Raw genomic sequence first — 57,671 nt, 5'->3', positions numbered from 1 at the left:
CCGGACACGGCGCCGTCGGCCGCGTCTGCCGTGCCGGACGTGCCGGACGTGTCGATCTCGTCGTGATGGGAGAAGATCCGCCGGTAGAGGCGGCTCCGGGTGAGCAGCTCGTCGTGCGTGCCGTAGTCGACCAGCTCGCCCCTGCGGAGCAGCAGGACCTTGTCCGCCCAGCGGATCTGGGAGAGCCGGTGGGTGATGAGGAGGGTGGTGCGCCCGTCGAGAACGCGGCCGATGGCCTGCTGGATCCTGTCTTCGGTGGCGGAGTCGATCGCGCTCGTCGAGTCGTCGAGCACGAGGATCGCCGGATCCGTCAGCAGGGCCCGCGCGATGGCCAGGCGCTGGCGCTGGCCGCCGGAGAGGGTGACGCCGCGCTCACCGATGACCGTGTCGTAGCCGTCGTCGAGCTCGCCGATGAAGTCGGCCGCCTGGGCCTCCTCGGCGGCCCGGACGACGGCGTCCCGCTCCGCCCGCTGGCCCAGCCCGAAGGCGATGTTCTCGGCCACCGAACGGGAGAACAGCACGATGTCCTGCTCGATGGTGGAGATCTGGGAGCGCAGCGAGTCGAGGTCCCACTCGCGGACGTCCACGCCGTCGACCAGGATCCGGCCCGCGGTGACGTCGTAGATCCGGGGGACCAGCTTCGCCAGGGTGCTCTTGCCCGAGCCGGTCTCGCCGACGATCGCCACGGTCTCGCCGGGTCGCACGGTGAACGTCACCCCGCGCAGCGCCGGGTCGTCCTCCCCGTAGCCGAACGTCACGTCCTCGAAGACGATCTCCCCGCTGATCGGCGCGGTGTGGCCGTCGGCGCGCTGCCCGAGCTCGGTCTCGGTGTTCATGATGCTCAGGATCCGGCGGGAGGACACGATGCCGATCTGGACCAGCGAGAAGGTGAAGATCGAGATGGTGGTCGGGAAGCCCAGCATGCTCACCAGGCCCATGAAGGCGACCAGCTCGCCGACCGTGAGGTCGCCCGCGGCGTGCAGGTGGAGGCCGTGCCAGAGCGAGCCGGCCATCGCGAAGGCGAAGAGCAGGGTCGGCAGGTAGCGGGCCTGGACCAGGCCGTTGCGGGCGAAGGAGTCGCGGTAGTGCCGCGCCAGGGTCCTGAACCGCCGCCGCTCCTGGTCCTCCTGCGCGGTCACCTTGATGACCTCGATGCCGCGGACGGCCTCGTTCAGCCCGGCGTTGAGATCGCCGAACTGCTCCCGCATGCGGGTCGCCACGGGGTTGAGCCGTCCCATGTAGTGCCGGAGCGCGAAGACGAAGGCGACCATGAAGAGGCCGGGCACCAGCAGCAGCCGCGGATCGATCGCGACGATGAAGACCAGGGGCACGACGCCGGTCAGGCCGGAGTCGACGATCAGGTCGACCCCGGGGCTGATCATGATGGAGAGCTGCCGGATGTCGTTGGCCGCCCGCGCCATCAGGTCGCCGACCCGCTGCCTGTTGTGGAAGGTCTGGCTCTTGCCGAGCAGGCTGACGTAGAGCTCGTCCCTGGCGTCCCGCTCCAGCCGCTTGGCCAGCACCTCGCTGGCCAGCCGCGCGAGGACGTCGGCGGTGCCGCGGACCAGCACGATCGCGAGCAGCCCCAGCGAGATCGCGCCCAGTGCCCGCGCCCCGCCGCCCCCCTCGCCCAGCACGGCGTCGAAGGCCGCGCCGGTGAGCCCGGGGACCGTGGCGTTGAGCACGACCGCGATCAGCGACGCGCCGAGGAACCCGATCAGATGGAGCGGGTGGCGGCGGACATGCGACCAGAGCCAGCGCACCGGACCCCGCCTGTCGTACGGGCGGCCGGATACGGAGAACTCCGAACTGCTGGTGATCACGAGCTCGCCCCCGAGCGGATCGATGATGGGATCGAACTTGCTTTCTACCACCGGGCACCGACCGTTTCCCATCGCATTTTCCGGCCCCCGCCCGGCCCCCACCCCGCCCGGCCCCACCCGGCCCCACCGCCTGCCTCACCGCCTGCCTCACCCCACCCGGATCTCGCCCTGCACCGGGAGGCGAGGGAGACCCGTAGGGCCGTGGGGAGAGAAGCGTGCGTGACATGCGCCGTTCCCGATATCGGGATGCCTGATCAGGAAACCGGCATGCACCCCGCGCGGGGAACTCTGGAGGGAAATCGTCGCGGGGCACGTCGAGGTCGGCCGGCCCACTTACAAGCCATAGCCCCCACAAGCCATAGCCCCCACAAGCCATAGCCCTCACAAGCCATAGCCCTCACAAGCCATGGCCCCCACGAACTCCGGCGCTTCGGTCCCCGGTCCCCGGTTCCCGGAGTCGGATGTCTCCGGATCATGAGCCGGAGCGCCCGTGACCGGCGATCGGTGCGAGGAGCCGGGCTGTTCCCGCAGAGCACCATCGCGCCGACCCATCTGGAGGGGGCGGCTGAGAACCGGGTGACGGAGAAACCTCGTTGGTCGCGGCAAGGGCCGACGTGGCGCCTCCCGGCGGGCTCCGGTGTACCGGATCACCGCCGGGAGGCGCGGGGAGGCGCTGGGAGGCGCCGGGTCAGTCCGTCACCTGGAGGTCACTGCCAGGTGTCCAGGCGGCAGCCGTCGGTGGTCTTGCCGTTGTTGCAGTGGTTGAGCTGGAGAGAGTCGAGCTGGTAGACGAAGGTCTGGCCGGCGGGGCTGACCACCGAGATCTGGACGCTGGCCGCTCCGGTCGGGGCGGTCGCCCTGTGCCGATACTCCGTCCAGGTGCTGGTCAGCGCGATGGTCGGACCGTCACTGGCGGAAATCAGGGTATTGGACGAGTTGTACCACGACAGGCGCAGCTTCACGTTGCCGGAGGTGGCGGTGGTCATCTTGGCGAAGAACTTGTAGGGCTGGCCGGCGGTCACCGCGGGTTTACGGGTGACCGATACGACGCCGGCGGCGTGCGACTGCACGTTCATGGTGAGCGACCGGCGGCCGTCGTAGTGCTTGGCCGAGATCTGTGCCGTCGGGCCGGGCGGGGTCACCTGGATCCAGCCGCCGCCCGAGACGCTGAACCCGGTCGGGGTGGCGTACGGCGCGTCGGCCTCGACGGTGCGTTCCTGCGCGGTCAGCAGGTCGTTGCTGTAGCCGGTGTCGCAGCAGGTGGGGGTGGTGAAGTAGGGCCAGGCCGCGACGTTCACCTTGCGGGTGTCACTGGCCTCGTTGCCGGTGTAGAAGGTCGCCGTGGTCTCGCTCGGGTCGTAGTAGTTGTTGAAGTCATGGTCCAGCTGCCAGTCGTAGGTCGGGTTGGACATGACGTCGGGATAGCTGAGGTGGTCGACGGCCTCGGTGACCTTGGGATGGTCCACGTAGAAACTGTCCGCGCCGAGGTGGATCAGTTCGTGCAGCTGGGTGGCGCTGGACCATTCGTCGGCGGTCGCCGCGCACGTCGTCGTGCACCAGGCGGTCGCGGTCCCGTTGAAGTCCTCGAACACCACGTACTTGCGGTTGGCGTTGTCGTATCCCGCCGTGCCGAGATCATCGGTGATCTTGTCCACCGTGGTCTCGCCGCCGATCACGCCGGCCTCGATCTTCTCCGGTATCACCAGCGCGCGGGCGTAACCGGCGTAGGTGCTGGTGTCGTAGCCGGTGCGGCAGCTCAGCTTCAGGTGCTGGTCGTAGTTGGTGGACTCGTCCAGCTCCAGGTCCATCCGGTCGACCAGCTTGGCGATCTGCTCGACGTGGGTCTCGTAGTTGTTCCCGCCGCCGTCGTGCCAGGCGTAGATCACCTGGATGGCCGGGGTGCTCCCGCTCGCGTTCTTGGGGTCGGACAGCGTCGTGGTGCAGCCACGCTTGGGCACGGCGGCGTCCACCGGCAGTGCGTACGGACCGGTGGGTTCGTTGATGTACGGCGGCGCGAATGCGGCCACCGGACTCGCCATCGTAAGAACGACGAGTCCCCCCGCGGCGATCGCCGACATGATGCGACGCAGTTTCAGTGACAAAGGTGTTCCTCCCGTTGAGAACCCATGATCGGGAGAGTAATCAGCGCCGCTGACGAAATAAATACCTCATTTCAAACATTTTCGGACTGATAAATAAACATATAGTTTTGTCGTGATATTGGGTGCGCCGTAACTAAAAGTACAATGCCAATAATGGCTTCAGTTGACCATCTTTTTCTGATAAAAACCCCAATAAGATATCTTGCGCAGATTTAATTACTTGTGTCCCTGAAAAGGATGGTTTGTGCATTTTGCGCCATATGACGGAGTCGACGAGCCGACAGGAGTCCCGTGGCGAACAGTGAAAATCCAATGAATACGGCCCTGAGCTGCGGTTACCGAGGGTTTTGAAGACGGGTGCCAATCTCCTCGGCCACCCCCGATGACCCCCTGGAGATTCCGCAGGCGGGTTGGCGGGCCGGCTCGGCGTCATCCGTCTCGGCCGTTTCCACTGGCCAAGCGGTCATCTCAGTCCTCGTGGCTCCATGCCCGCCGTCTCTCGGAGAGGCGGAATGGGCTCTCGCCGGGGGAGACGGGACGCTCGTCCGCGAACGCGGCGGGGGCCCACGCGGGATCCCGTACGGCTTGGCGGCGACGTGTCTGGGGAAGGGTTCACCGGCTCACGAGCACCGGGGCCGTCTGCTCGCCGTGGGCATGACGACCGGATCGCCGGGCCGTACCGGCCGGAATCGGGATGCCCGATCCGGAAACCGGCGTGTACCCTGCGCGGGGAACTCTGGAGGGAAATCGTCGTGGGGCACGTTGAGGTTGGCCATCTGACATACGTCCTGCCGGATGGGCGGCCGTTGCTGGACGACGTGTCCTTCCGGGTCGGCGAGGGGGTCAAGGCGGCACTCGTCGGGCCCAACGGGGCGGGCAAGACGACCCTGATGCGGCTGATCGCGGGCGACCTGCAGCCGGTCGACGGGAGCGTCGCCAGCTCCGGCGGCCTGGGCATCATGCGGCAGTTCATCGGCAGCATCCGCGACGGCAGGACCGTGCACGACCTGCTGGTCAGCGTCGCCCCGGTGCGCGTACGGGAGGCGGCCGCGCGGCTCGACGCCGCCGAGCTCGTGATGATGGAGCGCGAGGACGAGAAGGCGCAGATGCGCTACGCGCAGGCCATCACCGACTACACCGACGCGGGCGGCTACGACATCGAGGTGCTCTGGGACACCTGCGCCATGGCCGCCCTCGGCATGCCGTACGACGACTGCAAGTACCGCGAGGTCAACACGCTGTCGGGCGGCGAGCAGAAGCGGCTGGTGCTGGAGGCGCTGCTGCGGGGGCCCGACCAGACGCTGCTGCTCGACGAGCCGGACAACTACCTGGACGTGCCGGGCAAGCTCTGGCTGGAGCGGGCGCTGCGCGAGACGGCCAAGACGGTGCTGCTGGTCAGCCACGACAGGGAGCTCCTGGCCAACGCGGCCGACCGGATCATCACCGTCGAGTCGGGCAACATCTGGGTCCACGGCGGGGGCTTCCGCTCGTACGCGCAGGCGCGCAGGGAGCGCAACGAGCGCCTCGACGAGCTGAAGAAGCGCTGGGACGAGGAGCACGCCAAGATCAAGCGTCTGGTCCTCATGCTGAAGCAGAAGGCCAAGTACATGGACACCATGGCCGCCGCCTACCACTCGGCCCAGACCCGGCTGCGCAGGTTCGAGGAGGCCGGGCCGCCGGAGGCGGCGCCCAAGGAGCAGTTCATCAGCATGCGGCTCAAGGGCGGCCGGACCGCCAAGCGGGCGGTGATCTGCGAGAAGCTGGAGCTCACCGGCCTGATGAAGCCGTTCGACCTGGAGATCTGGTACGGCGAGCGGGTCGCGGTGCTGGGTTCCAACGGCTCGGGCAAGTCACACTTCCTGCGCCTGATCGCCGGGGAGGAGGTCCGGCACACCGGCGTGGCCAGGCTCGGCGCCCGGGTCGTCCCCGGCCACTTCGCCCAGACGCACGCCCGCCCCGAGCTCATCGGCCGGACGCCGTGCGAGATCGTGATGACCGAGCACGCCCGGCTCAAGAACGAGGCGATGAAGGTGCTGTCCCGCTACGAGCTGGCCGGGACCATCGCCGAGCAGCGCTTCGAGACGCTGTCCGGCGGCCAGCAGGCCCGGCTGCAGATCCTGCTGCTCGAACTGTCGGGCACCACCCTGCTGCTGCTGGACGAGCCGACCGACAACCTCGACCTGGCCAGCGCCGAGGCTCTCCAGGAGGGGCTGGACGCCTTCGACGGGACCGTGGTCGCCGTCACCCACGACCGCTGGTTCGCCGATGACTTCGACCGGTATCTGGTCTTCGGCGCGGATGGGAAGGTCTACGAATCATCCGAACCGGTGTGGGACGAGGCCAGGGTTGTCCGGCAGAGGTAAAGACTCCGGCCGTTTCCGGCGTGTCCAGGTGGGCGGGAGGCCGTCACCGGTTATCACGGCTAGGTGACGCACAGCACCCGAATCGTCGGCGCCCTCGCCCTCCTCCTGCTCGTCGGATGCGCCGGATGCACCGACGACGACGAGGAGACGAAGCAGGCCGCCGCGCTCCAGCCGATCGCGGTCAGGGAGCAGGCCTCGTCCATCATCAAGGGCGATGATGGATACGTGGTGAACTGGGCCGGAGTGCTCGCCAACACCAATCCCTGGCACTTCGGCGAGCACGTCGTGGCCACCGTGGTGGCCAAGAACTCCGAGGGCAAGGAGGTCGTCCGGCTGGAACAGCCGCTGGACGCCGTGCCCCCCGCGGGGACCCTCCCCTTCACCGGCCAGGTGGTGACCCAGGACAAGCCCGCCGCCGTGAGCATCGCGTACCGCCCGGCGCGCTGGCACCAGGCGGGCCGGATCGTCTCGGCCTTCCAGCCCTTCCCGGTCCGCGAGGTGCTCACCGACCGCACGGCCGACGGCGACTATCTCGTCACCGGCTACGTCGGCACCCCGTACGTGATACCGGCCCGCAGCCTGGCCGTCACCGCGCTCCTGCGCGACAAGCGGGGCAAGCTGCTCGGCGGCGGGAGCACGTTCGTGGACAACGTCCAGGCGGGCCAGAAGCGGCGGTTCATCCTGCAGATCAAGAGCGTCGAGAACACCGGCGACATCGCCTCCGCCGAGGTGAGCGCGCGCACCTGGGGGTCGAGCAGCCGTCCCTTCGAGCAGCTCGCCCTCGGCGGTTCGCTGCCCCTGAACACGGTCAAGCCGAAGATGCCGCCGTTCGCCAAGGACCGAGGCAGGCAGGCACCCCTCGCGGGCGCCGTCAGCCCGTGATCGTCAGCCCGTGGTGATTCACCTGTACTTGTTCGCCCGTGACTGTCCGCCCGTGACCGTCTCCGCCGGTTCGTGATCGTCCGGCCGTGGCCGTTCGTCCACGGCCGGGACTCCTTCCCTGATGTACCGATAGAGACGATTAATTCAGTTAAATAGCTATTCATCAATATTTATGATTGCTATTAACGGCACGCTTTCACTCGATTCATTGACACGGCTAAGACAATCGGAGTCACCGCCCTCGAATCGCTGGAATTTCCGGTTACCCAGCGTTTACCTTCGATTGCATGACTGACAGTGTCCTGGTCGCGGCGTTGTGCGCGAGGAGTCCCGGAGCCCTCGCCGATCTCTACGACTCGTACGCGGAAAGCGTCTATCGATACTGCCGTTCAATGCTCGCCACCTCCGACGCCGCGGAGTCGGCGCTCCTCGGCACCTTCATCGCCGCCGAGGCCCATGTTCACGCGCTCGCCGACTCCCGTCGGCTGGAGGCGTGGCTGTACGCACTCGCTCGGGGGGAGTGCGTACGGCGTCATCTCGCCGAGGGGCCGGAGCCGGTGGTCCCCGCCCCGCCGGTTCCCGTCCCGGTGGTCACCGCCGGAGGCGACGCGGACCTGCGGGTGATGGCGTGGAACGCGACCCGGAGCCTGTCGCCCGACGACCGTGAGGTCCTCGACCTGAGCTGCCGCCACGGCTTCGGGCCCATCGACCTCGCCGCGGTCCTGGGCGTCACCCCCAAGGTCGCCGGAGCGCTGTACGAGTCGGCGAGGGAGCGCCTGCGCGACGTCGTCACCGCGGAGGTCCTCGTCCGCAAGGGGCCGTACGACTGCGCGAGCCGGGCCCGCATGCTCACCGGCTTCAACGGTGAGCTCACGCCGGAGGCGCGCGAGCGGGTCATCCGCCACGTGAACCGCTGCGACACCTGCGCCCCGCACCGGGTCAGGCAGGTCTCCGCGGCCAAGGTCTTCGACCTGCTCCCCCTGGTCGCCCTCCCGCCCACGCTGCGCGCGTGGGTGATGAGCTACTTCACCGACCCCGAGCGGGTCCCCTACCGGCGGGACGTCGCCCACCTGGCCGGTCCCCTCGACGGTGCCGGGTTCCCCGCCGGCGGGGATCGCGGACGTCGCCGGCCCTACGCGGCGGCCGGTGTGGCGGCCGCGGTCGCCGCGGCGGCGGCACTGGCGATGTTCCTCGCCCAGACCGTGGCCGACCCGGGGGGCGCGGGCTCCGGGGTCGCCTCGGGGACGTTCCCGGTGGTGGCGGAGCCTCCGGACGCCCGGACACCGGCGGAGTCCCGGCGGGGAGGCACGTCCGCGCCGCTGGAGCCCGTCGGGGAGGGGGTGGCCGTCGAGCGGATCGGTTCGCTCGGGATGACGGAGCCGGTCAGCGCGACCGGGCCCGCCTTCGGGGACGACCGGCCGGGCCCGACCGGCCCTCCGGCAGAGGATTCGCCCCGGCGGCCGGGTGACGGCCCGTCCGGCGACGGACCGGCCGATCCCGCCCGTGAGGGACCTCCGGGTGAGGGACCTTCGGGTGAAGGACCTTCGGATGAGGGGCCCGCCGACCGGCCGGCCGCCCCGGCGGAGAACCCGGCCCGGCCGTCCCTGCCCGTGTCACCCGTGTCACCCGTGCCGCCGGGATCTCCCGGGGTCGGCGCGCCGGACAGGCATCACCCGTCCCGGGACCACCACGGACACTCCTCCCGCCGCTGCGGGATCACCCACCGACCGGCGGATCCGGCGCCCCCGCGGGCGAACCCGGGCTCTCCGCAGGCGGATCCGGCGCCTCCGCGGGCGAATCCGAGGCCCCCGGGAGGGGAGCACGGGCCTCCGCGCGCGGCGCCTCGGCCGCCGCGGGCCGACGCGGAGCCTCCGCGGGCGCACCCCAGGCCCCCTCGCGCGAATTCCGGGACCTCGCAGGCGACTCCCCGGCCGCCGTACGCCGATCCGCGGCGCCCGCGGACGAACCCCGGTCGCCCCGGGTCCGGTCCGCGGCAGGTCCCCGGCGATTCCCGGCCGGCCCCCGCCGGTCCGGGACGGACCCCGGACGGCACGGGTCACGGGACGAGCCCGGACGGCCATGGCCCGGACCGGATCCCGAACCGCTCGGGCTCCGGGCGGACCCCCGACGGTTCAGGTCCCGGGCGAACCTCTGACGGCTCCGCGTCCGAGCGGACCCCTAGCAGCTCTGAGTCCGGGCGGACCTCGGACGGAGTGAGCCGGGGGCGGGCCTCGGACGGAGTGAGCCGGGGGCGGGCCTCGGACGGTGCCGGTCAGGGGCGGTCGGCGGGCGATCCAGGTCAGGAGCGGTCCTCGGCGGGGCAATAGCGATCCTCGGCGGATCGGGGGCGCTCTTCGGCCGGTCAGTGGTCCTCGCTGTTAGGGGTGGTCCTCGGCCGGTCAAGTGTGGCCCTCACGGTCAGGAGTGGGTCAGGTGTGGCCCTCACGGTCAGGAGTGGGTCAGGTGTGGTCCTCGCGGTCAGGGGTGGTTCTCGGCGAATCGGGGCACTTGTCGGCCGGTCAGGAGCGGTCCTTCGGAGGTTCCCCGCCGGCTTCCACCGGTACGAATCCCGCCATACCGCCCTCGCGGCCGGGGGTTCCCGCCCCCCGGGTCGGCTGCCACGCCGGCCTGACCGATCTGACCGATCGACTGATCTGACCGGCTTGATCGGCTTGACCGGTCCGCCGCCTCCCTTCTTCGACCTTCGCTTCCCTTTTCCCGGCTTCCCCGGCACCGCTTTTCCCCGGCACTGCCCTTCCTCGACTCCTCGCCTTTCTCGTCCTCCGGCCTCTGTTCTCGGCCCGCCCTGGATCTGCGCCGGGCGGGCCGTACGGACGTCCGGGGAGAAAACCGTCGCGTACCCGGCGCGCACCCGTCGTACGAGAGATCAGGTGTGAGATACGGGAGTCAGGGGCCCTGCCGACGGGGGTATTGTGGCGGGCGGTGAACACGGGGCGTGAGTGACATGTGTGCGGAGAGTGACGAGCGGGAATGCTGAGGTAGGCCGCCGCCTGGCACGCGGCGACGCGCCGCGTCGTTCGGTGAGACCGCGACACGTGGTGAGACCGCGATACGCGGTATCCAAGGTGACTCCGGGGGGAGACGCATGCATTCAGTCAGACGGCGCCGTCATGCCGCCGCGGTGGCGGGCCTCGCCTGTTGCCTGATCGCCGGGCCGGGGCTCCCCGCCGGCGCTGTTCCCGGCCGGCCGGGACCGGCCGACGACGCCGCGCCGGGCGGCGTGTCGGGGCCGTCGGCCGACGAGGTCGCCGACGCGCGGGCGCTGGCCCGCGAGCGTGGTGAGAGGCTCGGCTCGACCACGGTCCTGGTCGCCGAGGCGCAGGCCAGGCTGGAGGAGCTGGTCGGCCAGGCGGAGCGGCTCGTCGAGTCGTACAACGGGGAGCTGGTCAAGACGGCTCGCGCGAAGAAGCTCGCCGAGGAGGCGGCCGGGCGGGCCAGGACGGCGGGCTCCGAGGTCGGGGAGGCGCGGGAGGCGGTGGCCGCGATCACCGTCCAGAACTACGGCGGGCTGGACATCGCCCAGCCCATGATGGCCATGATGACCGACAGCGGCGGCCCCACGGACGACGGCTACCTGCGCAGGGCGAGCATCCTGGCCCACATGGGCGGGGGGCAGGCGGAGACGCTCAAGCAGCTGCGGGAGGCCCAGGAGGTCTTCGCCATCCTCCAGGCGCAGGCGGACGACGCCTACGCCCTGCAGCGGGAGGCGCAGGCGAGGGCCGAGGAGGCGAAGGCCGCGGCCGAGGAGGCCGTCGCCAGGCAGGTCGACGAGACCCGGCGGATCGAGGAGGAGCAGGCGCGGCTGGAGAAGCTGGCCGAAGAGGCGCGCGACACCGCCGACCTGCTCGCCAGGAGGCGCGAGGCGGCCCTGGAGCAGGCCAGGATCGCCAGGGAGCAGGCCGAGCGCGCCCGATACCAGGAGGCCGCGATGCGCCGCGAGGCGGCACGGATGGCGGTGGCCTCGGGGGAGTCCGCGTCGCGCTGGGCGCGCACCGTGGCGGCCGGTTCCGCCAGGGGCGACATCGCCGCCGACTGGGCGCTCACCCAGCTCGACAAGCCGTACGTGTGGGCGGCCGCCGGGCCGACCTCCTACGACTGCTCGGGGCTGACCATGCGAGCTTGGGAACGGGTCGGGGTCCTCATGGACCACTGGACCGGCACGCAGTGGACCGCGGGCCCGCACGTGCGGCTCAGCGAGCTCCAGCGGGGCGACCTGCTCTTCTACGGGCAGATCACCCAGAACCCCGGCGACATCCACCACGTGGGGATCTACATCGGCCGGGGGCTGATGGTGCACGCCCCGCAGACGGGAGACGTGGTCAGGGTCGCGCCGATGTGGCGCAGCGACCTCATCGGCGCGACCCGTCCCGCGTGATGACCGGCCGGAGAACGACCGGCCGGACGACCTGCTGGAGAACGATCGTCCGGCGGGCGACCCTTCGGCGAATGACCGGTCGAGCGACCTATCGGAAGACGACCGTCCAACGGACGATCGGCCAGACAGGCCGAAAAAGGACGACCTATCGAAAAGGCGGCCGACCGACGGACGAACCGCCTAAGGACGACCGGCCCGAACAACCAACCGAAAAACGACCGATCGAAAGACGACCGGCCCAAAGACGACCGCCTCAACGACAACCGACCGAAAGACGACCGGCCCAAAGGCGACCGGCCGAAGAACGACCGTTCAAGAAGATGGCCGGCCAAGGGGTGGCCGGCCAAAGGCAGGGTGACGACCCTGTCGCGAATCAGTGCTTTCCGTGGACCTCGTCCTTGGCGCGCTTGATGGAGCGGACGATCTCCTCTTCGGCCTCCACCCTGCCGACCCAGTTGGCGCCCTCGACCGACTTGCCGGGCTCCAGGTCCTTGTAGACCTCGAAGAAGTGCTGGATCTCCAGGCGATCGAACTCGGGCACGTGGTGGATGTCGCGGATGTGCTCCATCCGGGGGTCGGTGGCGGGGACGCACAGGACCTTGTCGTCGCCGCCCTTCTCGTCGGTCATGCGGAACATGCCGACCGCCCGGCACTTGATCAGACAGCCGGGGAAGGTCGGCTCCTGGAGCAGCACCAGGGCGTCGAGTGGATCACCGTCCTCGCCGAGCGTGTCTTCGATGAAGCCGTAGTCGGCGGGGTACTGCGTGGAGGTGAAGAGCATGCGGTCGAGCCTGATGCGGCCTGACTCGTGGTCCACCTCGTACTTGTTCCGTTGCCCCTTGGGAATCTCAACGAGAACGTCGAACTCCACCGCGGTTCCTCCACTCAGGCCCCCGGGCACCCCCGGTTGGGCGTTAATGTCTCGTAGGCGATTTATGCCTTTTGGATACCGATGATGAGAGGACGGCGACGAAATGCGGCGTGAGCGGTGGGTGGCCTTGGTCACTCTCGTCCTGCTGCAGATTTTCGTCGTCGCGGCCGGGGCACACCTGCTCACCAGCGATGTGCTGGTCGAGGGTGAGCCCGAGACGATCGTCGCGTCGGCCGAGCCGCCCCCCGTCCCGGTCATCACCGCGGGTCCGGTGCTGGCCGCGGGGGGGAACGGCCCTCTCCCCGCCAAGGGTACTTTGGCGGAGCGGCTGACCGAGGCGTTGGGTGACCCCGCCCTGGGGAGAAGGGTCGGCGCCGCGGTGATCGACGCGGAGACGGGCGCCCTGCTGTTCGGCAGCGGCGCGGCCACGGGCGTCACCCCCGCCTCCACCACCAAGGTCGTCACCGCGGTCGCCTCGATGGCCTCGCTGGGACCCGACACCAGGCTGAGCACCCGCGTGGTGCGGGGGTCCTCGCCCGATTCGATCGTCCTCGTCGGCGGCGGCGACCCCACCCTGGCGAGTCCCAGGACGGCGGGGAGCCCGGTCTATCCCCGGCCCGCCTCGCTCGCCACCCTCGCCTCACGCACCGCGAAGGCGCTCAAGGGGGCCGGGGTGGCCAAGGTGACGGTGGCCTACGACGACTCCCTCTACACCGGGCCGCGCACCGCCGCGACCTGGAAGCCCGGTTACGTCCCCGAGGGCAGCGTCGCCCCGGTCACGGCGCTCATGATCGACGAGGGCAGGGCCTCGCGGGGAAGCGACCAGCGGGTCTCCAACCCCTCCCGCACGGCGCACGCCGCGTTCGTGTCGCTGCTGTCGAAATACGGGATCACGGTCTCCAAGTCCGCCAGGCGGTCCAGGGCCCCGGCCGGCGCGCAGGAACTCGCCCGGGTCGACTCCGCGCCGGTCTACGCCCTGGTCGAGCGGGCCCTCACGCTCAGCGACAACGACCTGTCGGAGGCGCTGGCCAGGCACGTGGCGATCAAGGAGGGGGAGCCGGCCTCCTTCGACGGCGGCGCCGCGGCCGTCGGCAAGGTGCTGACCAGGCTCGGCGCGGCGAAGGGTGTGCGGGTGTTCGACGGCAGCGGGCTGTCGCCGAAGAACCGCATCGCCCCCGAGGCGCTCGCCCGCCTGGTCTCGACGGCGGCCTCCCCGGCCAATCCCGGCCTGCACCCGATCATCAGCGGCATGCCGGTCGCCGGATTCAGCGGCACCCTCGGGCACAGGTTCGACAAGCTCCGCTCCGCGTACGGGCTGATCCGCGCCAAGACGGGCACCCTGGACGGGGTCAACACCCTGGCGGGCATGACCACCACGCGGGGCGGACGGCTGGTGACCTTCGCCTTCATGGCGGACGAGGTCCCGCCGGGCTGGGGCAAGGCGGAGGCGGCCCTCGACAGGCTCGCCGCCGCGGTCGCCGCGAGTTGATCACAGGTTCCGGGTGCGCGAGTCGATGGGAGAGCACGTACGGTGGACGGTATGCAGGTGATCGACTGGGATCTTGCCGTAGCGACCGGAACGCGCCTGGTGCGCCCCGGGCCGCAAGTCAGCCGAGAGGAGGCCCGGCAGGCCGTCGCCGATTTACGGCGGCTCTCGCGCGAGGCCGAGGGCCACGTCCGCGAGTTCACCCGAATCGACACCGAGACCGCGCCACAGGCCGCGACCATCGTCGACAGGCCCGGCTGGATCAAGGCCAACATCGAGGGCTTCCGGGTGGTGCTGGAGCCGCTCACCGAGCGGATGTCCGCCCGGGGGAACCAGACGCCGGCGATCGTGAGCGCGGTGGGCTCGCGCGTCACCGGGGTCGAGGTGGGCGCGGTGCTGGCCTTCCTCGCCTCCCGCGTCCTGGGGCAGTACGAGCTGTTCCTGCCGCCCGACCCGACCGGTCAGGCGCCCACGGGCCGCCTCACCCTGGTCGCGCCCAACATCGTCCACGCCGAGCAGGAACTCAACGTCAACCCGCGTGACTTCCGCCTCTGGGTCTGCCTGCACGAGGAGACCCACCGGGTGCAGTTCACCGGCGTCCCCTGGCTGCGCGAGTACGTCAGGACGCAGACGACCGACTTCCTGCTCGCCTCCGACATCGACCTGCCCGCGCTGCTGGAGCGGCTCCGCTCGGCCGCCGACACGTTCGCCGACGTCGTCAGGGGCGGGGAGGGCAACCTGATCGACGCGATCCAGACGCCCGAGCAGAAGGTGATCCTCGACCGGCTCACCGCGGTGATGACCCTGGTCGAGGGACACGGCGACTACGTCATGGACGCGGTCGGCCCCTCGGTGGTCCCCTCCGTCGCCGACATCCGCGCCAAGTTCCACCACCGCCGCGAGGGCGGTTCCCGTCTCGACCGCACGATCCGCAGGCTGCTCGGCCTCGACCTCAAGATGAGGCAGTACGCCGAGGGCTCGGCCTTCGTCCGCACGGTCGTGGGGCAGGTGGGCATCGACGGCTTCAACAAGGTCTGGACCTCGCCGGAGACGCTCCCCACCCAGGTGGAGATCGCCAAGCCGGAGCGCTGGATCGCCAGGGTGATCGGCACCCCGGCCATTCCCGAGGCCAGCGGCACCGTCGGCTGACCGGTTCGGCCGGGCGCCCCGACACGTCGGACCGCCCGGCCGCGCAGGCCGTGCCCCTCGCACCGCCCCGGTCGCCCTCTCTCAACCGCGCTGATTTCGCCCATCGCACCGTCCCGGTCGACCTCCCTCGACCGTGCCGACTTCGCCCATCACACCGTCCTGGTCGCACTCGCCGACACTCGCTGACTTCACCGCTCGCACCGTCCCGGTCGACCTCACCGGCCCCGCCCACCCCCGCCGACTTCACCGGCCACGAGCGGGGGGTCGTGTCGTCGTCCTCTCCGAGGCCGGACAATGGCGGGCATGGGTCCGCATCCCGCCGTCGCCGACGTCCGGCGCGCCGTACGGCTCGCGCTGGGTGACCTGGAGCCGGGCGCGCTCGTGCTCGCCGCGTGCAGCGGCGGCGCCGACTCCCTGGCCCTCGCCGCCGCGCTGGGTTTCACGGCGCCCCGCGCCGGGCTCCGGTCCGGTCTGCTCAGCGTCGACCACGGCCTGCAGGAGGGGTCGGGCGACCGCGCGGGCGACGTCGTGCGGCTCGCGCCCGCCCTCGGGCTCGACCTCGCCGAGGCGCTGCCTGTCTCCGTCGGCACCTCGGGCGGGCCTGAGGCGGCGGCGCGGCAGGCCAGGTACGCGGCCCTGTCCGGGGCGGCGGAGCGTCTCGGGGCGGCGGCCGTGCTGCTCGGGCACACCAGGGACGACCAGGCGGAGACCGTGCTGCTCGGGCTGGCCAGGGGGAGCGGCACCCGGTCGCTGGCCGGGATGCCCGCGCGGGCCGGGGTCTACCGGCGGCCGCTGCTGGAGCTCGGCCGCGCGACGACCGTGGCGGCCTGCGCGGCGCTCGGCCTCACCCCGTGGGACGACCCGCACAACCTCGACCCCCGGTACACCCGGGTCCGGGTCCGCGAGCGGCTGCTGCCCGCCCTGGAGGACGAGCTCGGTCCCGGCGTCGCCGAGGCGCTCGCCAGGACCGCGTCCCTGTGCCGCGACGACGCCGACGCGCTGGACGCCTGGGCCGGGGAGGTCTACGCCCGCGTCGCCGTACGGGATTGCGCTCTTAGCGATATCAGCACGGTGACGGTGGCCGTACGGGACCTGGAGGGACTTCCGGCCGCCGTGCGGCGGAGGGTGTTGCGGAGGGCGGCGATCGACGCGGGGTCGCCGCCGGGCACGCTCGCGGCATCGCACGTCCTGCAGGTCGACCGTCTGGTCACCGCGTGGCGGGGGCAGCGGCGCGTAGAGGTGCCCGGGGGGGTGGGCGCGGTTCGCCGGTATGACACCCTGATACTCGCCAGACAGCCAGCCAGCCCCGTTTCGTAAGGAAAATCCCAAGGTGGACGCAGCCGATATGGGCAGGGACCTCTCGAAGGTCCTCATTCCCGAGGAAGAGCTCCAAGCCAAGATCAAGGAGCTCGCGAGCCGGATCGACGAGGACTACGCGGGTGAGGACCTGCTGATCGTGGGCGTGCTCAAGGGCGCGGTCATGGTGATGGCGGACCTGGCGAGGGCCCTGCACCTGCCCGTTCAGATGGACTGGATGGCCGTCTCCTCCTACGGGGCGGGCACCAGGTCGTCGGGCGTCGTGCGCGTGCTCAAGGACCTCGACACCGACATCGCCGGACGCCACGTGCTCGTCGTCGAGGACATCATCGACTCCGGCCTGACCCTGTCGTGGCTGGTCCACAACCTGAAGTCGCGCAACCCCGCCTCGGTGGAGATCTGCGCCGCGCTGCGCAAGCCGGACGCGATCAAGGTGCCGATCGACGTGAAGTACGTCGGTTTCGACATCCCCAACGAGTTCGTGATCGGTTACGGCCTCGACTACGCCGAGCGCTACCGCAATCTCCCCTTCATCGGGACTCTCGCTCCCCACGTATACGGAGCGGGCTGAAAAGTACGCCCTGCGCGAAGTAAGTCATTCACAAACGCGACATTGCCCATAGCGGCGGGGAACACGGACCTACCTGACGTACGTTGGTAGGGCAAAGCCGGTCTGTCCGCGCGGTGACCCCGTGCGCCACGCCGGTGTACCTTCGGACAACCGAAGAGGTGGCCTCCCGCCGTCTCTGGGTAGTCAGTTGGAGCGGTTAGGGATACCGCGAACCCCGGGTTCGCCCGGGGTTGCCAGGCTCTGGTCAGGAAGGGACGGGCCCGCCGGGGTTCCGCATCGGATGGATCTCAAGCGATTTACACGTGGGCCACTGCTGTGGATCCTGGGCATCGTCGTTCTGCTTCTTCTCGTCACCACGATGTGGGGCGGTGAGGGCAACTTCGAGAGACGAGACACCTCACAGATCATCAGCTGGATCGACGAGGGCAAGGTCTCCAACGCCAAGATCATCGACAAGGACCAGCGCATCGAGGTCACTCTGACCGACAAGAAGCGCTACTACTCCTCGTGGGTGACGGGTCAGGGCGTGCAGCTCGCCGACCGGCTCCAGACCGCCAAGGCGGCCAACAAGCTGCCCGGCGGCTACAACGTCGACGTGCCCAAGGAGAACTTCCTTCTCGGGCTCCTGGTGAGCTTCCTGCCGATCGTCCTCATCGTGCTGTTCTTCCTGTTCATCATGAACCAGATGCAGGGCGGCGGCTCCCGGGTGATGAACTTCGGGAAGTCGAAGGCGAAACTCATCACCAAGGACACCCCGAAGACCACCTTCGCCGACGTCGCGGGTGCCGACGAGGCCATCGAGGAGCTCCAGGAGATCAAGGAGTTCCTGCAGGCCCCGGCGAAGTTCCAGGCGATCGGCGCCAAGATCCCCAAGGGCGTCCTGCTCTACGGCCCGCCCGGAACCGGCAAGACCCTGCTCGCCAGGGCCGTCGCCGGTGAGGCCGGGGTGCCGTTCTACTCGATCTCCGGTTCCGACTTCGTGGAGATGTTCGTCGGTGTCGGCGCCTCCCGGGTCCGCGACCTGTTCGAGCAGGCCAAGGCGAACGCTCCGGCGATCATCTTCATCGACGAGATCGACGCGGTGGGCCGCCACCGCGGCGCCGGTCTCGGCGGCGGGCACGACGAGCGCGAGCAGACGCTGAACCAGCTCCTCGTCGAGATGGACGGCTTCGACGTCAAGGGCGGCGTGATCCTGATCGCCGCGACCAACCGGCCCGACATCCTCGACCCCGCGCTGCTGCGCCCCGGTCGTTTCGACCGCCAGGTCACCGTCGACCGCCCCGACCTGGAGGGCCGCAAGGGCATCCTCAAGGTGCACGGCCGCGGCAAGCCCTTCGCCGAGGGCGTCGACCTCGACATCATCGCCCGCCGGACGCCCGGTTTCACCGGTGCCGACCTGGCCAACGTGATCAACGAGGCCGCGCTGCTCACCGCGCGGGCCGATCAGAAGCTGATCACGATGGAGCTCCTGGAGGAGTCCATCGACCGCGTGATGGCCGGTCCCGAGCGCAAGTCCCGCGTCATGTCGGACCAGGAAAAGAAGATCATCGCGTACCACGAGGGCGGGCACGCCCTGGTCGCGCACGCGCTGCCCAACTCCGACCCAGTCCACAAGATCACGATCCTGTCCCGCGGACGCGCCCTGGGTTACACGATGACGCTGCCGATGGAGGACAAGTTCCTCGCGACCCGCTCGGAGATGCTGGACCAGCTCGCGATGCTCCTCGGCGGCCGTACGGCGGAGGAGCTCGTCTTCCACGAGCCCACCACCGGCGCCTCCAACGACATCGAGAAGGCCACCTCCATCGCCCGCCGCATGGTCACCGAGTACGGCATGAGCGAGCAGCTCGGCGCCCGTAAGTTCGGCAGCGGCAACGGCGAGGTCTTCCTCGGCCGCGAGATGGGTCACGAGCGCGACTACTCCGAGAAGATCGCCTCCACGATCGACGAGGAGGTCCGCCGCCTCATCGAGTCCGGCCACGACCAGGCCTGGGAGATCCTCGTCGAGTACCGCGACGTGCTCGACAACCTGGTGCTGGAGCTGATGGAGAAGGAGACCCTCTCCCGCGACCAGGTGCTGCAGATCTTCGCCCCGGTCGTCGTCAAGGAGAAGAGGCCCTCCTACTCCGGATACGGCAAGCGGCTGCCCTCCAACCGCCCGCCGATCCTGTCCCGCAAGGAGCAGTCCGGCAACGGCGCGCTCCCCACGGGCGAGGCCGGTGGCAACGGCGCCCTTCCGGCGGGGACGGGTCACCCCGATGCCGCGCCCAAGGACGTGAACTGAGCGTGGGGGGTGTCAAGCCGCTCCAGGTCGACGCGGCCCGGCTGGAAGGTGCCGTCAGGGAGATCCTCATCGCCATCGGTGAGGATCCCGACCGCGACGGCCTCCGCGACACCCCCGCCCGCGTCGCCCGCGCCTACGCGGAGCAGTTCGCCGGGCTGGGGCAGACCCCCGAGGACGTCCTGACCACGGTCTTCGACGTCGATCACGACGAGATGGTGCTCGTCCGCGACATCGAGGTCTACTCGACCTGCGAGCACCACCTCGTGCCGTTCCACGGCGTCGCCCACGTCGGCTACATCCCCAACGCGAAGGGGCAGGTCACCGGCCTGTCCAAGCTCGCCCGCCTCGTCGACGTGTACGCCAGGCGCCCCCAGGTCCAGGAGAGGATGACCTCCCAGATCGCCGACGCGCTCATGAGCGTGCTGGAGCCGCGGGGGGTCATCGTCGTGATCGAGTGCGAGCACCTCTGCATGACCATGCGGGGGGTCCGCAAGCCGGGCGCCAAGACGATCACCTCGGCCGTGCGCGGCGACTTCCGCAACAGCGACAAGACCCGCGCCGAGGCGATGGCCCTCATCCTCCACTGAATCCGCTGAATCCGCTGAATCGTCCTCTTTTCACGTGCTTTCGGGAGCTCGTACGGACACGACCCCGCTCAGACCGCCGATCGGCGGTCCGGGCGGGGTTTCCGCTTCCGGGGGTCCCGCGGGGCCACCGGGCCCCGGGTGGAGGACGCGGAGGACGTGGAGGAGGGCGTGTGCCGTCCGGACGCCCCGGGCGGGACGCCGTCCGAGGGCCGTCCGCTCCGCGACGGGTGTGCGGATTCGTTATGGCACAAGCCGGACCCACGAGACGGGCGTACAGTGCGCAACGCCTAGGCTTGTCGCCATGACTACGTGGAGTGTGCCCGGGTTGCCGGACGCGGGCCGGTGCCTCGTGATGGGCGTGGTCAACGTGACTCCCGACTCCTTCTCCGACGGCGGCAGGTGGTTCGACCCGGCGGTGGCCGTGCGCCACGGCCTGGAGCTCGTCGAGCAGGGAGCCGACATCGTCGACGTGGGCGGCGAGTCCACCAGGCCCGGCGCCGCGCGGGTGCCCCTGGAGGAGGAGCTCGCCAGGGTCGAGCCGGTCATCCGGGAGCTGAGCCGCGAGGGCGTCGCCGTCAGCGTCGACACCATGCGGGCCGAGGTCGCCCAGATGGCCGTGGAGGCCGGGGCGAAGCTGGTCAACGACGTCAGCGGAGGGCTGGCCGACCCGGCGATGCCGAGGGTCGTGGCCGCCTCGGGCGTGCCGTACGTCGTGATGCACTGGCGGGGGCACAGCCACGCCATGGAGCGCAGGGCCGTGTACGGCGATGTGGTGACCGAGGTGCGCGAGGAGCTCGCCAAGCGGATCGCCTCCGTGCTGGCCGAGGGGGTGGCGGAGGAGCAGATCGTGCTCGACCCGGGGCTGGGCTTTTCCAAGAACCCCGAACACAACTGGGCGCTGATCGCGGGTCTCGACAGGCTCGGGGAGCTGGGCTACCCGCTGCTCGTCGGGGCCTCGCGGAAACGTTTCCTGGGTCGCCTCCTGGCCGACCCGGAGGGCGTGCCGCGCCCTTTCAGTCGTAGTGACGATGCCACGCTCGCCGTGACCGCGCTCGCCGCGCAGGCGGGGGCCTGGTGTGTGCGCGTGCACGACGTCCGTCCGAACGCGGACGCCGTCCGTGTGGCTGCCGCAGTTCAGGGAGCGAGATCATGAGCGTCGACACCACCGCCGTCGAGACGGTCAACCAGGCGTTCTACACCGCCATCGAGGACGCCGACCTCGACCGGATGACCGAGATCTGGGCCGAGGACATCGAGGGCGAGCAGGTGAGCTGCGTCCATCCCGGCTGGCCGATCGTGAACGGCCGGCAGGAGGTGCTGCGCTCGTGGGCGCTCATCATGGCCAACACGCCCTACATCCAGTTCGTGCTGACCGACGTCCGCGTCATGGTCCTGGGCGACGTCGCCATCCTCACCTGTGAGGAGAACATCCTCACGGCGGGCGACGAAGGTGATTCCAGCTTCGCGGCGGGCAAGGTGGTCGCGAGCAACACCTTCGTGCGGACGTCGGCGGGGTGGCGGCTCTGGCTGCACCACGGCTCACCCGTGCTGCAGGGAGACGACGAGGACGAGGAAGAGGAAGCCGCGTGAGCGAGCGCACCGGTGAACGGTCCGGCGGGGGTGGCGGTCACCCGGTGGCCGGGGGGCGGCCCGCCGGCGACGGCGATTTCGTGGTGGACGAGTTCGTGGTGGACGAGCGGCTCGGCGGGCCCGGCGACCCCACGAGGGAAGCGAGACCGGCCGGTGGCGGTTCCGGAGCCGGTGAGGCACCCGGGGCGGACGACGGCTTCGGGGCCGGTGACGCCGTGCCCCGGACCGGTGGCGCACCCGGGGCCGGTGACGTGTCGGGGACCGGTGACGTGTCCGGGGGGCGCGACGGGACGCCTCTGCGGATCGACGACGGCGTCAGCGACCTGATCGGGGATCCGGCCGACGAGCCGGTCGGCGGCCCGGCCGGTGGCCTGCTGCCGGGTCCGCTGGAGAACCTGGCCCTGGGCCTGTCCGGGGGGCCGGCGTACGGCCTGCCGGGGGGTGGGCCGGGCAGGACGGCCACCGACCGGATCAGCCTGAGGGGGCTGCGGGTGCACGGGCGGCACGGCGTGCTGGAGGCGGAGCGGGAGCTCGGCCAGGAGTTCGTCGTCGACGTCACCCTGTTCCTCGACACGGCTCCGGCGGCGGCCGGTGACGACCTCACCAGGACCGTCCACTACGGCGAGCTCGCCGAGGACCTGGCGGGGGTCGTGGGCGGCGAGCCGGTCGAGCTGATCGAGACCCTCGCCCAGCGGCTGGCCGACGTCTGCCTGGCCCGCGAGCTCGTCCAGGTGGCGGAGGTGAGCGTGCACAAGCCCGCCGCGCCGATCCCGCTGCCGTTCGACGACGTGATCGTGACGATCACCCGGGGCCGGGCATGAGGGTGGTCCTGGCGCTCGGCAGCAATCTGGGCGACCGGTTCGGCACCCTTCAGGGCGCGCTCGACGCCCTCTTCGAGACGCCGGAGCTCACGTTCGTCGCGGTGTCGCCGGTCTACGAGACCGACCCGGTCGGCGGCCCCGAGCAGGGCGCCTATCTCAACGCGGTGGTGATCGCCGAGAGCGCGCTGGAACCTCGGGAGCTCCTCGATCGTGCTCAAGGTGTGGAGAACGCCTTCGGCAGGGTCCGGGTGGAGCGCTGGGGAGCGCGCACCCTGGACGTCGACCTGATCACCGTGGGGGACGCCGTGATGGACGACCCCGACCTCACCCTGCCGCACCCCAGGGCGCACGAACGCGCGTTCGTGCTGGTCCCCTGGGTGCGGGCCGACCCCGGTGCCGTCCTCTCCGGGCGCCGGGCGGCCGACCTGCTGGCCGGTCTCGATCAGGGCTACGTACGGCCGCGCCCCGACCTGACCCTCCAGAGGCCCGCGTGAAGCCAACCCGTCCCGGCGTTCTCGTCGGGATCTTCCTCGTGTTCGCGATCCTCACCTGGGGGCTGCTGAAGCCGCTCTACTCGGACCTGCCGACCGTGCCGTGGACGGCGATCCCGACGGTGCTGCTGCTGGCGATCGGCGAGTTCTACAGCGGGTGGATGACGAAGGCCAGGATCGAGCGCAAGCCCGACACCAAGCCCGTCGAGCCCCTGGCCGTGGCCCGCCTGGCCGCCCTGGCGAAGGCGTCGGCGTACGGAGGGGCGATCTTCGGCGGGATCTTCGCCGGGTTCACCCTCTACACGGTGGAGCTGCTGGAGCAGGAGGTCCCGCGCCGTGACTTCTTCATCACCGGCGGGTCGCTGCTGGTGTGCGTGCTGCTGATCTGCTCGGCCCTGTACCTGGAGCACTGCTGCAAGGTTCCCAAGGACTCCGCGGACGACGACCGCTGAGGTGCTCCCCCGGCGGCGCTGGGGTTCCGCGCCCGGTGGTGTGAAGGTTCCGCGTCCGGAGGTGTGAAGGTTCCGCGCCCGGTGGTGTGAAGGTTCCGCGTCCGGAGGCGTAGAGGTTCCGCGTCCGGCGTGGAGGTTCCGCGTCCGGTCCCGCCTCGCCGTCCGTCGCCGGGGTCCGGCCGTCCGTCGGCGGGAGACCGCGCGGGCCTCACCGCCTCGACGCCTCACCGCCTCGACACCTCACCGCCTCGACACCTCACCGCCTCGTCGCTTCGACGCCTCGCCGTCCGCCGGCGGGACTCCGCCGGGAGGGGCGTCGCGTCAGCGCGGTCGCCTCGCCGTCCACTTGCGCCCGAAGAGCATGATGACCGGGAGCGTGCAGACCAGCGCCCCGGCGACGGCCAGGGGGCGCTCCAGCCACCAGAACAGGTCCGGCCGCACCCTCTCGCCGGGCCCGCCGCCCGCCACCCACCAGGTCAGCGCCACCCAGATCGCCATCCCGGTCGTGTGGAACAGGAACAGCGGGAGCGCGAACCGGTTGACCATCTCGTTCACGCGCTGCCAGCGGGGGCGTTCGAGCAGGCGTTCCATGGACGGCCTCAGCACCTCCACCAGGCCGATCTGGAAGATCAGGAGCGCCACGATGACGAAGGTGGGCGGCGCCATGTTGGAGAGCTTGTCGCCGGGGACGCCCACCATCGACCCCGGGTAGATGCCCGAGTAGACCAGGCCGAAGAGGGCGAACAACCCGGTCCACAGGATGGCGACGTCGAAGCGGCGGGGAAGCGCCACCACCCGGTCGTAGAAGAAACCGGCCTGGTGGGCGAGCCCCCAGACGATGATCATGTTGAGCCAGCCCGCGGCCTCGTACCCGTAGCGCAGCCGCAGCACGTCGACGACGAGCGCCGCCCCCGCCAGCCAGATCAGGGCCAGCACGTCGTAGTGCCGGTGCAGCCAGAGCGAGATCGGGAGCAGGGCGATCAGCACGAGGTAGACGCCGATGAACCAGAGCGGGCTGATGACGAGCAGGACCACGCGGTCCATCCACTCGATCCCGAACGCCCACGCCACGAGCACGCCGAACACGATCCAGGTCCCGGCCAGCGCCAGCGCGGGGATCGCGAGGCTCCGGATGCGCCGCGAGACGAAGGTGCCGATGCCGACGCCGCGCTCGCAGGCCCGGTTCCACGAGAGCAGGTGGACGTATCCGCCCACGTAGAAGAAGAGCGGCAGCACCTGCAGCAGCCACGTCAGGATCCACAGCCCGGAGGTGAAACCCAGCGGGCTCGTCGGCGAGGGGCCGTCGGGGCCCCACTGCAGGATCGTGAACGCCCAGTGCCAGACGACCACGACGATCAGGCTGAACGCGCGCAGCCAGTCGACGTACCGGTCGCGCCGCGGCCCGTCCGCGACCGGAGGGACCTCGGGGGCCGAGGACGCCACGGGCGCCGAGGACGCCACGGGCGCTGAGGGCGCCGAGGGCGCTGAGGTGGCGGGGGCCGCGGGGGTCGCCCTCTCCTGGTCCTCACCGGGTTCGATCATGCGGTTCCAACCGTGCCTCACTTGTCGATGTCGCCGACGACGAAGAACATCGAGCCCAGGATGGCCACCATGTCCGCGACCAGGTGGCCGGGAAGCATCTCGCGCAGCACCTGGACGTTGTTGAAGGAGGCCGAGCGGAGCTTCATCCGCCACGGCGTCTTCTCCCCGCGCGAGACCAGGTAGTAGCCGTTGAGGCCGAGCGGGCTCTCCGTCCAGGCGTACGTGTGGCCCTCGGGGACCTTCAGCACCTTGGGCAGGCGCTGGTTGACCGGCCCCGGGGGCAGGTCGAGGAGGCGTTCCACGCAGGCGTCGGCGAGGTCGAGGGAGACCTTCACCTGTTCCAGCAGCACCTCGAAGCGGGCGTGGCAGTCTCCCGCCGACCGGGTGACGACCTTCACCGGCAGCTCGCCGTAGGCGAGGTAGGGCTCGTCCCTGCGCAGGTCGACGTCGAGGCCCGCGGCGCGGGCGATGGGGCCGCTCACGCCGTACTGCATGATCGTCTCGCGGTCGAGGACGCCCACCCCGCGCGTGCGGGCGAGGAAGATCTCGTTCCCGGTGACCAGGTTCTCGATGTCGGGCAGCCGCCGCCGCACGTCGGCCACGGCCTGGGAGACCCGGCCCGTCCACCCCTCGGGGATCTCCTCCTTGAGGCCGCCGACCCGGTTGAACATGTAGTGCATGCGCCCGCCGGAGATCTCCTCCATCACGGCCTGGAGGGTCTCGCGCTCCCGGAACGCGTAGAACATCGGGGTGATCGCGCCGAGCTCCAGCGGGTAGGAGCCGAGGAACATCAGGTGGCTGAGCACCCGGTTGAGCTCGGCCATCAGCGTGCGCGTCCAGACCGCCCTGACCGGCACCTCCATGCCGAGCATCCGCTCCACCGCGAGCACGACGCCCAGCTCGTTGGCGAACGCCGACAGCCAGTCGTGCCGGTTGGCCAGCACGATGATCTGCCGGTAGTCGCGCACCTCGAAGAGCTTCTCCGCGCCCCGGTGCATGTAGCCCACGACCGGCTCGGCCGAGCTGATCCGCTCGCCGTCCAGGGTGAGGCGCAGCCGCAGCACGCCGTGCGTGGACGGGTGCTGCGGGCCGATGTTGAGGATCATGTCCTCGGTCGCGAGCTCCTTGCCGTGCGCCCCCCGCACGGCCTCGGCTCCCGCCCCCATTCCCACGTTCAGCTCGCGGGGCGCGCCTTCAGTCATAGGGCCATGCTGTCACGTCAGCCGCGCGAGGCAAGATCCCGCAGGGCGTCGACCAACCGGTCGACGTGCTCGGAGGTCGTGCCGATGCCGATGGAGGCGCGGACGGCGGAGGCGGTGACGTCGTCGCAGCCACCGTCCTTGGCGCCCAGCAGGTGCCGTACGAAGGGGTGGGCGCAGAACTTGCCGTCGCGGACGCCGATGCCGTAGTCGCCGGACAGGGCCTCGGCGACCTCGCGGGCGGTGAAGCCGTCGACCACGAAGGAGACGATGCCGACGCGCGGGTGGTCCGGGCCCCACAGGGACAGCTCGTGCACGCCGGGGACCGAGGCGAGGCCCGCGCGCAGGCGCCCGAGGAGGCGCTCCTCCTCGCGGACCAGCGGGGTCCAGCCGGTGGCGGTGAGGGCGTCGCAGGCCGCGGCGAGCGCGACGGCGCCCAGCACGTTCGGGGTCCCGGCCTCGTGCCGGGCCTCGGGGTCGTCGTGCCACTCGGTGCCGTCGTCCTCCACGGCCTTCACCGCGCCGCCGCCCCGCAGGTACGGGTCGGCCTCGGCGAGCCAGTCGGAACGGCCGATCAGCGCGCCCGTGCCGAACGGCGCGTAGAGCTTGTGGCCGGAGAAGACCACGTAGTCCAGGTCGAGCGCCGTCAGGTTGAGGCGGCGGTGCGGGACGAGCTGCGCGGCGTCGACGAGGACGCGGGCCCCGTGGCGGTGGGCGATGTGGGCCAGCGCGGCGATCGGCCAGAGCTCCCCGGTGACGTTGGAGGCGGCGGTCACGACGAGCAGCTTGGGGCCGTCGATCGCGGCGAGGGCGTCGTCGGCGGCGCGGACGGCCTCGCCGGGGAAGGCGGGGGCGGCGAGCCGCACGACCCGGTCCCAGGGCAGCAGCGAGGCGTGGTGCTCGGTCTCGAAGACCACCGCGGTGGTGCCCTCGGGCAGGCTGCGGGCGAGCAGGTTGGTCGCGTCCGTGGTGTTGCGGGTGAAGATCACCGAGTCGTCGGGACGGGCGCCGACGAAGGCGCGGACCGTGTGCCTGGCCTGCTCGTAGCGGGCCGTGGTCAGCTGGGACGCGTACCCGGCGCCGCGGTGGACGCTGGAGTAGGCCGGGAGCGCGGCGGCGACGGCGGCGCTCACCGGCTCCAGACAGGGGGCGCTCGCGGCGTAGTCGAGGTTGGCGTAGCGGACGAGCCTGCCGCCCCTGACCGGGACCTCCAGGTCCGAGCCGAGCACGGCCGGGATCGGGCGGTCACCGGAGGACGCGCGGGTCTCGGGGACGCTCACCGGGACGACGGGGCTCTCGGGGGTGCTGAAGATCGTCAGGGTGGACATGCCAGGGCTCCTTCGAGGTCATCGGACCCCAACCCGTGACACAGGTGCCTGGAGCCCGCGCTTGCCCGGCACACCTCGTGCCGGACCAGGTCCTCACCCGGGGCACCCCGCCGCGGACGCGAGGGTTGCCGGCCAGCGAGCCGGGGCTTGTCACTGGCACTCATGACCTACGGGGGAACTATAACCGACACCCCGCGGTGCCTCGCAAGTCCGAAACGTGATCAACCCGGTATCGGAGCCGGGGCGAGCGCCCTCGGAGGCACTTGGCGAATTTGACAGCGAAGCGTGATGACGGGGAAGGAACTTCGGGCGCCTCCCGGTCGTCCTGGCAGTCAGCCGGACAAGCGTTCGGGCAGTTGGCCGACGGTGTGTGCATGCGCCGACCGACGAAGGAGAAATCAATGGACTGGGTGACCAACCCGGAGATATGGATAGGGTTCTTCACCCTTGTCGCCCTGGAGATCGTCCTGGGAATCGACAACATCATCTTCATCTCGATCCTGGTGAGCAAGCTCCCGCCCGAACAGCGCGACAAGGCGCGCAGGCTCGGCCTCGCCGTCGCCCTGATCAGCCGCCTGTTGCTGCTGCTGGCGCTGTCGTGGGTGGTGAGACTCACCGAACCGATGTTCGAGGTCTTCGGGCAGGGGATATCGGGGCGCGACCTGATCCTGATACTCGGCGGCCTGTTCCTGCTGGGCAAGAGCGTCCACGAGATGCACGGCAGCCTGGAGGGCGACTCCGGCCACTCCGAGGGCAGGGTGGCCGCGTCCTTCACCTCGGTGATCATCCAGATCATGATCCTCGACGTCGTCTTCTCGCTCGACTCGGTGATCACCGCGGTCGGCATGGTCGACGAACTGGGTGTCATGATCGCGGCCGTCATCGTCTCGGTCATCGTGATGCTGGTCGCCTCCGGGCCGATCAGCCGCTTCGTGGAACGGCACCCGAGCATCAAGATGCTCGCCCTGTCCTTCCTGGTGCTGATCGGCGTCGTGCTCATCGCCGAGGGCTTCGAGCAGCACATCTCCAAGGGCTACATCTACTTCGCGATGGCGTTCTCCCTGCTGGTGGAGCTGCTGAACATCCGGATGCGCGGCAAGGCGAAGAAGCGGAAGCCGGTCGAGCTGCGTTCCCGCTACGAGGCCGACGACCAGACCGGCACGGAGAGGCCGGAGAGCCCGGAGACACCGGGAACCCCGGCGAACCCGGTGGGCCAGGCGGCTCCGGCGGGTCAGACGGCTCCGGCGGGCCGGGCGGACGAGCGGGGCGAGAGGGGAAAGCCCGACGAGCGGCCCGGCTCCTGAGCCGGGGGTCAGCGAGACCGGGGATTACGATGCCTACGTGCGCTTTGATCCCTGGAATCCGGAATTCGTCGCCCACCCCTACGACGTCTACGACGAGCTGAGACGAGAGCGGCCGGTCAGCTTCTTCGAGCCGACCGGCCAGTGGCTGGTGGCCAGGCACGCCGACGTCAACGCGCTGCTGCGGGACCGCAGGCTCGGCCGCTCCTACCTGCACGTGGCCTCGCACCGGGAGTTCGGCAGGCCGGACGACCCCGACTTCCAGGACCCGTTCTGGCGGGTGATCAGGGCGGGGATGCTCGACGTCGAGCCGCCGGTGCACACCAGGCTCCGGCGGCTGGTGTCGAAGGCGTTCACCCCCCGCATGGTCGAGGCGCTCCGCCCCAAGGTCGCCCGGATGGCCGGGGAGCTGGTGGACGACTTCGTCGGGCGCGGCGGCGGGGACCTGATCGCCGAGGTCGCCGAGCCGCTCCCGGTCACCGTGATCGCCGAGATGCTCGGCGTCCCCGAGGCCGACCGGCACCTGCTGCGTCCCTGGTCGGCCGACATCTGCGGCATGTACGAGCTCCAGCCGTCGATCGAGGCCCAGCACACGGCCGTACGGGCGGCCGAGGAGTTCTCCGCCTACCTCGTCGAGCTGGCCCGCGCCCGCAGGGCCGACCCCGGGGACGACCTGATCAGCGCGCTCGCCCTGGTGGCCGACGAGGGCGACAGGCTCACCGAGGAGGAGCTGGTCGGCACCTGCGTGCTGCTGCTCAACGCCGGGCACGAGGCCACCGTCAACGTCACCGGCAACGGCTGGTGGTCGCTGTTCCGCAACCCGGCCGAGCTGGACCGGCTCCGCGCCGACCACGCCCTGCTGCCCACGGCGGTCGAGGAGCTGATGCGCTGGGACACCCCGCTGCAGATGTTCGAACGCTGGGTGCTGGAGGACATCTCGGTGGGCGGGATCGACATCCCGCGCGGCACCGAGGTGGCACTGCTGTTCGGCTCGGCCAACCGCGACCCCGAGGTCTTCGCCGACCCCGCCCGCCTGGACGTGGGCCGGGCCGACAACCCGCACATCTCCTTCGGCGCCGGGATCCACTTCTGCCTGGGGGCCCCGCTGGCGAGGGTCGAGCTGATCGAGTCCTTCGGCGCCCTGCTGCGCAAGGCGCCGAAGATGGAACTCGCCGCCGAGCCGTCCTGGGGACCGGGCTACGTCATCCGCGGTCTGGAATCCCTCCAGGTACGGGTCTGAGAGCGGGTGCGAGTCTGAGAGCGGGTGCGGGTCCAAGAGCGGTCCGGCGCGTGACCCGAGTGCCGCCACGCACGGCCGTGCGGCACCCCGCCCGCTTCGCCGGAACCCCCGGAACCTCGGAACCCCCAGAAGCCCGGAACCCCCGCAACCCCGGGGCCTCCGGAGCCCTCGGAACCCTGGAGCTCTCGGAAGCCCGGAGCCCCCGGAGCCCCCGGAACCCCCGAGCCTTCGAAACCTCGGAACCCTCGGAACCCCTGGCCGGGCGGCCCCCCGCCGGAACGGTGTCGGCCCGCCAGGTCAGAGACGGCTCTGCGAGAGCCAGCCGAACCCGCCGAGGCCGCCCGCGGCGATGAGCTCCGCCTCCTCCGAGGCCCTCGCGAGGGCCTGCAGGTAGCCGCGCGGGTCGTTCCTGGCCTGCTCGACCGCCGGGCGCCCCCCGGTGACCCCGAGGGCGCGCAATGCCTCCCGCTGCGTGGTCAGCGCCGTCGTGACGGCCCCGGCGCTCTCACCGGCGGCCGCGCAGGCGTCGAGCGCCACGTGGGCGGTGATGTCGCACGAGCCGTCGGGCACGGGCGCGACCATCGCCCCGTCGCGGTAGCCGGCCAGCGTGCCGTACGGCGGCCGGTCGTCCAGGGCGTGGGAGTAGTCGATCGCGACCGCCCGGCCGCGCGCCAGCCGTACGATCACCGACGCCCAGGCCCTGTCGCGCGGCCTGCCGATCTCGGCCCGCTCCCCGACGGCCCGCATCGGCCACCAGCGGTCCAGCCAGGCGAGGTCCGCCTCGGAGGGCCTGCCGCCGAGACGCTCCTCGCCGTCGGTGACGTTGACCATGACGAGCCGGGGCCCGTCGGCCGTCTGCTCGGCGATGTCGACCGGGACGTTGTCGAGCCACTCGTTGGCGATCACCAGCCCGCGGATCCCGTCCGGCGCGGCCTTCGCCCAGGCGATCTCCCCGGGCAGCGCCGCAGGGCGGGGCGCCAGGTCGACCGCGGTCACCCGCAGCCTCGACCGGAGCGCGGGCGGCGCCGCGGCGAGCACCCCGGCCGCCAGCTCGCCCTCGCCTGCGCCGATGTCGACCAGGTCGAGCGGTCCGGGACCGCCGAGCGCCTCGTCGATCGCGGCCAGCTCCCGCAGCACGGCCTCGGCGAAGACGGGAGAGGCGCCGACCGACGTGCGGAAATGGCTGGAGGGGCGCTCCCGGAGATAGAAGCCGCTTTCGCCGTAGAGCGCATGCTCCATCGCGGCACGCCAGGTGAGCCACACGCTCTCAGACGCTACCCGCCGGGGCGGGGGAACGAGATCGACTCGCGCTGACGCTTCGAGTGAATGCATGACTACATTCTGTCACCGGTTTGCCCGATCCTGGTCGATGCCGCGTCGGCGCGTCGCCGTCCGGATCGCCTCGTGAGCCGGGCCTGCGGGCCCTCAGGCGGGGCCCGTACGCTCCCGGTTCTCCCAGGCCGGGCCTCCGGAGGTCCGCTACCGACCGCTACCGAACACGCGTCTTGCCATGGGCGCGACGGCACGGCCCGTTACGCTGGTCAATCGGGCACGGAGCCCCACATGGTCGAAGGACGGGACGTCATGGACGCAGTCGATCGCCCGGCACGGCTGGCCGTCGGAGTGGTTGGAGCGGGCAGGGTCGGTTCGGCGCTCGGCGCCGCGCTCGTCAGGGCGGGGCACCGGGTGGTCGCGGCGAGCGGGGTCTCCGACGCCTCCAGGGAGCGGGCGGTCGAGCGGCTCGGGCTCGTCCCCACCCGGCCGGAGGACGTGGTGGCCGGCGCGGACCTCGTCCTGCTGACGGTCCCCGACGACGTGCTGCCCGGCCTGGTCTCCGGCCTGGTCGAGACCGGCACCGACCTGCGCGGCAAGCTGGTGGCCCACACCAGCGGCGCGTACGGCCTGGCCGTGCTGAACCCGGCGATCAAGGCCGGGGCGCTGCCGCTGGCGCTGCATCCCGTGATGACCTTCACCGGCCGCGACGACGACCTGCGCCGGCTCACGGGGATCTCGTACGGGGTGACCGCCCCCGACGGGCTCCGCCCGGTGGCCGAGGCCCTCGTCATCGAGATGGAGGGCGAGCCGGTCTGGATCGCCGACGAGGACCGGCCGCTCTACCACGCGGCCCTGGCGCAGGCGGCCAACCACATGGTGACGCTCATCGCGGAGTCCTCGGAGCTGCTGGAGAAGATCGGCGTGGAGCAGCCCGGCCGGATGCTCGGCCCGCTGCTCGGCGCGGCCCTGGAGAACGTGCTGAGGCTCGGCATCGCCGGACTGACCGGCCCGGTGGTACGCGGCGACGCCGGGACCGTCCGCAGGCACGTGGACGCGCTGATCCTCGCCGCCCCCGAGGCCGCGGACGCCTACGTGGCGCTCGCCAGGCTCACCGCCGACCGGGCGCTGGCGGCCGGGCTGCTCAAGCCGGAGGCCGCCGAACGCCTCCTGGACGCCCTGGGCGGCAACATTTGGACCTGAACGGCCCCGGGAGGCCCCGGGGGCGTGACGTACGGCCCTGGGGGCTCCCGCGCCGATCCGGGGCCCGCCCTGGCGGCCTGTTCCGGCGGCTCGTCCCGGTGCCCGTCCCGGCCACCCGTCCCGGTGTCCGTTCCGGCGACCCCACCCGGTGCCCGTCCCGGCGGCCCGATCGGGTTAGCTGATCCGGTGAGCCGAATCCGCCCGGCGAAGGGAACCGGCGGATTCCGATGACCGTCATTCCTCTCCGGCCCGGGAGCCGGAGCACCCCCGGGAGGTTCCAGTGATCGTGGCGGACGACCGCGCAGGGCTGCTCAAGGCCCGCGAGACACTGGGGATCGGCGTGGGCGCCTCCCCCGGGGGGAGCGCGCTGGCGCTCGTGCCGACCATGGGCGCGCTGCACGAGGGGCACCGCTCGCTCATCAGGCTGGCCCGCGAGAGGGCCGCGCACGTGGCGGTGAGCATCTTCGTGAACCCGCTCCAGTTCGGGCCCGCCGAGGACTTCTCCCGCTATCCCCGTACGTTCGACGCCGACCTCGAAGCCTGCGAGGCCGAGGGCGTGGGCATCGTGTTCGCCCCCTCGGCGGAGGACATGTACCTGCCGGACAGGCAGGTCGGCGTCTCCGCGGGCGGGATGGGCTCGGTCGTCGAGGGGGAGTTCAGGCCCGGCCACCTCGACGGCGTGCTGACCGTGGTGCTGAAGCTGTTCAACCTGGTCCAGCCGGACGTGGCCGTGTTCGGCCAGAAGGACGCCCAGCAGCTCGCGGTGATCCGCAGGATGGTCGCCGACCTGAACCTGCCGGTCTCGATCGTCGGCGGGCCCACGGTCCGCGAGCCGGACGGCCTGGCGCTGTCCAGCCGCAACCGCTACCTGTCACCGGAGGACCGGGTGACGGCCCTGGCCCTGTCCCGCGCCCTCGCGGCGGGGTCCGGGCTGCGCGCGCCCGCGGAGATCCGCCGGGCCGCGCTCGCCGTCCTGGAGGCCGAGCCGTCGCTGGCGCTCGACTACCTGGTCCTGGTCGACCCCGCGACCTTCGCGGAGGTCGGCGACGGCCACACGGGTGAGGCGATCCTCGCGGTGGCCGCCAGGGTGGGGTCCACCAGGCTGATCGACAACGTCACACTCGGCGTCGGCTGACCTCCGGCCGCCTGCCAATGGGAACCGGCGAGCGGTGAGCGGCGGACCGATGACCGGTGGCTGACGGCTGACGGGCGGCCGGGCGCTGACCGGTGAGCGTGTGGCCGGTGGTCGGCGACGGCCGACGAGTGATCGCCGGTGATCGCCGGTGATCGGTGAGCGGGCCGTGGCGGCCGACGAGCGACCGGTGAGCGGCCGGTGGTGCCCGGTGACCGATGAGTGATCGCCAGGCGCGTCCCCGAACTGCGGTGATTTCACCATTCAGGCGAAATGTCCCACCCCGGGGAACAGTCGCTTCGGGGGCCGCGTTATCGTCACACTGACGAAATGAACAGCCTCTAATGAACCCCGCGAGGAGGCGGCTATGAGCATCCCGGCCATTCCCCAGAGGTTGACCGCTCCCGCTCCGGGCTGGACGGTACGGGCGGACGTGGTCGTGGTGGGCTCCGGCGTCGCCGGCCTCACCCTGGCGCTGCGATACGCCGCCCTCGACCCCGGGGCGAAGGTCCTGGTCGTCACCAAGGACGTCCTGTCGTCCGGCTCGACCCGCTGGGCCCAGGGCGGCATCGCCGCCGTGCTCGACCCGCGGGACACCCCCGAGGAACACCTGTCGGACACGCTCGTCGCCGGAGTCGGGCTCTGCGACGAGGAGGCCGTCCGGATCCTGGTGACCGAGGGACCCGACGCGCTGCGCGGCCTGATCGCGGTGGGCGCCCGGTTCGACACCGACGCCTCGGGAGCGCTCCAGCTCACCAGGGAGGGCGGCCACCGGCGCGACCGCATCGTGCACGCGGGCGGCGACGCCACCGGTGCCGAGGTGCAGCGGGCGCTCGTCCAGGCCGTCGCGGAGTCGGGGATCGAGGTGATCGAGCACGCGCTCGTCCTCGACCTCCTCAAGGACGCCGAGGGCCGTACCGCGGGGGTGACCCTGCACGTCATGGGCGAGGGCGAGCGCGACGGGGTGGGCGCGGTCACGGCGGGGGCCGTGGTGCTGGCCACCGGCGGCATGGGACAGGTCTACGCCGCCACCACCAACCCCGTCGTCTCCACCGGCGACGGGGTGGCGCTCGCGCTGCGCGCGGGCGCCGTCGTCAGGGACCTGGAGTTCGTCCAGTTCCACCCGACCGTCCTCTGGCTCGGCGAGCACTCCACCGGCCAGCAGCCGCTGATCTCCGAGGCGGTCAGGGGCGAGGGAGCCGTGCTGGTCGACGCGGACGGCACCCGGTTCATGGAGGACGTCCACGAGCTCGCCGACCTCGCCCCCCGCGACGTCGTGGCCAAGGCGATCATGCGGCGGATGCGCGCCAGCGGCGCCGACCACGTCTATCTCGACGCCCGCCACTTCGGCGAGGAGAAGTGGCGCACCCGCTTCCCGACGATCCACACCGTCTGCCTGGAGCACGGCATCGACCCGGTCACCCAGCCGATCCCCGTCGCGCCCGCCGCCCACTACGCCAGCGGCGGCGTCCGCGCCGACCTGCGCGGCCGTACCAGCGTGCCCGGCCTGTACGCGTGCGGCGAGGTCGCGTGCACCGGCGTGCACGGCGCCAACCGGCTCGCCTCCAACTCCCTGCTCGAAGGCCTGGTCTTCGCCGGGCGCATCGCCGCCGACATCCACGCCGTACGGGCCGCGCGCGCCGGGAACGCGACACCCGTGGCGGGCGAGCCGGCTCCCGACGGCCGGCCCACCGGCCTGATCGACCCCAGGGCCCGCAGCAGGATCCAGGCGCACATGAGCCGGGGCGCGAGCGTGCTGCGCGGCCAGGAGTCCCTGGGAGAGGTCGCCAGGGCCCTGCTGAACCTCAGGTGGACCCCGGTGACCGTCGAGCCCTGCACCGAGTCCTGGGAGACCACCAACCTCCTGACGGTCGCCTCCGCGCTCGTGGCGGCCGCCCGCGAACGCCGGGAGACCCGGGGCTCGCACTGGCGGGAGGACTTCCCCGAGCGCGACGACGCCTGGTGGCTGGGCCACCTCGACACCACCCTGACAGCGGAGGGACCCGCCATGACATACGTACCGCACGGGCGGCGCGTGACCGCGCTGCCGCCCCAGGTGGAGAACGACCTGGCCGAGGCGGGCCTGGACCCGGCGGTGGTGGCCGCGGTCCTGGAGGCCGCCGAGGCCGAGGACCTGCGGGAGGCGGGAGACGTCACCAGCGCCGCCACCATCCCCGCGGACCAGACCGCCACCGCCGACGTGGTGGCCCGCGAGGACGGCGTGGTCGCGGGGCTCGCCGTGGCCGAGGGCGCGTTCTCCCACCTCAGCCGGGGCCGCCTGGTGACCGAGCGCAGGGTCAAGGACGGCGAGCGCGTCGCCAGGGGGGACGTGCTGATGACCGTCACCGGCCTCACCCGGGACCTGCTGACCGCCGAGCGCACCGCGCTCAACCTGCTCACCCACCTGTCCGGCATCGCCACCCTGACCGGCCGCTGGGTCTCGGCCGTCGAGGGCACCGGAGCCCGGATCAGGGACAGCCGCAAGACGCTCCCCGGACTGCGGGCCCTGGAGAAGTACGCCGTCCGGTGCGGCGGCGGAACCAATCACCGGATGTCGCTTTCGGACGCCGCGCTGATCAAGGACAATCACGTGGTGGCCTCGGGCGGGGTCGCCGAGGCGTTCCGTGCGGTCCGCGACGCCTATCCCGGCCTGCCGATCGAGGTCGAGGTCGACCGGATCGACCAGATCGAACCGGTGCTGGCCGAGGGAGCGGAGGAGATCCTGTTGGACAATTTCACCGTCGAGGAGCTGGCGCGGGCCGTACGGCTGGTGGCCGGCCGGGCACGGCTGGAGTCCAGCGGGGGGCTGACCCTCCAGGTCGCTCGCGACGTGGCCGAAACAGGTGTTGACTACCTTGCCGTGGGCGCGCTCACGCATTCGGCGCCGGCGCTGGACATCGCCTTGGACCTTCGGGGGAATTGATGCTGCTTGCCATCGACGTCGGCAACACCCACACCGTTCTCGGGCTCTTCGAGGGCGAGGACGTCATCGAGCACTGGCGGATCGCCACGGACGCCCGGCGCACGGCGGACGAGATCGCCGTCGTGCTCCAGGGGCTGCTCGGGCAGTCGCCGCTGCTCAAGGGCGCCGACGTCAACGGCATCGTGATCTGCTCCACCGTCCCCTCGGTGCTCAACGAGATGCGCGAGATGTGCCGCCGCTACTACGGCGACGTGAACGCGGTGATCGTCGAGCCCGGCGTCCGCACCGGGGTCCCGGTCCGGATGGACAACCCGAAGGAGGTCGGCAGCGACCGCATCGTCAACGCGCTGGCGGCCATCCAGCTGTACGGCGGCCCGTGCGTCATCGTCGACTTCGGGACCGCGACCTCCTTCGACGCCGTCTCCGCCAAGGGGGAGTACGTCGGCGCGGTGACCGCCCCCGGCATCGAGATCTCGGTGGACGCGCTCGCCGCGGCTGGGGCGCAACTGCACAAGGTGGAGCTGATCCGCCCCCGCTCGGTGATCGCCAAGAACACCGTCGAGGCGCTCCAGGCCGGCATCATCTACGGCTTCGCCGGTCAGGTGGACGGGATCGTCGAGCGGATGGCGGCCGAGCTCGCCGTCGACCCCGACGACGTCACCGTGGTCGCCACCGGCAGCGCGGCGCCGCTCGTGGTGAGCGAGGCGCGCTCGATCGACATGCACGAGCCCTGGCTCACGCTGATCGGCCTGCGGCTGATCTACCACCGCAACGCCCCCTGAGGGCGGCGCGGCACGACCGGCTCCGCGTGTCGCGCGACCGGTTCCCGTGCCGCGGGACGGGCTCGCGCGGGCCGGTTCCCGGTGGGTTTCCGTGCGCGGGGCCGGTTCCCGTGCCGTAGGGCGGGCTTGCGCACGTAATGCCGGTTTCCGTGTCGCGGGGCCGGTTCCCGTGCTGCGGGACGGGCTCGCGCGGGCCGGTTCCCGGTGGGTTTCCGTGCGCGGGGCCGGTTCCCGCGCCGTAGGACGGGTTCACGTGGGCCTGTTCCCGACGGGTTCCCGCGCCGCGCGACCGGCGAACTCACGAGGTTCGCCACATCGGTACCCTTTGGAACTGTGACCGATGACGTGACGAATCCCGCCGAGGATCTGCCCGAGCAGATGCGCGTGCGCCGGGAGAAGCTCGACCGCCTCCGTTCCGAGGGCGTCGAACCCTACCTGGTGAACTTCCCGCGCACCGCGACCAACGCCGAGATCCGCCAGAAATACGCTGATCTCTCCGCTGACACCGCGACGGGCGACAAAGTGGGCGTCACCGGCCGGGTGATGCTGTCCAGGACCGGCGGCAAGCTCTGCTTCGCCACCCTCCGCGACGGCTCCGGCGACCTCCAGGTCATGATCTCCCTGGACCGGGTGGGCGAGGAGTCCCTGGCCGCGTGGAAGCGCGACGTCGACCTCGGCGACCACGTGGGCATCGAGGGCGAGGTCATCACCTCCCGCAGGGGCGAGCTGTCCATCCTCGCCGACCGCTGGGCGATCACGTCGAAGTGCCTGCGCCCGCTGCCGGAGAAGCACCTCGGGCTCACCGACCCCGAGGCGCGGGTCCGCCAGCGCTACGTCGACCTCATCGTCAACGACGAGGCCAGGAAGATGGCCCTCACCCGCAGCGCCGTGGTCAGGGCCGTCCGCGACTTCTGGCACGAGGAGGGTTACCTGGAGGTCGAGACACCGATGCTCCAGCCGATCCACGGCGGAGCCACGGCGAGGCCCTTCAAGACCCACATCAACGCGTACGACATGGAGCTCTACCTCCGCATCGCGATCGAGCTCTACCTCAAGCGGCTGGTGGTCGGCGGGCTGGAGAAGGTCTTCGAGATCAACCGCAACTTCCGCAACGAGGGCGCGGACTCCACCCACAACCCCGAGTTCACGATGCTGGAGGCGTACGGCACGTATCTCGACTACAACGACATCGCCGACCTGACCCAGCGGATGATCCAGAAGGCCGTGCTGGCCGCCCTCGGTCACTCCGTGGTCGTCCACGAGGGCCAAGAGATCGACCTCGGTCTGGCGAAGTGGCCGCGGATCACCCTGTACGGGTCGGTCTCCGAGGCGCTGGGCGAGGAGGTCACCACCGAGACGCCCCTGGAGCACGTCCGCAAGCTCGCGGACGCGCGGGAGATCCACTGGGACGCCAAGTGGGGTCAGGGCAAGCTGGTCCAGGAGATCTTCGAGGCCCTCGTCGAGCACACGCTCGTCCAGCCCACGTTCGTCATGGACTATCCGCTGGAGACCTCCCCGCTGGCCCGCATCCACCGGGACAACCCGCTCCTCACCGAGAAGTGGGACCTGATCGGCTTCGGCACCGAGCTGGGCACCGGCTACTCGGAGCTGAACGACCCGATCGAGCAGCGCCGCCGTCTCACCGAGCAGTCCATGCTCGCCGCGGGCGGCGACGTCGAGGCCATGCAGCTTGACGAGGACTTCCTCACGGCCCTGGAATATGCGATGCCGCCCACCGGCGGCATGGGGCTCGGCATCGACCGCCTCATCATGGCCTTCACGGGCAGGAACATCCGCGAGACCATCCTGTTCCCGCTGGTCAAGCCGACCGCCTGAGCCCTTTGGGGCGGTGCGGAAGGACGTTCTCGCGGTGCGGTGGCGCCGGGCCCGTCGGTGACGGGCCCGGCGCCACCGTCATGAGAGGCCGCGTCGCCTCGTCCCGCGTCGCCTCGGCATGCCCCTGGGCGGAGGCGTGCCGGGAACGGGCCGGACGGCGACCCCGGCCACCGCTCCGGGGATCGGACAGGGTCCGGGACTCCGGGACTCCGGGGCTCCAAGGCTCCAGAGCTCCAGGGCGGGGCGTCCTCGCGGATTCCCGCGGATCGGGGTGGGTCCTCGGGGAGCGGATCGGGGTGGGTCTTCAGGGAAACGCCCCGGGGCACCGGGGCCGACCCGGCGGGCGGGAAATGCCGGATGGGTTCATGCTCCCGCTGGTTCCGCGCAATAGGGGACGCATTTCCGTATGGTGCAGAAATCCCTTTCCAGCACGTCCAATATCGCTCGGGCATCCCGTCGTCACCACGCGGTACTTCGCGAATGCCGCAAAGCTGTACGCTTGACCCTCATATTTCCACGTTTTTCATGGGGTGCCGTCAAGGTAGCAGGGGCATGGCCGTCGGAGAGCGTCGGGAAGAGATCAATTTTTTCCGAGAAATGCGGGCGGGCCGGATCCCGAGGGGGCGGCTTCGGGGTGTCCGGCGGGCCTGCGGTTCCGGCGAAACCTTGTTCTGCCAGGACTTCGGTCTCCGCAGCCAGGGGGTGCTTGCCGGCTCGTGCCTGCGCTCGATCATGACATAGCCGCAAAGGCACTGACATATCATGAGTACTTCACGTAGCGCCTGCTATGTCAATACTGGACGCACGCTATGAAGAGTGGAACTTGACGACCTTTGAACAAGGCGTTTACCGTTCCTGGCGGACGGTATTCATTTCCGGCGTCTCGCACCCGGTTTCCAGAGTGGGGGGAGTGACTCTTGATGGCATATCCAGAAGTGGATTCACGCCATGGCGACAGCCCCCTGGGCATGAGCGATATCGGTCTCAGTGACGACGACCTCGTGCTGCTGGCTGAGCTCGCCAAGGGTGTCACGGTCGATCGGGTGGGGCGTCGCCTCGACATCAGCGGCCGGACGGTCAGACGCAGGCTCAGAGGCATCTGCGACCGCATCGGCGTTGCCACGGCCATCGAGGCAGTGGCCTGGGCAGCGCGCCGCCGCCTGATCTGACACACCGCCGCGTGTCCGGCAGGTCGGGCCGGACACGCGTGCGGGGCCGGACACGTGCCCGGCCCGCACACGGGCGTACGCCGGTCGATCCGTCGGCCGCCCACCCGCCTATCAGATCCGGTCGTCGATCCGGCTCCGCCGTGTACGTTCCCGGTTCGACCACGTGCGTTCCCGGTCCGACCGCATGCGTTTCCGGTCCGACCGCGTGCGTTTCCGGTTCAACCACGTCCGATCGCGCGCGTTCTCGGTTCGACCGTGTGGTTCGCGGTTCTGCCGCGTGCGTCCCCTGTTCCGCCGTGAACGTTTCCGGTTCGACCACGTGCGCCCCCGGTCCGGGCGTACGGGAATCCGGTCGCCGGTGCCGGTTCAGGCGGCGATGCGGACGCCTCCGGCGAAGGGGCGGTTGTCGATCGTGGCGATGTGGACGACGTCACCCGTCTGGGGGGCGTGGACCATCAGGCCCGCGCCGATGTAGATCCCGACGTGGTGCAGGTCGCTGTAGAAGAAGACCAGGTCGCCGGGGCGCAGCTCGTTCCTGGAGACGTGGGTGCCCGCGGTCCACTGGTCGCCGGTGTAGTGCGGCAGGCTGATGCCGACCTTCTGGTAGGCCCACATGACCAGGCCGGAACAGTCGAAGGAGTTGGGGCCCTCGGCGCCCCAGACGTACGGCTTCAGCTGCTGGGTGAGCGCCCAGCGGGTGGCCTCGGCGGCCTTGCCGCTGCCCACGATGGGCACGTTCGTCTTCACCCGGGCGCCCCTGTTGCTGACGGCCCTGGTGCGCACCTCGCTGAACAGGTCGCTCTCGACGCGGTCGACCAGCCGCTCGATCTTGGTCCGGTTGCCGTCGATCTCCGCCAGGATCTTCTTGACCTCCGCGGTCCTGGCCTTGGCGCTGGCCTGGGCCCGCCCGGCGGCCTCGATCGCCCGGCTCACCTGGGCGACCTCCTCGCTCTGCTGCTGCTGGAGCGCGTAGTTGGTGGTCGCCTGGTCGAGGAAGGTGTCGGGGTCGGTGGCCTGCGTGAAGGCGAGCCCGGAGTTGAGGCCGCCCGACATGTAGGTGCTCTGCGCGAGGAGGGTGGCCTTGGTGCGGCGGGACGCCAGCTCGGACTCGCTCGACGCGAGGGTCTTCTTGGCGCTCTCGGCGGCCCGCTGGGCCTGCCTGAGCTTGACCCGCTCGCCGTTGTAGCGCTCCGCGAGGACGCCGATCTCCTGGTGCAGCTTCTCGGCCTGCTTGGCCAGCTGCTGGAGGCTGGGCTCGGGGTCCGCGGTGGCCGCCACCAGCGGGGTGCCGAGGGTCAGGGTGGCGAATGCCAGGCCGACGACCGCCATGCGGCGGCGCAGCCCTCGTGGCGCGCGTGCTCGGCGGCGGGTGTCGTGACCCGCGTGCTCTCCTCCGTGGTCGCGCGTGCGCTTCACCAACAGGCTCCTTCTCCTCGGCCGCCTACCGGGTTAGCTGACGGGTTCGGGCCGGAGGCAGCCCTACCGGGTGCGCCGGTCGGCACTCGGATTCACCCCGGAGGACGTGGTGGGTCCCCGGTTCCCTGCGTGGGGGGATTCGGCGGGTCAGGCTTTTTACGTCTCTGACATCGAGCACGGAGATTAGTGCACCCGTGGTTCCTGCTCAACCAGAACTGCGAATTCAGTAGAGGTTTCGCAACTGAGGTGTCACGAAAAGATCACACGTCAATATGATCAACATGGCCATTACGCTGCCTTTGCCTCGGGTGTGACGGGTGTGACGGGTGTCTTCCCAGGTCCGGGACCGTGCCAAAGGTGAGCTACGGCACACCGGAGGTGCCGTGCACCGAGCGTGGTAAAGCGACTTCCAAGGGTCACGTGCGGCCTGCGAGCTGCGGGTTAAGGGTGAACCGTAATTGAAGACCCGCGAGGACGTACGCTGAACGGTCATGGAGCAGCTTGCTGAGCATTCTCCCGGGCCGGTCATCCAGGCCCCCGGAGACGGGGAGCGGCGCGCCGGATCCGCGGGGGCGGAGCGGGGTTCGCCCGGAGCGGGGACGGCCCCCGAGGTCACGGTCCGCCGCGCGCGCACCCAGGACGTCCGGGCCGTCAGGCGGCTCGTCGACACCTACGGCGGCGTCGGCCGGCGCCTGCTGGAGAAGGCCACCGTCACCCTGTACGAGGACGTCCAGGAGTTCTGGGTCGCCACCGACGCGGAGGGCGAGGTGATCGGCTGCGGGGCCCTGCACGTCCTGTGGGAGGACCTGGCCGAGATCCGCACCGTCGCCGTCGATCCGACCCGCAGGGGGATGGGGATCGGCCACCGGATCGTCTCCGCGCTCATTCGCACGGCCGCCGAGCTGGGCCTGCGCCGGGTTTTCTGCCTGACCTTCGAGGTCGACTTCTTCGCCAGGCACGGCTTCAGGGAAATCCAGGGCACACCCGTCGCGCCGGAGGTCTACGCCGAACTTCTCGCCTCCTACGACGAGGGTGTGGCGGAGTTCCTCGATCTGGAACACGTCAAGCCCAACACCTTGGGAAACTCCCGGATGCTGCTGCATCTGACACGGGAGCCCGACTCCGATGACTTTAGAGCTGACTGATCGGAAAGGTGACTGTTGATACCTATGTCGATACCTTGTGCAGCAGCATGCATGTGCGTCTGACATTTGCCACATGCGCAGTCTAAGTGAGGTGACGCGGTGAGCACCGGACAGCCGCCGTATCCACAGGATGATCCCGACCGCGATCGCACACCGTCGGGGCAGCCGGATTACGGACAGCACAACGCGGGTCGAGGCCCTGGCGGACTCGACCCCGACGTGACAGTCGTGGGGTACAGGTCGGAGGCCTCACAGCCGAACACCGGCCCCGGACAGAGCCAGCCCGGATACGGTCAGCAGGGCTACGGGCAGCAGGGCTACGGCCAGCAGCCCGACTACGGCCAGCAGGGTGGGTACGGCCAGCAGCAGGGTTATGGCCAGCAGGGCGGGACCGGCGCGTACGGTCAGCAGCCCGGCTACGGCCAGCAGTCCTCCCACGAGCAGCAGGGCTACGGCCAGCAGCAGGGGTACGGCCAGCAGGGCGGGACCGGCGCGTACGGTCAGCAGCCCGGCTACGGCCAGCAGGGCTACGGCCAGCAGGGTGGGTACGGCCAGCAGCAGGGCTACGGCCAGCAGCAGCCCGGCTACGGCCAGCAGCCCGACTACGGGCAGAAGCAGCCCCAGCCCGGTTACGGCCAGCAACCCGACTACGGGCAGCAGCAGTACGGCCAGCAGGGCTACGGCCAGCAGCCCGACTACGGCCAGCAGGGGTACGGCCAGCAGCAGCCCGCGTACGGGCAGCAGGGCTACGGCCAGCCGTACGGCGGTCCCCCCGGGGCCCCGGCCCCGCTCGCCGAGTGGTGGCAGCGCCTGGTGGCGAGGATCGTCGACGGGATCATCCTGGCGATTCCGATGCTCATCATCACCTCGGTGATGACCGCCGTTCTCGTCACGCAGGGAAGCTTCAACACCGAGACGGGCGCCTTCACGGAGCCGAGCGGCCTGTTCCTCGCGAGCCTGCTCACCGCCCTGATCTCCGGGGCGATCTACCTGGCCTACGAGTTCTTCATGCTCAGCCGGGGCGGGCAGACGGTCGGCAAGATGGTCATGGGCATCAAGGTCGTGCCGGTCGGCAGCGCGCTGCCGCCCGGCGGGCTCAGCTCCGACGTGGCGATCAAGCGCGCCGGGGTGCTCTTCGGCCCGCAGCTCCTGAGCTGGGTCCCGTTCCTGAACTACGTGGCCAACATCTTCTCCCTGGTGAACGCGCTGTGGCTGCTGTGGGACAAGCCGCTGCGTCAGGCACTGCACGACAAGGCGGCCGGGACGGTCGTCGTCAAGATCAAGTAGTTCCCCGAATAACGGGGCCGGCGGTTGAACCGCCGGCCCCGTTTTCGCGTACAGGGGAGAAAACGAGGGGCCTTAGGGGCTCCGTATGGGTCTCGGGGTCCACGGCCACGGAAGCGCAAAACCATTTGCCGCGCCCTGAGCAACGCGGGGGAACTTATGACCGAGTCTCGCCCCGCTCGCCGGAATATTCGCGTACGGTGCCCACAACGGGCCCACCGGCGCCTGTGGGTCTCCTATGAGGCGTCAATGCCGGATCCGCCGCCGTCGGGGGTTCGCGCACTACTCACCGAATGGTCGGCCCGGCGTGCCTCCGGCATCCTCGGCGATCCCGTGCCGGATTCTCTTCTTCGCCTTCCGCCGCGCGTTCAGGACAGCCGGTGAAGGCCTTCTTACGGATCCGGATCGGGGACGCGTGGTGTTGACGGGGTTGTCCGAGGGGCTCATCGTGTTTGGTGGTTATACGGTCTACGACTATGTACTCCGTGCCAGATCGGGTCGTACTCTTGGCGAGAAAGTGTTGAAGATCCGTCTTGTTCCATACGCTTGCGTCACATCCGCTCACACCGGGGTGATGAAGCGAGCGGCTCTCCGTCCGGGCGTTCCGTCAAGGGCGGGCATTCCCGTGATGAACCCGCCCGCGGCGATCTCCGGCTCCACGGCGAGATGTCGTTCGTCCCGGCGGGCAGACCTCTTCACCAGGGGTTTCGGCACGAGCGGGCCGACGGCCCGGCGGCCGCGAACCCGGCGGGCATTGGTATTACGGAGACGGCGATGATCACCTGATCGCCCTGTCGGTTTTTCCCCGCGGCTTTACGACCGCAACCGGTAAGGCGGCTGGAGAGAAGCATTAGGCTGGAGAGAGACGGACATGGTCGCCCCTGCTGACGCGCGTCGCCGGCCGGTGGCGCTATGGTCATCTGTGGGCGGTTCCAGACCGATCGGGCGTGCCTGCGCGACCCGGGAGTCGCCGCCACATTTCCATGGTCCCCAGAAAGCCACCCACGGTGCGGAGCGAGGACGAATGTACGACGTATTGTCCGCGTTGATACCCCCGGCGGTCGTCGGCGGGGCCTTCATCTTCGGAGTCGTCAAGCTACTTCGGAGTGAAGCCGTCGGCCGGCGTCCGGCAAAACGACCCGACCCCGAGTCGCAGAAGAGCTGATCCACAGGTGCCTCGACTGCGAGTCTCGGTTGCCTGTGAGAATCGCCGGGCTCCTGGAATTGCCGCTCTTCGATCGCGGGTATATGTTTAGCTTGCGAATGAAACAATACCCGCGAAAGGATTGTGTAGATGGCCAAGCAGATCCAGGAGATTCTCATCGACGACCTCGATGGGGGCGAGGCCAATGAGACTGTCGCCTTCGCGATTGACGGCACCAGCTATGAGATTGACCTGAGTGACGTTAACGCGAAGAAGCTCCGTGACTCCCTGTCGCCTTTCGTGCAGAGCGCCCGCCGGTCCGGCGCCCTGGCTCCCCGTCGCCGCCGCGCAGGCGGAGCGCGGGCGCTCACGCGAGAGAAGAGCGCCGACATCCGGGCGTGGGCGAAGTCTCACGGCCTTAATGTCAGCGAGCGCGGTCGAATCGCCTCCAAGATCGTCGAGCAGTACGAAGCGGCTCACTAGATCGGCTCAGCGGATCGAGTGAATCATGCGGTTATGGCGGTCACGGTGGGGTCCGGTGGCGGCCATGACCGCATGATGCGTTTCGCCGACAGACAAACGTCGTTCGCTTGCGGCGTAGCGGGAACATCCCGCCCCTCGTAAGTAGTTGGATGGAGGGTGAACGCCCTGCTCTCGGGGAACGTCTTCTGCATAGAGCGGTCGCCGGGTCGGGGCTACCATGCGGGATGACAGGGCTCGGATATCCCGGACCTGCCTGACCGCTCTGTGAGGAGCGACGAGATGTTCGAGAGGTTCACCGACCGCGCACGGCGGGTTGTCGTCCTGGCCCAAGAAGAGGCCCGGATGCTCAACCACAACTACATCGGTACGGAGCACATTCTTCTTGGCTTGATCCATGAAGGTGAAGGCGTTGCCGCCAAGGCTCTGGAGAGCCTCGGCATCAGTCTTGAAGGTGTGCGTCAGCAGGTCGAGGAGATCATCGGCCAGGGTCAGTCTGCGCCGTCGGGGCACATTCCGTTCACCCCGCGTGCCAAGAAGGTCCTTGAGCTTTCGCTCCGCGAAGCCCTGCAACTAGGCCACAACTACATCGGCACCGAGCACATCCTGCTCGGCCTCATCCGTGAGGGCGAGGGCGTCGCCGCCCAGGTGCTGGTGAAGCTGGGCGCCGATCTCAACCGGGTCCGGCAGCAGGTCATCCAGTTGCTCCACGGCTACCAGGGCAAGGAGCCGGCCGCCGCGGGCGGCCCGACCGAGGCCGCACCGTCGACCTCCCTTGTGCTGGACCAGTTCGGCCGCAACCTGACCCAGGCCGCCCGCGAGGGCAAGCTCGACCCGGTCATCGGCCGGGAGAAGGAGATCGAGCGGGTCATGCAGGTCCTGTCCCGCAGGACCAAGAACAACCCGGTCCTGGTGGGCGAGCCCGGCGTCGGCAAGACCGCCGTCGTGGAGGGCCTGTCCCAGAAGATCGTCAAGGGCGAGGTGCCGGAGACGCTCAAGGACAAGCAGCTCTACACCCTCGACCTGGGCGCCCTGGTGGCGGGTTCCCGCTACCGCGGTGACTTCGAGGAGCGGCTGAAGAAGGTCCTCAAGGAGATCCGCACCCGAGGCGACATCATCCTGTTCATCGACGAGCTCCACACGCTCGTCGGCGCGGGTGCCGCCGAGGGGGCGATCGACGCCGCGAGCATCCTGAAGCCGATGCTGGCCCGGGGCGAGCTGCAGACCATCGGGGCCACCACCCTCGACGAGTACCGCAAGCACCTGGAGAAGGACGCGGCGCTCGAGCGGCGCTTCCAGCCGATCCAGGTGGCCGAGCCCAGCCTCAGCCACACGATCGAGATCCTCAAGGGCCTGCGCGACCGCTACGAGGCACACCACCGCGTCTCCATCACCGACGGCGCCCTGGTGGCCGCCGCTCAGCTGGCCGACCGCTACATCAGCGACCGGTTCCTGCCCGACAAGGCGATCGACCTCATCGACGAGGCCGGCTCGCGCATGCGCATCCGCCGCATGACCGCGCCGCCGGACCTCCGCGAGTACGACGAGAAGATCGCCAACGTGCGGCGCGACAAGGAGTCCGCGATAGACGCGCAGGACTTCGAGAAGGCCGCCGCGCTGCGTGACCAGGAGAAGCAGCTCCAGCTCAAGCGCGAGCGCCGCGAGAAGGAGTGGAAGGCCGGCGACATGGACGTCGTCGCCGAGGTCACCGAGGAGCTCATCGCCGAGGTCCTGGCGACCGCCACCGGCATCCCGGTCTTCAAGCTCACCGAGGAGGAGTCCCAGCGGCTGCTCCGCATGGAGGACGAGCTGCACAAGCGGATCATCGGTCAGGACGACGCCATCAAGGGTCTGTCCCGCTCGATCCGCCGTACGCGCGCCGGTCTGAAGGACCCGCGCCGTCCGGGTGGCTCGTTCATCTTCGCCGGCCCGTCCGGTGTCGGTAAGACCGAGCTGTCCAAGGCGCTGGCCGAGTTCCTGTTCGGGGACGAGGACGCGCTGATCATGCTGGACATGTCGGAGTTCATGGAGAAGCACACCGTCTCCCGCCTGTTCGGCTCGCCTCCCGGCTACGTCGGGTACGAGGAGGGCGGGCAGCTGACGGAGAAGGTGCGGCGCAAGCCGTTCTCGGTCGTCCTGTTCGACGAGATCGAGAAGGCCCACCCCGACATCTTCAACTCGCTGCTGCAGATCCTGGAGGACGGTCGCCTGACCGACGCCCAGGGCCGGGTGGTCGACTTCAAGAACACCGTCATCATCATGACGACGAACCTCGGCACCCGCGACATCTCCAAGGGTCAGGGCGTCGGCTTCGCGAAGAACAACGACGCCGAGTCCAACTACGACCGGATGAAGTCGAAGGTCCAGGAGGAGCTCAAGCAGCACTTCCGGCCGGAGTTCCTCAACCGTGTCGACGACATCGTGGTCTTCCACCAGCTCACGCCGAAGGAGATCATCCGCATCGTCGACCTGATGCTCGCCCAGGTGGGCCTGCGTCTGAAGGACCGCGACATGGGGATGGAGCTCACGCAGGAGGCCAAGCAGCTGCTGGCCGACCGTGGCTACGACCCGGTGATGGGCGCCCGCCCGCTCCGCCGCACGATCCAGCGCGAGCTGGAGGACACCCTGTCCGAGAAGATCCTGTACGGCGAGCTCCGTCCCGGCCAGATCGTGAAGATCGGCATCGAGGGCGAGGGCGAGAACGCGAAGTTCACCTTCATCGGTGAGAACGCGCCGGTCGACCAGGTTCCCGACTCGGCCGCCGCCATCGCGGAGCCGATCCAGAACTAGGAAAGACCAGGCATGGCCTGATCAGGCAGGGAGCAGACCCCGCCGTGAGGAGACTCACGGCGGGGTCTGCTTATTTGTTACCAAAGACGGTATCTCGCCACGACAGGTAGTACTACACTCTGTAGAGCGAGTTCGGTTGATCTCACCCAGATGATCTCAATGTTGTACGAACTGCGGTGAGGGCGGTATCGAGGTCAGCCCAGCGACGTACCGAGGAATCAGCTCCGGGAGTGACGCGGAGGTCGGTGCCCGCGCGGGATGCTTCGGACGACCGGGTCGAGCTCCTCACGGGGAGAGCTCCGGCTCACGCCGCCCTCGACGACCGGCACGGAGCCATCGGGGACGCTCACACGGAAAAGTACGCCTTGGAGGCACACATGCGTTTGCGGCACGAGGACGGGACGCTCGTTCACCTGGCCTACAACGCGGGTGTGCACCCCGCCGAGGATCTGGAGAACCTCATCGCGCACCTGACCCGGTACGCCGTGCCGGTGCGCAAGCGCCTCGGCGTGGAGCGCATGGGGGTCGGCCTCTGGCTCTCCCCGAGCGTCGCCGACCATCTCACCGCCGACAGGATCGAGCTGGTGCGCCTGCGCCGCTCCCTGGAGGAGCGCGGCCTGGAGGTCGTCAGCCTCAACGGCACCGGCGGCAGGAACCAGGAGGTCCCCGGCCCCGACTGGGCCAAGCCCGAGCGCTACCGCTACACGATGGCCCTGGCCAAGATCCTGGCCTTCCTGCTCCCGCAAGACGTTCGTTTCGGAAGCATCTCCACCATCCCCATCGGCTGGCGCCGCGACTGGCCCGCCGACCTGCACTCGATCGCCTCGCGACGGCTGGAGCGCCTCGCCCGCGAGCTGCGCGGGCTGTACAGCGTCACCGGCAAGACGATCAGGGTCGGTTTCGAGCCGTGGCCCGGATGCGTGCTGGAGACCACCAAGCAGGCCCTCGACCGGGTGGGCGGCATCGACTCCGAGCACCTCGGGATCTGCCTCGACGCCTGTTACCTCGCGGGCGGCTCTGAGGAGCCCGGAGCGGCCCTGCGCGGCCTGGCCGACACCGGAGCCCCGGTCGTGAAGCTCGGCCACGTGCACAACCACATGGCCGCCGCCTGCCAGGAGCTGCCCAGCACCCGGCCGGTGCTGGAGGACACCCTCACCGCGATGCTCTCCGGCGCGGTGAACGGCACCGCGCACATCGAGGTGGAGACCCACGACCTGGCCGTGCCGCTGAGGACCAGGGGCCCCGGCGCCCTGGTCAACATGATCGCCGAAGAGCTCGACTGGGCGCGCACCAGCCTCACCGCCCTCGGCCTGCGTCTCGCCGCCTGACCCCCGCGCCCGCCGGTCCGCCGGTCCCGCGGCGCGGCGGCGGGAGCCTTTCCCGTCGTGTACGGAGGCCTCGACGGGAAAGGCCCCGGCGGCCTCGTTCCCGGTTCGTGCAGGTTCGTGCAGGTTCGTGCCGACCGCGGGCGGCTCCGCGGGCAGGGGCCTGATCCAACCCGTGGCCCCGGCTCCGAGGCGGCCCGCGCTCCCGCCCGGCTCGTGGTCCGCGCTCCCGGCAGGGGACGGGGCCCTGCCGTTCGAGCCCGGGAGTCTCAGCCGGGAAGGCGGTACGTGCCGTCGTCGAGGACCTCGGCCAGGCCGTCCGTCACCAGGCCGTCGAGGGCGCGCTCGCGCTGCGGGGCGTCGTCCCAGACCACGTCGAGAGCCTCCTTGGGCACGGCGCCGTGGGCCTGGCGCAGCACCGCGAGGAGGCGGCCCCGGCACTGGCGGTCCGTTCCCGCGTACGTCTGGCCCTTGCGCGCAGGCCCGTCGTAGGCCGGTTTGCCCGCCAGGCGCCAGGCGCACAGGTCGCTGATCGGGCAGTCGGCGCAGCGGGCGGCGCGTGCGGTGCAGACCAGGGCGCCCAGCTCCATGATCGCGACCGCCCAGACGGGGGCGCGTTCGGCGTCCGGGAGGAGCGAGGCGGCGAGCCTGCGCTCGGCGGGCGTGGTGGCCTTCGGCGGGTACTCCTGGCCGCTGACGGCCCGCGCCAGGACCCGCCGCACGTTGGTGTCGAGAACCGCGTGGCGGCCCTGGAAGGCGAAGCTGGCGACCGCGGCGGCGGTGTACTCGCCGACGCCGGGGAGCGCCAGCAGGGCGTCGTGTTCCGCGGGGACCTCGCCGCCGTGCCGGTCGGTTATCGCGCGGGCGCACGCGTGCAGGTTCAGTGCCCGGCGGGGATAGCCGAGGCGGCCCCAGTGGCGTACGGCCTCGCCGGGGGCCTCCCGGGCGAGCGAGGCGGGCGTGGGCCAGCGTTCCATCCACTCGGTCCAGACGGGCAGCACCCTGACCACCGGGGTCTGCTGCAGCATGATCTCGCTGACCAGGATCGACCAGGGGGAGGCGCCGGGCGTCCGCCAGGGAAGGTCGCGGGCGTTGGCGGCGTACCAGTCGAGGATGGGGTCGAGTAAGCGGTTCGGCTCGGGCACCTTTCGACGATAGTGCGGCCCCGGGGCCCCTCGGCCTGCCTTCACCCGCCTCCGCCCGCCGGGGTCGCGTGTCCGGAGGCCGAAACAGGCCGGAAGCGGCGGGTCGGCTGCTGTGGCCCGCGAGGACTAACCATACTGAGCGTATGGATCCCGACACGTTCCGTAGCGATATCGGAGCCGACGTCTACTGGCGGCGTCGGATGGCCGCGCTCGTCGGTGTGCTCGTGGTGGTCGCCGTCGTGGCGTGGGCCTGCTCGTCGACGAGCGGGCCGGACGACGTCAGGGAGCGGAACTCGGCCGCCCGCCAGGAGTCGCCGGACCCGCTGGTGGCCGTCCTGCCGACCGTGACGCTCATCCCCTCGCCGACCGCGAGCCCGACGCCCTCGCCGGGGACGGCCAGGGCGTCCGCCAGGCCGAGGCGGCCCGGCGAGGCCTGCGTCTCCCCGCAGCTCGTGCTGAGCATGGAGGGCCAGGGAACGGTCTACCCGGCGGGCATCCGGCCCCGGTTCACCCTCACCCTCGTCAACGTCGGCAAGGTGATGTGCACCACCGACGTGGGGCCGCGCGCGATGGAGGTGCGCATCACCTCCGGCGACGACCGCGTGTGGTCGTCCTCCGACTGCGTCAGCGGCGAGGCCGCCGACGTCCGCGAGCTCGACCGCGGCATCCCGTACGTCAGGGAGCTGGTGTGGGACCGGCGCCGGTCCGGCGACGACTGCACCGCCGACCGCGCGGCCGCCCTGCCCGGCACCTACGTCGCGGTGGTCCACGCCCCGGGCCTGAGAAGCCGCAAAGCCGTCTTCCACCTCCGGTGACCGCCGAGGGGCCCCGCAGGGCGGGGCCTCAGACGTAGCGTTCCAGGATGGACGACTCCGCCAGCCGGGACAGGCCCTCGCGGATGTGGCGGGCCCTGGCCTCGCCCACCCCGCCCACCTCCTGGAGCTCGCCGATGCTGGCCGCCAGGAGCTTCTGCAGGCTGGCGAACTGGTCGACGAGACGGTCGACCACCGTGTTGGGCAGGCGCGGGACCTTGGCCAGCAGGCGGTAGCCCCGGGGGCTCACCGGGGTCTCCAGGGCGTCGTTGCCCGAGTGGCCGAGGATCTGGGCGACGACCGAGAGGTCGAGCAGCTCGGCGGAGGAGAGCTGGTCGAGCTCGTGCAGCGCCTCGGCGAACTTGCGCGGCCGGCGGCCCGCCACGGGCAGGTAGTCGCGCACGATCAGCTCGCGGTCGCTCTCCGTGCCGGCCACGAGCTCGTCCAGCTGCAGGGAGAGCAGCCGGCCGTCGGTGCCGAGCTCGACCACGTAACCCGCGATCTCCTCGGAGATGCGCCTGACCATCTCCAGCCGCTGGGCGACCACCGCGATGTCGCGGACCGTCACCAGGTCCTCGATCTCCAGCGCGGAGAGCGTGCCGGAGACCTCGTCCAGGCGGAGCTTGTAGCGCTCCAGCGTGGCCAGGGCCTGGTTGGACTTGGACAGGATGACCGCCGACTCCTCCACCACGTAGCGGATGCCCTCGAGGTAAAGAGCGATGATCCGCATGGACTTGCTGAGGGAGATGACCGGCAGCGACGTCTGCAGGGCCACGCGCTGGGCGGTGCGGTGCCGGGTGCCGGACTCGTCGGTGGGAATGGACGGATCGGGCATCAGGTGCACCGCCGCCCGCACGATCCTGAGGTCGCCGGCGTTGAGGACGATGGCGCCGTCCATCTTGGCCAGCTCCCGCAGCCGTGTCGCGGAGAACTCGACGTCCAGCTCGAAGCCGCCGCTGCAGATCTCCTCGACCGTGCCGTCGTATCCCAGCACGATCAGGCCACCCGTGTGCCCGCGGAGAATGCGCTCCAGCCCGTCGCGCAGGGCGGTGCCCGGTGCGACCGCGGCCAGGACGGCCCTGCGGCGTTCGTCGAGCCCTTTGTAGGTTGCTGCCACATGACCCCCGTGGTCTGCGTATAACGCTCAGCTTACCGGCGAAGGCCCCGCGCGGCCCGGAATCGGTGGATGCCACGCGCCGTGCGGCTCCCGTGACGCGCCGCACCGCGAGGAGCCCGCCGGCCGTCTCTCGCATCATGCCCTGACGCGCGGTCGCGGGCCGCGAGGCCGCTCCATGTGCCCGTACGGGCGCCTGTGACGGCCTCGGGGGCGGGAGCGGGCGGCGGCTCAGGTGACGTGGGTGAGGGCATCCCAGACGTTCTCCGCCTCGACGACGTCGAATCCGGGCGCGAAGGGCGCGCCGCGCCCGGCGACGGGGACCAGGGAGTGGTCGCCGTTGCGCTTCTTGCCGGTGTCGAGGGAGCCCGCGGGGACGAGCGCCCGGGTGAAGCCGAGCCGGGCGGCCTCCGACAGGCGGCGCCGCACGTCGCGCACCGGGCGCAGCTCTCCCGCCAGGCCCACCTCGCCGAGCACCACCAGGCCGGAGGGGAGCGCCTTGTCGCCGGCCGCGCTGGCGACCGCGAGCATCACCGACAGGTCGACCGCGGGATCGCTGAGCTTGATCCCCCCGACGGTGGCGGTGAAGACGTCGCACCCGCCCAGCTTGGCGTTGAGCCGCCGCTCCAGGACGGCGAGGACCATCGTCACCCGGTAGGTGTCGAGCCCCGAGGAGGAGCGGCGCGGCTGCTGGGCCTCGGTCCTGGCGACGAGCGCCTGGACCTCGGCCGGCAGCGGCCGGGTGCCCTCCAGGGTGACCGTGACGCACGTGCCGGGCACCGGGTCGGTGCGGTGGGAGACGAACAGGCCGCTGGCGTCGGCGATGCCCTCGATGCCGCTCTCGTGAAGATCGAAGCAGCCGACCTCGTCGACCGGGCCGTACCGGTTCTTGATCGCGCGGACCAGGCGGAGCCGGGAGTGCCGGTCGCCCTCGAAGTGGAGCACGACGTCGACCAGGTGCTCCAGGGTCCGGGGGCCGGCGATCGAGCCCTCCTTGGTGACGTGGCCGACCAGCACGGTGGCCATGCCGCGCTCCTTGGCCAGCCGCACCAGGTTTCCCGCGACCTCCCTGACCTGGGTCACCCCGCCCGGGACGCCGGTCGCCTGGGCGGAGCCGATCGTCTGCACCGAGTCGACGATGAGCAGGTCGGGCTGGACCTTCTCGACGTGCGAGACCAGCGCGCCCAGGTCGGTCTCGGCCGCCAGGTAGAGGCGGTCCTGGATCGCGCCGATGCGGTCGGCCCTGATCCGCACCTGGGCGGCCGACTCCTCGCCCGTGATGTAGAGGACCGTCTGCTGCCGGGCGATCTTGGCCGCCGCCTCCAGCAGGAGGGTCGACTTGCCGATGCCGGGCTCGCCGGCGAGCAGCACGACGGCTCCGGGGACCAGGCCGCCACCGAGGACGCGGTCGAGCTCGGGCACCCCGGTGCCGCGCGCGTGCGCCACCTCGGCCTTGACCTGGCCGATCGGCACCGCGGGCGCCGACACCGCCCCGGCGGAGGCCACGCGCGCCCCCGCGGCCGCCGTCTCCTCCTCGACCGTGCCCCAGGCCTGGCACTCGCCGCAGCGCCCCACCCACTTGGCCGTCTGCCACCCGCACTCGGCACAGCGGTAGCCACCAGCCTTCTTCGCCATGGCCGCACGTTACCGGCAGGGCCCGACAACTTTCACCCGGTACGGGATGTCGTACCGGGTGGGGGGAGGCGCGTTTCCCGTCAGATGTGGCCTTCGAGGTCGGCCAGGAGCAGGCGCTTGGGCTTGGCGCCCTTGATCTGCTGCACCACTTCGCCGTCCTTGTAGAGGTTGAGCGTCGGCAGGCCGAGGACGCCGTACCTCGCCGTGATCTCGGGGTAGTCGTCGGCGTTGAGCTTGGCGATCGTGACGCGGTCGCCGTACTCGGACTCGATCTCCGCCAGGACCGGCGCGATCATCTTGCACGGCCCGCACCACTCGGCCCAGAAGTCGACCAGGACGGGCTTGTCGCTCCGCAGCACCTGCTCGTCGAAGTTCTCCGCGGTCAATGTGATCATGACTCTCCCACTTTCCTCAGTACGCATCCTGGGCAGGCCGTGGTCAGCTGGGCCGCCACCTCCGCCCTCCGGGTGAGAAGCGTGCGGATCTCGTCGTCGATCTCCGCCAGCTTGCGCTGGTAGACGGCCACGGACTCCGGGCACGACCCCCCGGAGTCGTGCCCGGCCCGGAGGCAGTCCACGAACGGGCGGGCGTCGTCCAGGGTGAACCCGACGGCGAGCAGCGAGCGGATCTCGGAGACGAGCCTGAGATCCGCCTCCCCGTACTCCCGGTAGCCGTTGGACGAGCGCCGGGCCGTGATCAGCCCCTGCTGCTCGTAGTAGCGCAGCGCCCGGGTGCTGACACCCGCCCGCCGCGCCAGCTCACCGATCCGCATCCGGCCCTCCCCACGAGACGACGATAAACCTTGACATCAACGTCAAGGTCAAGCCCCGTCCCGTTGTTCCCCGCCGGCCGGGTCCGCGGGAGGGTCAGAACAGCTTCCAGCGCAGCAGGTTGGGGTAGGCGATCTCCAGGCCGGGGGTCTCGGCGATGGCCTGGTCGGCGACCGTGGGGGTGAACTCGATGCGCAGCACCGCCTCCAGGTCGGCGCGGCGCTCGAAGGACATGCGCAGGTCGAGCCTGCTCGTCTGCCAGCCCTGGCGGTTCCAGAAGCTCTCGACGGACCTGGCCGAGTAGGCGGGGATGGACTGGCCGAACCACCGGCCGAAGGCGCCGCGGGTGGTGTCGATGTCGATCACGAAGGCCGCGCCGCCGCGCCGCGTCACCCGGGACAGCTCGGCCAGGCCGGGCTCGCATCCGGGGCCGAAGAAGTAGGCCCAGCGGGCGATGGCCACGTCCACGGAGGCGTCGGGCAGCGGGAGGGCCTGGGCGGTGGCGGCGTGGATCTCGACGTTCGGCAGGGCGCGGCAGCGGCGCCTGGCCAGCCGGACGAGGTCCTCGTGCGGCTCCGCGCCGATCACGCGGGTGGCGGTGGCGGCGAGGGCGGGCAGGTGGTAGCCGGTGCCGCAGCCGATGTCGAGGACCGTCGCCCCGGTCCAGGACCGGATGGCCGACATCGCGGCCTCGGCGCGCCCCTCGGGGTCCACCGCCCGGTTCTCCAGTTCGTAGGTCTGTGGGGTGTTCCAGATGTTGGGGCTGGGGATGGCGCCCCTCAAGAACCTCGGCATGCCCTCACCGTAATGGTGTGATCTGGGACGCGTCGGTGGTGGCGGACAGCACTGCTCTCCGGACCCGCTTAGGCTGGCAAAGGTGAGCGACTTGAGCGAGTGGGCCGGTCGGCCCGGCGGTGTTCGCGAGTGTGCGCTCCGAGCCGGAGACGAGGAAGCGGTATGAGCGTCCGTGTATCCAGCGCGAAGATCGCGCTGTCCACAGCGTCGGTGTATCCCGAGCGCACTCCCGACGCCTTCGAGCTGGCCGCGCGCCTGGGGTACGACGGCGTGGAGATCATGGTGGGGGCCGACCCCGTGAGCCAGGACGTCGACGTCCTGGAGCGGCTGTCGGACCACTACCAGCTGCCGATCCTGGCCATCCACGCGCCGTGCCTGCTGGTGACGCAGCGCGTGTGGGGCAAGGACCCGTGGGCCAAGCTCCAGCGCGCGCAGCGCGCCGCCGAGCGGGTCGGCGCCAGGACGGTCGTGGTGCATCCCCCGTTCCGCTGGCAGCGCGACTACGCGCGCGACTTCGAGATCGGCCTCGCCAGGATGCGTGACGAGACCGACGTGGTCTTCGCGGTGGAGAACATGTTCCCGCTGAAGGCCAGGGGCAACGAGGTCGTCCCCTACTCGCCCGACTGGAACCCGGTCGACTACGACTTCCCGCAGGTCACGCTGGACCTGTCGCACACGGCGGTGTCCGGGTCCGACGCCCTGGAGATGTTCACCAAGCTCGGCGACCGGCTCGCCCACCTGCACCTGGCCGACGGCCTGGGGGTGCCCAACAAGGACGAGCACCTGGTTCCCGGGCGGGGCGGCCAGCCGTGCGCGCCGATCCTGGAGCGGATGGCGGGCAACGGATACTCCGGGCTGGTCGTGCTGGAGATCAACACGCGCAAGGCGGCCAGCCGCTCCGAGCGGATCGACGACCTCGCGGAGGCGCTCGCCTTCGCCCGGCTGCACCTCGCGGCCTCCACCCCCGCATGAGCGAGCCCTCCGCGAAGACCCCGTCCGGGAACGGGCCGACGTCCGGGAGTGAGCCCGCGCCCGGGAACGGGCCCGCGTCCGAGAACGAGGCCGCGTCCGGGAACGGGGCCGGGCCCGTCGCGGAGGCGAGGAGGCGGCCGGGGCGCAGGCCGGGGTCGGCCGACACGCGGGGCCAGATCCTCGCGGCGGCGCGCGAGACCTTCGCGGAGAAGGGGTTCGACAAGGCGACCATCCGGGGCATCGCCCGCCAGGCGGGGGTGGACCCGGCGCTGGTCCACCACTACTTCTCCGGCAAGGAGGGGATGTTCGTCGAGGCGATGAACCTGCCGATCACCCCCGACATCGTCCTCTCGGCGATCACGTCGGTGCCTCGCGAGGAGGCCGCGGAGCGGCTGGTCCGGCTCATCCTGACGATCGTCGCGGAGGAGGGGGCGCGCCAGCCGTTGCTGGCGCTGATCCGCACCGCGATGACCAACGAGCAGATGGTGGTCACGATCCGCGAGTTCATGACCGGGGCGCTCCTCGGCCGGGTCGCGGAGGCTCTGGACGTCCCGCCGATCCGGATGGAGGCGGCTTTCGCGCAGATGTTCGGCGTGGTGCTGGTGCGCTACGTCCTCAAGCTGGAGCCGCTGGCCTCGGCGGGCTTCGAGGACCTGGTGAAACTGCTCACACCCACGATCCAGGGCTATATCAGCCCTTCCCGGTAGCCTCCCCGGTCACTCCGATGTGCTT

The 57,671-nt window shown here is 70.6% G+C and carries 45 protein-coding genes and 2 riboswitches (1 of these 47 only partly in view); of the genes, 31 read left to right on the top strand and 14 right to left on the bottom strand.

Translation table 11 applies throughout. From position 1 onward, the window contains the following. Together ABT053_RS27370 and ABT053_RS27365 are read right to left on the bottom strand one after the other, a co-directional pair. A protein-coding gene (locus ABT053_RS27370; protein WP_350972556.1) for an ABC transporter ATP-binding protein crosses the window boundary here: on the bottom strand, positions 1-1,874 show its 5' portion. Its footprint begins 55 nt before the window's first position; 1,874 of the gene's 1,929 nt are visible here — the first part of the coding sequence; the start codon lies at positions 1,872-1,874; its stop codon lies beyond the left edge, outside the window. A 656-nt stretch (positions 1,875-2,530) separates the two neighbouring features. Next, positions 2,531-3,850, bottom strand: a complete 1,320-nt coding sequence (locus ABT053_RS27365; protein ID WP_350972554.1) for a hypothetical protein — start codon at positions 3,848-3,850, stop codon at positions 2,531-2,533. An 827-nt stretch (positions 3,851-4,677) separates the two neighbouring features. On the opposite strand from ABT053_RS27365, the gene ABT053_RS27360 reads away from it, so the two are divergent. From ABT053_RS27360 to ABT053_RS27345, 4 genes are all read left to right on the top strand, one after another. Next, on the top strand, positions 4,678-6,288 hold the full coding sequence (locus ABT053_RS27360) for an ABC-F family ATP-binding cassette domain-containing protein (protein ID WP_350972553.1): 1,611 nt from the start codon (positions 4,678-4,680) through the stop codon (positions 6,286-6,288). 63 nt (positions 6,289-6,351) lie between these two features. After that, positions 6,352-7,170, top strand: coding sequence for a hypothetical protein (locus tag ABT053_RS27355; RefSeq protein ID WP_350972552.1), 819 nt, complete (start codon positions 6,352-6,354; stop codon positions 7,168-7,170). Positions 7,171-7,457: 287 nt separating this feature from the next. Beyond that, on the top strand, positions 7,458-9,497 hold the full coding sequence (locus tag ABT053_RS27350) for a hypothetical protein (RefSeq protein WP_350972551.1): 2,040 nt from the start codon (positions 7,458-7,460) through the stop codon (positions 9,495-9,497). Positions 9,498-10,276: 779 nt separating this feature from the next. Then, the gene (locus tag ABT053_RS27345) at positions 10,277-11,566 is read left to right on the top strand and encodes a C40 family peptidase (RefSeq protein WP_350972549.1); all 1,290 of its coding nucleotides are present in this window, start codon (positions 10,277-10,279) and stop codon (positions 11,564-11,566) included. Positions 11,567-11,939: 373 nt separating this feature from the next. Here the strand turns inward: ABT053_RS27345 and ABT053_RS27340 are convergent, their stop codons facing one another. Beyond that, on the bottom strand, positions 11,940-12,437 hold the full coding sequence (locus tag ABT053_RS27340; RefSeq protein ID WP_329087576.1) for an inorganic diphosphatase: 498 nt from the start codon (positions 12,435-12,437) through the stop codon (positions 11,940-11,942). Positions 12,438-12,558: 121 nt separating this feature from the next. On the opposite strand from ABT053_RS27340, the gene dacB reads away from it, so the two are divergent. From dacB to ABT053_RS27285, 11 genes are all read left to right on the top strand, one after another. Further along, positions 12,559-13,926, top strand: a complete 1,368-nt coding sequence (gene dacB / locus ABT053_RS27335; RefSeq protein WP_350972547.1) for a D-alanyl-D-alanine carboxypeptidase/D-alanyl-D-alanine endopeptidase — start codon at positions 12,559-12,561, stop codon at positions 13,924-13,926. Between the two features lie 51 nt (positions 13,927-13,977). After that, entirely contained in the window at positions 13,978-15,072 is a 1,095-nt protein-coding gene (locus tag ABT053_RS27330) for an Rv3626c family coenzyme F420 biosynthesis-associated protein (protein WP_350972544.1), read from the top strand. Between the two features lie 303 nt (positions 15,073-15,375). Further along, a complete protein-coding gene (tilS, locus tag ABT053_RS27325; protein ID WP_350972542.1) occupies positions 15,376-16,389 on the top strand; it encodes a tRNA lysidine(34) synthetase TilS in 1,014 nt (337 codons plus the stop codon). Positions 16,390-16,402: 13 nt separating this feature from the next. Next, positions 16,403-16,960, top strand: coding sequence for a hypoxanthine phosphoribosyltransferase (gene hpt, locus ABT053_RS27320; RefSeq protein ID WP_350972541.1), 558 nt, complete (start codon positions 16,403-16,405; stop codon positions 16,958-16,960). A 280-nt stretch (positions 16,961-17,240) separates the two neighbouring features. Further along, positions 17,241-19,244, top strand: a complete 2,004-nt coding sequence (ftsH, locus tag ABT053_RS27315; RefSeq protein ID WP_350972540.1) for an ATP-dependent zinc metalloprotease FtsH — start codon at positions 17,241-17,243, stop codon at positions 19,242-19,244. A gap of 2 nt (positions 19,245-19,246) precedes the next feature. Next, the gene (folE, locus tag ABT053_RS27310; RefSeq protein ID WP_350972539.1) at positions 19,247-19,831 is read left to right on the top strand and encodes a GTP cyclohydrolase I FolE; all 585 of its coding nucleotides are present in this window, start codon (positions 19,247-19,249) and stop codon (positions 19,829-19,831) included. A gap of 301 nt (positions 19,832-20,132) precedes the next feature. Further along, positions 20,133-20,984, top strand: coding sequence for a dihydropteroate synthase (folP, locus tag ABT053_RS27305; protein WP_350972538.1), 852 nt, complete (start codon positions 20,133-20,135; stop codon positions 20,982-20,984). Then, positions 20,981-21,421 (top strand): nuclear transport factor 2 family protein, encoded by a 441-nt coding sequence (locus ABT053_RS27300; protein WP_350972537.1) that lies wholly within the window; start codon positions 20,981-20,983, stop codon positions 21,419-21,421. Before folP ends, ABT053_RS27300 begins: the two co-directional genes overlap by 4 nt. 431 nt (positions 21,422-21,852) lie before the next feature. After that, complete coding sequence (folB, locus tag ABT053_RS27295) at positions 21,853-22,242, top strand: dihydroneopterin aldolase (RefSeq protein ID WP_350972577.1); 390 nt, start codon at positions 21,853-21,855, stop codon at positions 22,240-22,242. Continuing rightward, entirely contained in the window at positions 22,239-22,736 is a 498-nt protein-coding gene (gene folK / locus ABT053_RS27290) for a 2-amino-4-hydroxy-6-hydroxymethyldihydropteridine diphosphokinase (RefSeq protein ID WP_350972536.1), read from the top strand. The genes folB and folK overlap by 4 nt, the downstream gene beginning before the upstream one ends. Next, on the top strand, positions 22,733-23,185 hold the full coding sequence (locus ABT053_RS27285) for a DUF3180 domain-containing protein (RefSeq protein WP_350972534.1): 453 nt from the start codon (positions 22,733-22,735) through the stop codon (positions 23,183-23,185). Before folK ends, ABT053_RS27285 begins: the two co-directional genes overlap by 4 nt. A gap of 321 nt (positions 23,186-23,506) precedes the next feature. Here the strand turns inward: ABT053_RS27285 and ABT053_RS27280 are convergent, their stop codons facing one another. From ABT053_RS27280 to ABT053_RS27270, 3 genes are read right to left on the bottom strand one after another with little or no spacing between them, the layout of a single operon-like run. After that, entirely contained in the window at positions 23,507-24,727 is a 1,221-nt protein-coding gene (locus tag ABT053_RS27280; protein WP_350972533.1) for an acyltransferase family protein, read from the bottom strand. Positions 24,728-24,744: 17 nt separating this feature from the next. Further along, entirely contained in the window at positions 24,745-25,929 is a 1,185-nt protein-coding gene (locus ABT053_RS27275; RefSeq protein ID WP_350972531.1) for an NADH-quinone oxidoreductase subunit D, read from the bottom strand. Positions 25,930-25,946: 17 nt separating this feature from the next. Further along, positions 25,947-27,254, bottom strand: a complete 1,308-nt coding sequence (locus ABT053_RS27270) for an aminotransferase class V-fold PLP-dependent enzyme (protein WP_350972530.1) — start codon at positions 27,252-27,254, stop codon at positions 25,947-25,949. A 52-nt stretch (positions 27,255-27,306) separates the two neighbouring features. After that, a riboswitch (SAM riboswitch) is annotated at positions 27,307-27,422 on the bottom strand. 233 nt (positions 27,423-27,655) lie between these two features. Here ABT053_RS27270 and ABT053_RS27265 point away from each other — a divergent pair. Together ABT053_RS27265 and ABT053_RS27260 are read left to right on the top strand one after the other, a co-directional pair. After that, positions 27,656-28,558 carry a TerC family protein gene (locus tag ABT053_RS27265; protein ID WP_350972529.1) on the top strand — a complete coding sequence of 301 codons (903 nt, stop codon included), beginning with the start codon at positions 27,656-27,658 and terminating at the stop codon, positions 28,556-28,558. A 37-nt stretch (positions 28,559-28,595) separates the two neighbouring features. Next, positions 28,596-29,795, top strand: coding sequence for a cytochrome P450 (locus ABT053_RS27260; protein ID WP_350972527.1), 1,200 nt, complete (start codon positions 28,596-28,598; stop codon positions 29,793-29,795). Positions 29,796-30,092: 297 nt separating this feature from the next. Here the strand turns inward: ABT053_RS27260 and ABT053_RS27255 are convergent, their stop codons facing one another. Beyond that, a complete protein-coding gene (locus ABT053_RS27255) occupies positions 30,093-31,034 on the bottom strand; it encodes an SAM-dependent methyltransferase (protein WP_350972526.1) in 942 nt (313 codons plus the stop codon). A 345-nt stretch (positions 31,035-31,379) separates the two neighbouring features. Here ABT053_RS27255 and ABT053_RS27250 point away from each other — a divergent pair, with 345 nt between their 5' ends. The 6 genes from ABT053_RS27250 to ABT053_RS27225 all read left to right on the top strand — a co-directional run bounded on the left by ABT053_RS27250 (position 31,380) and on the right by ABT053_RS27225 (position 40,112). Beyond that, a complete protein-coding gene (locus ABT053_RS27250; RefSeq protein ID WP_350972525.1) occupies positions 31,380-32,270 on the top strand; it encodes a Rossmann-like and DUF2520 domain-containing protein in 891 nt (296 codons plus the stop codon). Between the two features lie 307 nt (positions 32,271-32,577). Further along, the gene (panC, locus tag ABT053_RS27245) at positions 32,578-33,405 is read left to right on the top strand and encodes a pantoate--beta-alanine ligase (protein WP_502991868.1); all 828 of its coding nucleotides are present in this window, start codon (positions 32,578-32,580) and stop codon (positions 33,403-33,405) included. 364 nt (positions 33,406-33,769) lie between these two features. Then, positions 33,770-36,325 (top strand): L-aspartate oxidase, encoded by a 2,556-nt coding sequence (locus ABT053_RS27240; RefSeq protein ID WP_350972523.1) that lies wholly within the window; start codon positions 33,770-33,772, stop codon positions 36,323-36,325. Then, positions 36,325-37,107 carry a type III pantothenate kinase gene (locus tag ABT053_RS27235; RefSeq protein WP_350972521.1) on the top strand — a complete coding sequence of 261 codons (783 nt, stop codon included), beginning with the start codon at positions 36,325-36,327 and terminating at the stop codon, positions 37,105-37,107. Before ABT053_RS27240 ends, ABT053_RS27235 begins: the two co-directional genes overlap by 1 nt. Before the next feature lie 378 nt (positions 37,108-37,485). Continuing rightward, positions 37,486-38,943, top strand: a complete 1,458-nt coding sequence (lysX, locus tag ABT053_RS27230) for a bifunctional lysylphosphatidylglycerol synthetase/lysine--tRNA ligase LysX (RefSeq protein WP_502991867.1) — start codon at positions 37,486-37,488, stop codon at positions 38,941-38,943. Between the two features lie 920 nt (positions 38,944-39,863). Then, positions 39,864-40,112, top strand: coding sequence for a helix-turn-helix domain-containing protein (locus ABT053_RS27225; protein ID WP_084195118.1), 249 nt, complete (start codon positions 39,864-39,866; stop codon positions 40,110-40,112). Between the two features lie 366 nt (positions 40,113-40,478). Here the strand turns inward: ABT053_RS27225 and ABT053_RS27220 are convergent, their stop codons facing one another. Next, on the bottom strand, positions 40,479-41,528 hold the full coding sequence (locus tag ABT053_RS27220) for a C40 family peptidase (protein WP_350972517.1): 1,050 nt from the start codon (positions 41,526-41,528) through the stop codon (positions 40,479-40,481). Between the two features lie 8 nt (positions 41,529-41,536). Next, a riboswitch (cyclic di-AMP (ydaO/yuaA leader) is annotated at positions 41,537-41,683 on the bottom strand. Between the two features lie 336 nt (positions 41,684-42,019). On the opposite strand from ABT053_RS27220, the gene ABT053_RS27215 reads away from it, so the two are divergent. The 5 genes from ABT053_RS27215 (at position 42,020) to ABT053_RS27195 (ending at position 49,699) form a co-directional block, all read left to right on the top strand. Continuing rightward, a complete protein-coding gene (locus ABT053_RS27215) occupies positions 42,020-42,673 on the top strand; it encodes an amino-acid N-acetyltransferase (protein WP_350972515.1) in 654 nt (217 codons plus the stop codon). Between the two features lie 228 nt (positions 42,674-42,901). After that, the gene (locus tag ABT053_RS27210; RefSeq protein ID WP_350972513.1) at positions 42,902-43,960 is read left to right on the top strand and encodes an RDD family protein; all 1,059 of its coding nucleotides are present in this window, start codon (positions 42,902-42,904) and stop codon (positions 43,958-43,960) included. Between the two features lie 1,291 nt (positions 43,961-45,251). Next, positions 45,252-45,584 (top strand): histone-like nucleoid-structuring protein Lsr2, encoded by a 333-nt coding sequence (locus tag ABT053_RS27205; RefSeq protein WP_012895497.1) that lies wholly within the window; start codon positions 45,252-45,254, stop codon positions 45,582-45,584. Between the two features lie 279 nt (positions 45,585-45,863). Beyond that, positions 45,864-48,371, top strand: coding sequence for an ATP-dependent Clp protease ATP-binding subunit (locus tag ABT053_RS27200; RefSeq protein ID WP_344744009.1), 2,508 nt, complete (start codon positions 45,864-45,866; stop codon positions 48,369-48,371). 377 nt (positions 48,372-48,748) lie between these two features. Then, positions 48,749-49,699 (top strand): TIM barrel protein, encoded by a 951-nt coding sequence (locus ABT053_RS27195; RefSeq protein WP_350972511.1) that lies wholly within the window; start codon positions 48,749-48,751, stop codon positions 49,697-49,699. A gap of 266 nt (positions 49,700-49,965) precedes the next feature. On the opposite strand, the gene ABT053_RS27190 is transcribed toward ABT053_RS27195, so the two are convergent. Further along, on the bottom strand, positions 49,966-50,841 hold the full coding sequence (locus ABT053_RS27190) for an HhH-GPD family protein (RefSeq protein WP_350972510.1): 876 nt from the start codon (positions 50,839-50,841) through the stop codon (positions 49,966-49,968). Between the two features lie 143 nt (positions 50,842-50,984). Here ABT053_RS27190 and ABT053_RS27185 point away from each other — a divergent pair, with 143 nt between their 5' ends. After that, positions 50,985-51,656 carry a hypothetical protein gene (locus ABT053_RS27185; RefSeq protein WP_350972508.1) on the top strand — a complete coding sequence of 224 codons (672 nt, stop codon included), beginning with the start codon at positions 50,985-50,987 and terminating at the stop codon, positions 51,654-51,656. Between the two features lie 28 nt (positions 51,657-51,684). Here ABT053_RS27185 and disA read toward each other — a convergent pair whose 3' ends face one another. The 5 genes from disA to ABT053_RS27160 all read right to left on the bottom strand — a co-directional run bounded on the left by disA (position 51,685) and on the right by ABT053_RS27160 (position 55,967). Further along, on the bottom strand, positions 51,685-52,770 hold the full coding sequence (gene disA, locus ABT053_RS27180) for a DNA integrity scanning diadenylate cyclase DisA (protein WP_350972506.1): 1,086 nt from the start codon (positions 52,768-52,770) through the stop codon (positions 51,685-51,687). A gap of 228 nt (positions 52,771-52,998) precedes the next feature. After that, complete coding sequence (radA, locus tag ABT053_RS27175; RefSeq protein ID WP_350972504.1) at positions 52,999-54,402, bottom strand: DNA repair protein RadA; 1,404 nt, start codon at positions 54,400-54,402, stop codon at positions 52,999-53,001. Between the two features lie 80 nt (positions 54,403-54,482). Then, on the bottom strand, positions 54,483-54,797 hold the full coding sequence (trxA, locus tag ABT053_RS27170; RefSeq protein WP_350972502.1) for a thioredoxin: 315 nt from the start codon (positions 54,795-54,797) through the stop codon (positions 54,483-54,485). Next, positions 54,794-55,174 (bottom strand): MerR family transcriptional regulator, encoded by a 381-nt coding sequence (locus ABT053_RS27165; protein ID WP_350972500.1) that lies wholly within the window; start codon positions 55,172-55,174, stop codon positions 54,794-54,796. Before ABT053_RS27165 ends, trxA begins: the two co-directional genes overlap by 4 nt. A 94-nt stretch (positions 55,175-55,268) precedes the next feature. After that, on the bottom strand, positions 55,269-55,967 hold the full coding sequence (locus ABT053_RS27160; RefSeq protein ID WP_350972498.1) for a class I SAM-dependent methyltransferase: 699 nt from the start codon (positions 55,965-55,967) through the stop codon (positions 55,269-55,271). Positions 55,968-56,129: 162 nt separating this feature from the next. On the opposite strand from ABT053_RS27160, the gene ABT053_RS27155 reads away from it, so the two are divergent. Together ABT053_RS27155 and ABT053_RS27150 are read left to right on the top strand one after the other, a co-directional pair. After that, entirely contained in the window at positions 56,130-56,939 is an 810-nt protein-coding gene (locus ABT053_RS27155) for a sugar phosphate isomerase/epimerase family protein (protein WP_350972497.1), read from the top strand. After that, positions 56,936-57,646, top strand: a complete 711-nt coding sequence (locus tag ABT053_RS27150) for a TetR/AcrR family transcriptional regulator (protein ID WP_350972495.1) — start codon at positions 56,936-56,938, stop codon at positions 57,644-57,646. The genes ABT053_RS27155 and ABT053_RS27150 overlap by 4 nt, the downstream gene beginning before the upstream one ends. Positions 57,647-57,671: the final 25 nt, after the last annotated feature.

Origin of the sequence: Streptosporangium sp. NPDC002524, from assembly GCF_040295985.1 — a bacterium.
Classification (GTDB): Bacteria; Actinomycetota; Actinomycetes; order Streptosporangiales; family Streptosporangiaceae; genus Streptosporangium.
The sequence above is the reverse complement of the archived record's forward strand: the minus strand, read 5'-3'. Positions and strand labels throughout refer to the sequence as shown.

Coding starts and splice junctions, on each gene's coding strand:
- folP (WP_350972538.1), top strand. CDS start 20,133: ATGACTACGTGGAGTGTGCCCGGGTTGCCGGACGCGGGCCGGTGCCTC.
- lysX (WP_502991867.1), top strand. CDS start 37,486: ATGCGCGTGCGCCGGGAGAAGCTCGACCGCCTCCGTTCCGAGGGCGTC.
- ABT053_RS27300 (WP_350972537.1), top strand. CDS start 20,981: ATGAGCGTCGACACCACCGCCGTCGAGACGGTCAACCAGGCGTTCTAC.
- radA (WP_350972504.1), bottom strand. CDS start 54,402: ATGGCGAAGAAGGCTGGTGGCTACCGCTGTGCCGAGTGCGGGTGGCAG.
- ABT053_RS27225 (WP_084195118.1), top strand. CDS start 39,864: ATGGCATATCCAGAAGTGGATTCACGCCATGGCGACAGCCCCCTGGGC.
- ABT053_RS27270 (WP_350972530.1), bottom strand. CDS start 27,254: ATGTCCACCCTGACGATCTTCAGCACCCCCGAGAGCCCCGTCGTCCCG.
- ABT053_RS27160 (WP_350972498.1), bottom strand. CDS start 55,967: ATGCCGAGGTTCTTGAGGGGCGCCATCCCCAGCCCCAACATCTGGAAC.
- ABT053_RS27200 (WP_344744009.1), top strand. CDS start 45,864: ATGTTCGAGAGGTTCACCGACCGCGCACGGCGGGTTGTCGTCCTGGCC.
- ABT053_RS27155 (WP_350972497.1), top strand. CDS start 56,130: ATGAGCGTCCGTGTATCCAGCGCGAAGATCGCGCTGTCCACAGCGTCG.
- folK (WP_350972536.1), top strand. CDS start 22,239: ATGAGGGTGGTCCTGGCGCTCGGCAGCAATCTGGGCGACCGGTTCGGC.
- ABT053_RS27350 (WP_350972551.1), top strand. CDS start 7,458: ATGACTGACAGTGTCCTGGTCGCGGCGTTGTGCGCGAGGAGTCCCGGA.
- ABT053_RS27235 (WP_350972521.1), top strand. CDS start 36,325: ATGCTGCTTGCCATCGACGTCGGCAACACCCACACCGTTCTCGGGCTC.
- ABT053_RS27165 (WP_350972500.1), bottom strand. CDS start 55,174: ATGCGGATCGGTGAGCTGGCGCGGCGGGCGGGTGTCAGCACCCGGGCG.
- ABT053_RS27345 (WP_350972549.1), top strand. CDS start 10,277: ATGCATTCAGTCAGACGGCGCCGTCATGCCGCCGCGGTGGCGGGCCTC.
- ABT053_RS27195 (WP_350972511.1), top strand. CDS start 48,749: ATGCGTTTGCGGCACGAGGACGGGACGCTCGTTCACCTGGCCTACAAC.
- ABT053_RS27185 (WP_350972508.1), top strand. CDS start 50,985: ATGGATCCCGACACGTTCCGTAGCGATATCGGAGCCGACGTCTACTGG.
- ABT053_RS27280 (WP_350972533.1), bottom strand. CDS start 24,727: ATGATCGAACCCGGTGAGGACCAGGAGAGGGCGACCCCCGCGGCCCCC.
- ABT053_RS27205 (WP_012895497.1), top strand. CDS start 45,252: ATGGCCAAGCAGATCCAGGAGATTCTCATCGACGACCTCGATGGGGGC.
- ABT053_RS27330 (WP_350972544.1), top strand. CDS start 13,978: ATGCAGGTGATCGACTGGGATCTTGCCGTAGCGACCGGAACGCGCCTG.
- tilS (WP_350972542.1), top strand. CDS start 15,376: ATGGGTCCGCATCCCGCCGTCGCCGACGTCCGGCGCGCCGTACGGCTC.
- ABT053_RS27265 (WP_350972529.1), top strand. CDS start 27,656: ATGGACTGGGTGACCAACCCGGAGATATGGATAGGGTTCTTCACCCTT.
- ABT053_RS27250 (WP_350972525.1), top strand. CDS start 31,380: ATGGACGCAGTCGATCGCCCGGCACGGCTGGCCGTCGGAGTGGTTGGA.
- ftsH (WP_350972540.1), top strand. CDS start 17,241: ATGGATCTCAAGCGATTTACACGTGGGCCACTGCTGTGGATCCTGGGC.
- trxA (WP_350972502.1), bottom strand. CDS start 54,797: ATGATCACATTGACCGCGGAGAACTTCGACGAGCAGGTGCTGCGGAGC.
- ABT053_RS27275 (WP_350972531.1), bottom strand. CDS start 25,929: ATGACTGAAGGCGCGCCCCGCGAGCTGAACGTGGGAATGGGGGCGGGA.
- ABT053_RS27240 (WP_350972523.1), top strand. CDS start 33,770: ATGAGCATCCCGGCCATTCCCCAGAGGTTGACCGCTCCCGCTCCGGGC.
- ABT053_RS27150 (WP_350972495.1), top strand. CDS start 56,936: ATGAGCGAGCCCTCCGCGAAGACCCCGTCCGGGAACGGGCCGACGTCC.
- ABT053_RS27215 (WP_350972515.1), top strand. CDS start 42,020: ATGGAGCAGCTTGCTGAGCATTCTCCCGGGCCGGTCATCCAGGCCCCC.
- ABT053_RS27255 (WP_350972526.1), bottom strand. CDS start 31,034: ATGGAGCATGCGCTCTACGGCGAAAGCGGCTTCTATCTCCGGGAGCGC.